The organism is Rhodococcus sp. 15-649-2-2 (assembly GCF_002258645.1).
In the GTDB taxonomy this organism is placed as follows: Bacteria; Actinomycetota; Actinomycetes; order Mycobacteriales; family Mycobacteriaceae; genus Rhodococcoides.
Window position 1 is genome coordinate 113,544 of sequence record NZ_NPFM01000021.1, and the last position, 56,244, is coordinate 169,787.

The 56,244-nt window shown below is 65.7% G+C and carries 57 protein-coding genes (1 of these 57 cut by a window edge); 39 read left to right on the top strand and 18 right to left on the bottom strand.

Features of this window, described 5'->3' with window-relative positions; all coding sequences use genetic code 11:
- Positions 1-61 precede the first annotated feature (61 nt).
- The 19 genes from dacB (at position 62) to CH305_RS12520 (ending at position 20,435) form a co-directional block, all read left to right on the top strand.
- A complete protein-coding gene (dacB, locus tag CH305_RS12430; RefSeq protein WP_032403761.1) occupies positions 62-1,465 on the top strand; it encodes a D-alanyl-D-alanine carboxypeptidase/D-alanyl-D-alanine-endopeptidase in 1,404 nt (467 codons plus the stop codon).
- Positions 1,456-2,547, top strand: a complete 1,092-nt coding sequence (locus CH305_RS12435) for a zinc-dependent metalloprotease (RefSeq protein WP_179278274.1) — start codon at positions 1,456-1,458, stop codon at positions 2,545-2,547. The genes dacB and CH305_RS12435 overlap by 10 nt, the downstream gene beginning before the upstream one ends.
- A 5-nt stretch (positions 2,548-2,552) precedes the next feature.
- Positions 2,553-3,539 (top strand): tRNA lysidine(34) synthetase TilS, encoded by a 987-nt coding sequence (gene tilS, locus CH305_RS12440; protein ID WP_256983714.1) that lies wholly within the window; start codon positions 2,553-2,555, stop codon positions 3,537-3,539.
- An 11-nt stretch (positions 3,540-3,550) separates the two neighbouring features.
- On the top strand, positions 3,551-4,102 hold the full coding sequence (gene hpt, locus CH305_RS12445; RefSeq protein WP_032380712.1) for a hypoxanthine phosphoribosyltransferase: 552 nt from the start codon (positions 3,551-3,553) through the stop codon (positions 4,100-4,102).
- A 303-nt stretch (positions 4,103-4,405) separates the two neighbouring features.
- A complete protein-coding gene (ftsH, locus tag CH305_RS12450) occupies positions 4,406-7,264 on the top strand; it encodes an ATP-dependent zinc metalloprotease FtsH (protein ID WP_094703870.1) in 2,859 nt (952 codons plus the stop codon).
- 149 nt (positions 7,265-7,413) lie between these two features.
- Entirely contained in the window at positions 7,414-8,082 is a 669-nt protein-coding gene (gene folE, locus CH305_RS12455; RefSeq protein ID WP_032403781.1) for a GTP cyclohydrolase I FolE, read from the top strand.
- Positions 8,083-8,101: 19 nt separating this feature from the next.
- A complete protein-coding gene (gene folP / locus CH305_RS12460) occupies positions 8,102-8,950 on the top strand; it encodes a dihydropteroate synthase (protein ID WP_179278275.1) in 849 nt (282 codons plus the stop codon).
- A complete protein-coding gene (gene folB, locus CH305_RS12465) occupies positions 8,947-9,351 on the top strand; it encodes a dihydroneopterin aldolase (RefSeq protein ID WP_052058247.1) in 405 nt (134 codons plus the stop codon). Before folP ends, folB begins: the two co-directional genes overlap by 4 nt.
- On the top strand, positions 9,348-9,857 hold the full coding sequence (folK, locus tag CH305_RS12470) for a 2-amino-4-hydroxy-6-hydroxymethyldihydropteridine diphosphokinase (RefSeq protein ID WP_094703871.1): 510 nt from the start codon (positions 9,348-9,350) through the stop codon (positions 9,855-9,857). The genes folB and folK overlap by 4 nt, the downstream gene beginning before the upstream one ends.
- Positions 9,854-10,324 (top strand): DUF3180 domain-containing protein, encoded by a 471-nt coding sequence (locus tag CH305_RS12475; protein ID WP_032403783.1) that lies wholly within the window; start codon positions 9,854-9,856, stop codon positions 10,322-10,324. The genes folK and CH305_RS12475 overlap by 4 nt, the downstream gene beginning before the upstream one ends.
- Positions 10,325-10,414: 90 nt before the next feature.
- On the top strand, positions 10,415-11,746 hold the full coding sequence (locus CH305_RS12480) for a DUF6779 domain-containing protein (RefSeq protein WP_179278276.1): 1,332 nt from the start codon (positions 10,415-10,417) through the stop codon (positions 11,744-11,746).
- A gap of 114 nt (positions 11,747-11,860) precedes the next feature.
- Complete coding sequence (locus CH305_RS12485; protein WP_032380129.1) at positions 11,861-12,775, top strand: Rossmann-like and DUF2520 domain-containing protein; 915 nt, start codon at positions 11,861-11,863, stop codon at positions 12,773-12,775.
- Entirely contained in the window at positions 12,772-13,680 is a 909-nt protein-coding gene (gene panC / locus CH305_RS12490; protein ID WP_032403766.1) for a pantoate--beta-alanine ligase, read from the top strand. The genes CH305_RS12485 and panC overlap by 4 nt, the downstream gene beginning before the upstream one ends.
- A 4-nt stretch (positions 13,681-13,684) precedes the next feature.
- Complete coding sequence (gene panD / locus CH305_RS12495) at positions 13,685-14,116, top strand: aspartate 1-decarboxylase (RefSeq protein ID WP_032403785.1); 432 nt, start codon at positions 13,685-13,687, stop codon at positions 14,114-14,116.
- Between the two features lie 4 nt (positions 14,117-14,120).
- On the top strand, positions 14,121-14,921 hold the full coding sequence (locus CH305_RS12500) for a type III pantothenate kinase (RefSeq protein ID WP_032403767.1): 801 nt from the start codon (positions 14,121-14,123) through the stop codon (positions 14,919-14,921).
- A gap of 135 nt (positions 14,922-15,056) precedes the next feature.
- Positions 15,057-15,626 (top strand): cysteine dioxygenase family protein, encoded by a 570-nt coding sequence (locus CH305_RS12505; protein ID WP_094703872.1) that lies wholly within the window; start codon positions 15,057-15,059, stop codon positions 15,624-15,626.
- 11 nt (positions 15,627-15,637) lie between these two features.
- Positions 15,638-16,060, top strand: a complete 423-nt coding sequence (locus CH305_RS12510; RefSeq protein ID WP_094703986.1) for a rhodanese-like domain-containing protein — start codon at positions 15,638-15,640, stop codon at positions 16,058-16,060.
- A 36-nt stretch (positions 16,061-16,096) separates the two neighbouring features.
- A complete protein-coding gene (gene lysS, locus CH305_RS12515; RefSeq protein ID WP_032380133.1) occupies positions 16,097-17,620 on the top strand; it encodes a lysine--tRNA ligase in 1,524 nt (507 codons plus the stop codon).
- Between the two features lie 274 nt (positions 17,621-17,894).
- Entirely contained in the window at positions 17,895-20,435 is a 2,541-nt protein-coding gene (locus CH305_RS12520) for an ATP-dependent Clp protease ATP-binding subunit (protein WP_032380134.1), read from the top strand.
- A 168-nt stretch (positions 20,436-20,603) separates the two neighbouring features.
- Here CH305_RS12520 and CH305_RS12525 read toward each other — a convergent pair whose 3' ends face one another.
- Positions 20,604-21,926 (bottom strand): serine hydrolase, encoded by a 1,323-nt coding sequence (locus tag CH305_RS12525; protein WP_094703873.1) that lies wholly within the window; start codon positions 21,924-21,926, stop codon positions 20,604-20,606.
- 65 nt (positions 21,927-21,991) lie between these two features.
- The gene (locus tag CH305_RS12530) at positions 21,992-23,179 is read right to left on the bottom strand and encodes a lipase family protein (protein WP_094703987.1); all 1,188 of its coding nucleotides are present in this window, start codon (positions 23,177-23,179) and stop codon (positions 21,992-21,994) included.
- A 111-nt stretch (positions 23,180-23,290) separates the two neighbouring features.
- Between CH305_RS12530 and CH305_RS12535 the strand changes: the two genes are divergently transcribed.
- Positions 23,291-23,728 carry an OsmC family protein gene (locus CH305_RS12535; protein WP_032401489.1) on the top strand — a complete coding sequence of 146 codons (438 nt, stop codon included), beginning with the start codon at positions 23,291-23,293 and terminating at the stop codon, positions 23,726-23,728.
- A gap of 173 nt (positions 23,729-23,901) precedes the next feature.
- Entirely contained in the window at positions 23,902-26,214 is a 2,313-nt protein-coding gene (locus tag CH305_RS12540) for a bifunctional diguanylate cyclase/phosphodiesterase (protein ID WP_052058239.1), read from the top strand.
- A gap of 10 nt (positions 26,215-26,224) precedes the next feature.
- Here CH305_RS12540 and CH305_RS12545 read toward each other — a convergent pair whose 3' ends face one another.
- On the bottom strand, positions 26,225-26,536 hold the full coding sequence (locus CH305_RS12545) for an antibiotic biosynthesis monooxygenase (RefSeq protein WP_032380136.1): 312 nt from the start codon (positions 26,534-26,536) through the stop codon (positions 26,225-26,227).
- Positions 26,537-26,572: 36 nt separating this feature from the next.
- Here CH305_RS12545 and CH305_RS12550 point away from each other — a divergent pair, with 36 nt between their 5' ends.
- Positions 26,573-27,310, top strand: a complete 738-nt coding sequence (locus tag CH305_RS12550) for an alpha/beta fold hydrolase (RefSeq protein ID WP_094703874.1) — start codon at positions 26,573-26,575, stop codon at positions 27,308-27,310.
- Positions 27,311-27,314: 4 nt separating this feature from the next.
- On the top strand, positions 27,315-28,124 hold the full coding sequence (locus CH305_RS12555; RefSeq protein WP_032401491.1) for an alpha/beta fold hydrolase: 810 nt from the start codon (positions 27,315-27,317) through the stop codon (positions 28,122-28,124).
- A 31-nt stretch (positions 28,125-28,155) separates the two neighbouring features.
- Here the strand turns inward: CH305_RS12555 and CH305_RS12560 are convergent, their stop codons facing one another.
- On the bottom strand, positions 28,156-28,500 hold the full coding sequence (locus CH305_RS12560; RefSeq protein ID WP_037149002.1) for a MerR family transcriptional regulator: 345 nt from the start codon (positions 28,498-28,500) through the stop codon (positions 28,156-28,158).
- A 57-nt stretch (positions 28,501-28,557) separates the two neighbouring features.
- Between CH305_RS12560 and CH305_RS12565 the strand changes: the two genes are divergently transcribed.
- On the top strand, positions 28,558-29,118 hold the full coding sequence (locus CH305_RS12565; protein WP_037148992.1) for an alpha/beta hydrolase: 561 nt from the start codon (positions 28,558-28,560) through the stop codon (positions 29,116-29,118).
- 45 nt (positions 29,119-29,163) lie between these two features.
- Here CH305_RS12565 and CH305_RS12570 read toward each other — a convergent pair whose 3' ends face one another.
- Positions 29,164-30,048, bottom strand: coding sequence for an A/G-specific adenine glycosylase (locus tag CH305_RS12570; protein ID WP_094609379.1), 885 nt, complete (start codon positions 30,046-30,048; stop codon positions 29,164-29,166).
- Positions 30,049-30,138: 90 nt separating this feature from the next.
- Between CH305_RS12570 and CH305_RS12575 the strand changes: the two genes are divergently transcribed.
- The 3 genes from CH305_RS12575 to CH305_RS12585 all read left to right on the top strand — a co-directional run bounded on the left by CH305_RS12575 (position 30,139) and on the right by CH305_RS12585 (position 32,484).
- A complete protein-coding gene (locus CH305_RS12575; protein WP_032401495.1) occupies positions 30,139-30,765 on the top strand; it encodes a carbonic anhydrase in 627 nt (208 codons plus the stop codon).
- Between the two features lie 90 nt (positions 30,766-30,855).
- Positions 30,856-31,593, top strand: a complete 738-nt coding sequence (locus tag CH305_RS12580) for a hypothetical protein (protein ID WP_032401496.1) — start codon at positions 30,856-30,858, stop codon at positions 31,591-31,593.
- A 15-nt stretch (positions 31,594-31,608) separates the two neighbouring features.
- Complete coding sequence (locus CH305_RS12585; RefSeq protein ID WP_032401497.1) at positions 31,609-32,484, top strand: hypothetical protein; 876 nt, start codon at positions 31,609-31,611, stop codon at positions 32,482-32,484.
- Here the strand turns inward: CH305_RS12585 and disA are convergent.
- The 3 genes from disA to CH305_RS12600 all read right to left on the bottom strand — a co-directional run bounded on the left by disA (position 32,481) and on the right by CH305_RS12600 (position 35,725).
- The gene (disA, locus tag CH305_RS12590) at positions 32,481-33,566 is read right to left on the bottom strand and encodes a DNA integrity scanning diadenylate cyclase DisA (protein ID WP_032380142.1); all 1,086 of its coding nucleotides are present in this window, start codon (positions 33,564-33,566) and stop codon (positions 32,481-32,483) included. The two genes, CH305_RS12585 and disA, sit on opposite strands and share 4 nt — an antisense overlap.
- A 109-nt stretch (positions 33,567-33,675) precedes the next feature.
- The gene (gene radA / locus CH305_RS12595; RefSeq protein WP_032401498.1) at positions 33,676-35,073 is read right to left on the bottom strand and encodes a DNA repair protein RadA; all 1,398 of its coding nucleotides are present in this window, start codon (positions 35,071-35,073) and stop codon (positions 33,676-33,678) included.
- A gap of 43 nt (positions 35,074-35,116) precedes the next feature.
- On the bottom strand, positions 35,117-35,725 hold the full coding sequence (locus CH305_RS12600; protein WP_032401499.1) for a hypothetical protein: 609 nt from the start codon (positions 35,723-35,725) through the stop codon (positions 35,117-35,119).
- Positions 35,726-36,013: 288 nt separating this feature from the next.
- Here CH305_RS12600 and CH305_RS12605 point away from each other — a divergent pair, with 288 nt between their 5' ends.
- The 5 genes from CH305_RS12605 to rlmB are packed head-to-tail and all read left to right on the top strand — an operon-like array spanning position 36,014 to position 40,083.
- A complete protein-coding gene (locus CH305_RS12605; protein WP_027494344.1) occupies positions 36,014-36,502 on the top strand; it encodes a CarD family transcriptional regulator in 489 nt (162 codons plus the stop codon).
- 18 nt (positions 36,503-36,520) lie between these two features.
- The gene (ispD, locus tag CH305_RS12610) at positions 36,521-37,186 is read left to right on the top strand and encodes a 2-C-methyl-D-erythritol 4-phosphate cytidylyltransferase (protein ID WP_037148985.1); all 666 of its coding nucleotides are present in this window, start codon (positions 36,521-36,523) and stop codon (positions 37,184-37,186) included.
- 10 nt (positions 37,187-37,196) lie between these two features.
- Entirely contained in the window at positions 37,197-37,661 is a 465-nt protein-coding gene (gene ispF, locus CH305_RS12615; protein WP_032380146.1) for a 2-C-methyl-D-erythritol 2,4-cyclodiphosphate synthase, read from the top strand.
- Positions 37,662-37,684: 23 nt separating this feature from the next.
- Positions 37,685-39,100: a cysteine--tRNA ligase gene (gene cysS / locus CH305_RS12620; protein WP_094703988.1), complete on the top strand. Its 1,416-nt coding sequence runs from the start codon at positions 37,685-37,687 to the stop codon at positions 39,098-39,100.
- Complete coding sequence (gene rlmB / locus CH305_RS12625) at positions 39,100-40,083, top strand: 23S rRNA (guanosine(2251)-2'-O)-methyltransferase RlmB (RefSeq protein WP_032380147.1); 984 nt, start codon at positions 39,100-39,102, stop codon at positions 40,081-40,083. Before cysS ends, rlmB begins: the two co-directional genes overlap by 1 nt.
- A 2-nt stretch (positions 40,084-40,085) precedes the next feature.
- Here rlmB and CH305_RS12630 read toward each other — a convergent pair whose 3' ends face one another.
- Entirely contained in the window at positions 40,086-40,859 is a 774-nt protein-coding gene (locus tag CH305_RS12630) for an IclR family transcriptional regulator C-terminal domain-containing protein (protein WP_094703875.1), read from the bottom strand.
- A 117-nt stretch (positions 40,860-40,976) separates the two neighbouring features.
- On the opposite strand from CH305_RS12630, the gene shiA reads away from it, so the two are divergent.
- On the top strand, positions 40,977-42,371 hold the full coding sequence (gene shiA / locus CH305_RS12635; protein WP_094609381.1) for a shikimate transporter: 1,395 nt from the start codon (positions 40,977-40,979) through the stop codon (positions 42,369-42,371).
- The gene (locus CH305_RS12640) at positions 42,368-43,204 is read left to right on the top strand and encodes a shikimate dehydrogenase (RefSeq protein WP_179278277.1); all 837 of its coding nucleotides are present in this window, start codon (positions 42,368-42,370) and stop codon (positions 43,202-43,204) included. The genes shiA and CH305_RS12640 overlap by 4 nt, the downstream gene beginning before the upstream one ends.
- On the opposite strand, the gene CH305_RS12645 is transcribed toward CH305_RS12640, so the two are convergent.
- From CH305_RS12645 to CH305_RS12670, 6 genes are read right to left on the bottom strand one after another with little or no spacing between them, the layout of a single operon-like run.
- On the bottom strand, positions 43,194-44,048 hold the full coding sequence (locus tag CH305_RS12645) for a biotin-dependent carboxyltransferase family protein (RefSeq protein ID WP_094703876.1): 855 nt from the start codon (positions 44,046-44,048) through the stop codon (positions 43,194-43,196). The genes CH305_RS12640 and CH305_RS12645 overlap by 11 nt on opposite strands.
- Positions 44,045-44,647, bottom strand: coding sequence for a 5-oxoprolinase subunit PxpB (gene pxpB, locus CH305_RS12650; protein WP_037148976.1), 603 nt, complete (start codon positions 44,645-44,647; stop codon positions 44,045-44,047). Before pxpB ends, CH305_RS12645 begins: the two co-directional genes overlap by 4 nt.
- The gene (locus CH305_RS12655; RefSeq protein WP_094703990.1) at positions 44,647-45,405 is read right to left on the bottom strand and encodes a LamB/YcsF family protein; all 759 of its coding nucleotides are present in this window, start codon (positions 45,403-45,405) and stop codon (positions 44,647-44,649) included. Before CH305_RS12655 ends, pxpB begins: the two co-directional genes overlap by 1 nt.
- Before the next feature lie 10 nt (positions 45,406-45,415).
- Positions 45,416-46,294, bottom strand: coding sequence for a metal ABC transporter permease (locus CH305_RS12660; RefSeq protein ID WP_032401506.1), 879 nt, complete (start codon positions 46,292-46,294; stop codon positions 45,416-45,418).
- Positions 46,291-47,124 carry a metal ABC transporter ATP-binding protein gene (locus CH305_RS12665; RefSeq protein ID WP_094703877.1) on the bottom strand — a complete coding sequence of 278 codons (834 nt, stop codon included), beginning with the start codon at positions 47,122-47,124 and terminating at the stop codon, positions 46,291-46,293. Before CH305_RS12665 ends, CH305_RS12660 begins: the two co-directional genes overlap by 4 nt.
- Before the next feature lie 31 nt (positions 47,125-47,155).
- A complete protein-coding gene (locus CH305_RS12670) occupies positions 47,156-48,166 on the bottom strand; it encodes a metal ABC transporter solute-binding protein, Zn/Mn family (RefSeq protein ID WP_052077370.1) in 1,011 nt (336 codons plus the stop codon).
- 142 nt (positions 48,167-48,308) lie between these two features.
- Here CH305_RS12670 and CH305_RS12675 point away from each other — a divergent pair, with 142 nt between their 5' ends.
- Entirely contained in the window at positions 48,309-49,415 is a 1,107-nt protein-coding gene (locus CH305_RS12675; RefSeq protein WP_032380155.1) for a LacI family DNA-binding transcriptional regulator, read from the top strand.
- Between the two features lie 177 nt (positions 49,416-49,592).
- Here the strand turns inward: CH305_RS12675 and otsB are convergent, their stop codons facing one another.
- Entirely contained in the window at positions 49,593-52,145 is a 2,553-nt protein-coding gene (gene otsB, locus CH305_RS12680; RefSeq protein WP_032401509.1) for a trehalose-phosphatase, read from the bottom strand.
- Between the two features lie 59 nt (positions 52,146-52,204).
- Positions 52,205-52,948, bottom strand: a complete 744-nt coding sequence (locus CH305_RS12685; protein ID WP_094609386.1) for a FadR/GntR family transcriptional regulator — start codon at positions 52,946-52,948, stop codon at positions 52,205-52,207.
- A gap of 80 nt (positions 52,949-53,028) precedes the next feature.
- Here CH305_RS12685 and CH305_RS12690 point away from each other — a divergent pair, with 80 nt between their 5' ends.
- The 4 genes from CH305_RS12690 to CH305_RS12705 all read left to right on the top strand — a co-directional run bounded on the left by CH305_RS12690 (position 53,029) and on the right by CH305_RS12705 (position 55,290).
- Positions 53,029-53,589 carry a gluconokinase gene (locus CH305_RS12690; protein WP_032401511.1) on the top strand — a complete coding sequence of 187 codons (561 nt, stop codon included), beginning with the start codon at positions 53,029-53,031 and terminating at the stop codon, positions 53,587-53,589.
- Between the two features lie 119 nt (positions 53,590-53,708).
- On the top strand, positions 53,709-54,011 hold the full coding sequence (locus tag CH305_RS12695) for a WhiB family transcriptional regulator (RefSeq protein ID WP_094703991.1): 303 nt from the start codon (positions 53,709-53,711) through the stop codon (positions 54,009-54,011).
- A gap of 48 nt (positions 54,012-54,059) precedes the next feature.
- Positions 54,060-54,755: a DUF2637 domain-containing protein gene (locus CH305_RS12700; RefSeq protein ID WP_094703878.1), complete on the top strand. Its 696-nt coding sequence runs from the start codon at positions 54,060-54,062 to the stop codon at positions 54,753-54,755.
- A gap of 22 nt (positions 54,756-54,777) precedes the next feature.
- Positions 54,778-55,290 carry a DUF427 domain-containing protein gene (locus CH305_RS12705; RefSeq protein ID WP_094703879.1) on the top strand — a complete coding sequence of 171 codons (513 nt, stop codon included), beginning with the start codon at positions 54,778-54,780 and terminating at the stop codon, positions 55,288-55,290.
- Positions 55,291-55,294: 4 nt separating this feature from the next.
- On the opposite strand, the gene CH305_RS12710 is transcribed toward CH305_RS12705, so the two are convergent.
- Positions 55,295-56,244 carry the 3' portion of a hypothetical protein gene (locus CH305_RS12710; protein ID WP_094703880.1) on the bottom strand. Its footprint extends 94 nt past the window's final position, so 950 of the gene's 1,044 nt are visible here — the last part of the coding sequence; its start codon lies off the right edge, out of view; the stop codon is at positions 55,295-55,297.

Below are 56,244 nucleotides of genomic sequence, written 5' to 3' on the forward strand. Positions count from 1 at the left end.
GACCCGAGGATACTGTTGACTGGACGATCATGGGTACGACCACGGCAATGACGGAGGAACGGTGGCGGGGCTGACACGGCGGTTCCTCGGTCCCACAGCGGGCCGGCGGCGCAGGAAGAAGCGGTTGATCCTGACGCTGTGCGCTGTGTTCGTGGTGATCCTCGCCGTGACCACCGCGGCGCTCGTGCTCCCGTCGGTGTCCGACGGCGCGGAGACCGCGATCGCGCCGCCGCCCGACACCGTGCTGCCGAACCCGAAGATCACTGCGTTTCCCGAGTCCGCCCCGTCGCCCAGCTCGGCGGGACTGGCCGGCGCACTGGCCGGGGTGGTGGACGATTCCGATCTCGGCACCTTCACCGGGACCGTCGCCGACGCACGGACCGGCCAGGTTCTGTGGTCCCGGAACCCCGATGCACCGATGACTCCGGCCTCGACGACCAAGGTGCTCACCGCGGCCGCGGCGATGCTCGCGCTCCCGGCCGACCACCGCGTCACCACTCGCGTCGTCCAGGGCAGCAGCGAAGGAAACATCGTGCTGATCGCGGGCGGAGACCCCACGCTCACCGCACTGCCGGTCGGCACCGTCGGGTTCTATCCAGGTGCGGCCCGCATCGACGATCTCGTGGAGCAGATCCGCCGCAGCGGAACGACGGTACGCAGCATCAGCGTCGACACCTCGATCTACTCCGGCGACACCATGGCGCAGGGCTGGTTTCCAGCCGACATCGCCGCCGGTTCCATCACCCCGATCGAACCGATCATGCTCGACGGCGGAAGGTCCGATCCGCTCGTCGACGAGTCACCCCGCAGCACCACTCCGGCGCTCGACGCGGGCCGCGCACTGGCGGCAGGACTGGGCGTCGATCCGGCGGCGGTGACGACGGGTACGGCCGCCGAGGGCGCCGACCAGCTGGCGTCGGTGCAGTCCGCCCCGTTGCGAAACCGCTTGCAGCAGATGATCTATCGCTCCGACAACGTCCTCGCCGAGGCGGTCGGCCGCGAACTGTCGATCGACATGAACACGGCAGCAAGCTTTTCCGGCGCGGTGGCGGCCATCGGACAGACTCTCTACACGGCAGGTTTCGACATGGCCGGGTTGGCCCTGGAGGATGCCAGTGGGCTGTCGGTGGACGGCAAGATCCCGGCCCGACTGCTCGATCAGGTGCTGACCTCGGCCGCCGGAACCGAACAGCCGACATTGCGTCCGATGCTCGACTACCTGCCCGTCGCCGGAGCCACCGGAACGCTGTCGGATCGGTATGCCTCGGGGGATCGAACCGGAGCGGGTTGGGTGCGGGCCAAAACCGGAACCCTCTCCAATGCAAGCGCTCTCGCGGGATACGTCGTCGATGTCGACGGCCGTGTGCTGACCTTCGCGCTGATGTCGAACGACCGGCCACCCGAGGTCAGTCGCCCCGCCCTCGATGCCGTGGCATCGACCTTGAGATTGTGTGGATGCCAGTGAAGTCAGCATCAGCGGCAAGTGCCGACGAGAACGAGAGCACGTCCGGGTTCGCCGGTGCGGTCGATTGGTCGGTAGCCGCCAAGGCCGGGGCCAAGCTGGCCCGCCCGGGTCCGGCCACCTCGCGCTACACCGCCGATGCGGCCGTGGAAGAGCTTGCCGCCGCGTCGATTCGAGCCGAGGGACCGGTTCGCGAGACCACCGGTCTGGCCGACGGACTCCCGGTGCCCGACGCCCAGGTGGTCGATCGAGCAGGCTGGATCGCCGCGGCCGCGTCGTCGATGAAGCACCTCACCGGGGACGACGACGACACGCCACCGTCGGGGCTCCTCGGCGGAAGACCCGCAGGACTTCAGGCGGGCGCGATGCTGGCGTTTCTCTCCAGTGCCATTCTGGGACAATACGATCCGTTCACCGGGGAGAACGGAACGCTGCTGCTCGTCGCACCGAACGTGATTGCCGTCGAACGCGCACTGCGCGTCTCGCCCAGCGACTTTCGCCTGTGGGTGTGCCTGCACGAAGTGACGCACCGAGTGCAGTTCTCCTCCGCGCCGTGGCTCGGCGGCTACATGCGCGAGAACGTGGGGGTGCTCTCCGACGGCACCGACGAGCCACTGTCGGACGTCGCCAATCGGTTGACCGGTGCGTTGAAGGCCCGCAAGAATCCGAGCGGAACCACAAAATCGGAGGACGCGGGCATCGTCGGCCTGCTGCGCGCCACCCAACCCCAGCCGCAGCGCGACGCCATCGATCGGCTCCTGGTGCTCGGTACTCTGCTCGAAGGCCACGCCGACCACGTGATGGACGCCGTCGGGCCGGCCGTCGTGCCGACCGTGACGCAGATTCGCGGTGCATTCGACCAACGGCGACGACGCAAGGTCAACCCGCTCCAACGCGTCGTCCGGGCATTGCTGGGGATGGACGCTAAGATGGCGCAGTACGTCCGCGGCAAGGCATTCGTCGATCACGTCGTCGCCGCGGTGGGGATGGAGCGCTTCAACACCGTGTGGACGGGCCCCGACACGCTGCCGCTGCTGTCGGAGATCGAGAACCCGGACGCGTGGATCGCGCGAGTTCTGGGATAGTGCTCTTGCCCGAGGGAGTGGAGCCCGCGGAACGACCCAGATTGCCCGAGGGGCCTGCCCTGCTGGAGGTTCGGCATGCGGTGCGGGCGTGGCTCGTTGCGCACCCCGGTCCGGTTGCCGTTGCCTTGTCCGGTGGCGCGGATTCGCTCGCCTTGACGGCCGCGACCGCGGCCGAGGCCCCGAACGTGCGTGCGCTGATCGTCGACCACGGTCTTCAGGAGGGTTCGGCCGAGGTCGCGGCGACGGCGGCGGCGCGGGCGCTGGAGTTGGGTGTGGTCGATGCCCGGGTTCTGCCGGTGCACGTCACCGGTTCCGGAGGGACGGAAGCAGCGGCCCGCAGAGCCAGGTACGACGCGTTGAATCTCGCCCGCGGCGACGCGTCGGTGCTGGTGGCGCACACTCTCGACGATCAGGCCGAGACGGTGCTGCTCGGGTTGGGCCGCGGATCGGGGCCGCGGTCGATTGCTGGCATGACGGCGTTCGCCGCACCGTGGGGCCGTCCGCTGCTCGGAGTCAGGCGGGCGATCACCCGGGCCGCGTGCGTCGAGCTGGGGCTCGAGCCGTTCGAGGATCCGCACAACACCGATACCGATTTCACTCGGGTGCGGCTGCGCCACGAGGTGTTGCCGTTGCTCGAGGACGTGCTGGGCGGCGGCGTCGCCGCTGCGCTCGCGCGGACGGCCGAGCAGTTGCGTGAGGACGGCGACGTGCTCGACGCGCTTGCCGGGTCCGTTGCAGACACCGACGGACCGGACATCGAGGTCTCGGCGATCGAGACGCTCGCCCCCGCAGTACGCCGCCGCGTGCTGCGCCGATGGTTGCTCGGCCGGGGAGTGACGTCGTCGACCGATCGACAGCTCCGAGCCGTCGATGCCCTTGTCGTACGGTGGACTGGCCAGGGCGGGGTTGCCCTGCCAGGCGGAACGCCCGACGCCAGGTTGGTGTGCTCGCGTCGACGTGGCAGGCTGAGCGTCGGCCTGGAGAACGAATGAAGGGAAACCCCGTGTACGAGGGCGACATCGAATCGGTTCTCATTTCCGAGGAACAGATCAAAGCGCGCACTGCGGAACTCGCAGAAGAGATCGCCAAGCGGTATCCCGAAGGCTCCCCGGAAGGCGACCTGCTCCTGGTCGGCGTCCTCAAGGGCGCGATCATGTTCATGACCGACTTCGCCCGGGCGCTGCCCATCCCGGCGCAGCTCGAGTTCATGGCGGTCAGCTCCTACGGCTCGTCGACGTCGTCCTCCGGCGTCGTCCGGATTCTCAAGGACCTCGACCGCGACATCACCGGACGCCACGTGCTGATCGTCGAGGACATCATCGACTCCGGTCTGACTCTGAGCTGGCTCAAGCGCAACCTCGCGACCCGCTCGCCTGCCTCGCTGTCGGTGGTGACGCTGCTGCGCAAGCCCGACGCCATCAAGGTCGACGTCGAAGTCGCGAACGTGGGCTTCGACATCCCCAACGAGTTCGTCGTGGGATACGGCCTCGACTACAACGAGCGCTACCGAGATCTGCCGTACATCGGTCTGCTGGACCCCAAGGTCTACAGCTGAGCCGAGTCGTTCGGTCCACCCGGTTCGCGTGAACCGCCCCGCGTGAATGGACCATTGCCGCGCCGACACGTATGCAATGGTCCATCGATGCGGATAGGGTGCCGAAGAGGTGGGGAACTGCCGGGGGAGTGCGGTCGTTGGAGGGGAAGAAGCGTCGACGCAAACAGGTGCGTGGACGCAGAGCGCCAGGTATGAGCGAGTCAGATGTCCGAGTCTCGCGCTAGCCTGGAGTATCCGGCGGGCAGGGAGCAGCCAGCGCGCGGGAGCGGACTGAAAGGACACGGCCGAGTCGGCTGAAGCTGTATGAATCGGAAGACAGTAATACGAAATCTTGCCATCGTTTTCGGCATTCTGTTGGTGATCTATGCCTTCAGTTACTTCGGTAACGACACGCGGGACTGGAAGACGGTCGACACCTCGGTGGCGATCGCCCAGCTCGATGATCGCAACGTCGAGTCCGCGCAGATCGACGACCGTGAGCAACAAGTTCGGCTGACACTCAAAGAGGCCTCCGACGCCACCGACAACGAGACGAAGATCATCGCGAAGTACCCGGACTCGGCGTCCGAGCAGATCTTCGACAAGGTCGACTCACAGGGCCTCGACAGCTACAACACCACCGTCACCCAGGAGAGCTGGTTCAGCTCCTTCCTGCTGCTGATCCTTCCGATGGTGCTGATCCTCGGCGTGATCATCTTCGTGATGAGCCGCATGCAGGGTGGCGGTCGCGGCGGAGTCATGGGCTTCGGCAAGTCCAAGGCCAAGCAGCTGACGAAAGACATGCCCAAGACCACCTTCGCCGACGTGGCAGGTGCGGACGAGGCTGTCGAAGAGCTGTACGAGATCAAGGATTTCCTGCAGAACCCGGCGCGCTACCAAGCGCTCGGTGCCAAGATTCCGCGCGGCGTGCTGCTCTACGGCCCTCCCGGAACCGGTAAGACGCTGCTCGCACGCGCCGTCGCAGGCGAGGCGGGCGTCCCGTTCTTCACCATCTCGGGCTCGGATTTCGTCGAGATGTTCGTCGGTGTCGGTGCATCCCGCGTACGCGACCTCTTCGAACAGGCCAAGCAGAACAGCCCCTGCATCATCTTCGTCGACGAGATCGACGCCGTCGGTCGCCAGCGCGGTGCAGGTATGGGCGGCGGGCACGACGAGCGCGAGCAGACGCTCAACCAGTTGCTCGTCGAGATGGACGGCTTCGGTGAGCGCACCGGCGTGATCCTCATCGCCGCGACCAACCGCCCCGACATCCTCGACCCCGCGCTGCTGCGTCCGGGCCGCTTCGATCGGCAGATCCCGGTCGGTGCCCCCGACCTGGCCGGCCGTCGAGCAATCCTGAAGGTGCACTCGGCAGGCAAACCCGTTGCTCAGGACGCCGACCTCGAGGGTCTCGCCAAGCGAACCGTCGGAATGTCGGGTGCAGACCTGGCCAACGTCATCAACGAAGCGGCGCTGCTCACCGCGCGTGAGAACGGCACCGTCATCACCGAGGCTTCCCTCGAGGAGTCGGTGGACCGCGTCGTCGGTGGTCCGCGTCGCAAGAGCCGCATCATCAGCGAGCACGAGCGCAAGATCACCGCGTACCACGAGGGTGGACACACACTCGCCGCGTGGGCGATGCCCGATATCGAGCCGGTCTACAAGGTCACCATCCTCGCTCGCGGTCGTACCGGCGGCCATGCGATGACGGTGCCCGAGGACGACAAGGGCCTGATGACGCGGTCGGAAATGATCGCTCGTCTCGTGATGGCCATGGGCGGCCGCGCGGCGGAGGAGCTCGTCTTCCACGAGCCGACCACCGGTGCGTCATCCGATATCGACCAAGCCACCAAGATCGCCCGCGCGATGGTCACCGAGTACGGCATGAGCAGCAAGCTCGGAGCCGTTCGGTACGGGCAGGAACAGGGCGACCCGTTCCTCGGCCGTTCGATGGGCCAGCAGTCCGACTTCTCGCACGAGGTCGCCCGCGAGATCGACGAGGAGGTGCGCAAGCTCATCGAAGCTGCGCACACCGAAGCGTGGGCCATCCTCAACGAGTACCGCGACCTGCTCGACACGCTCGCGTCCGAGCTGCTCGAACGTGAGACGCTCACCCGCAAGGACCTCGAGAAGATCTTCCACAGCGTCACCAAGCGCCCACGGATCACCTTGTTCAACGACTTCGGCGACCGCAAGCCCTCGGACAAGCCGCCGGTGAAGACTCCGCGCGAACTCGCCGCCGAGCGCGGCGAGCCGTGGCCTCCGGTACCGCCGGCTCCGAAACAGCTTCCGCCGCAACAGGTTCCGCAGCCCAGCTACTCCGGTTCGCCGCAGCTGAGCAAGGGCGGCTACCCGAACGGAAGCAACGGATACAACGGCGGCCCGGTCAACGGTGCCCCGACGAACGGCGCTCCCACGAACGGTGCCCCGACGAACGGTGCCCCGACCAACGGTGCCCCGACCAACGGGATTCCGAGCAACGGTGCCCCGAGCAACGGCGGCCCGGTGCATGGTGGCGGCTACAACGGCGGTGGCCCCAACGGCAATTACGGTGGCGCTCCCAACGGTGGTGCTCCCAACGAGGGCGGCTACTCCGAGGGCTATCGCAGACCGGAACCACGGCCGGCCCCCAACTCGGGTTCACGGCCCGATTACGGCGCTCCGGCAGGATGGTCTGCTCCGGGCTGGCCGCCGCGCGATCAGCCGTCGGTCCCGCGCTACCAAGGCCCGACCACTCCACCGGCCCAGAACCAGCCGAGTCGTGAGCAGCCGGAATCGGATCGGCCGGAACAGAATCGGTACGAGCCTCCTCAGGGCCAGCCGACCTACCGACAGCACCCGACGTATCAGCAGCCGCCGTCGTACCAACCGCCGACCGGCCAACAGGCGTACCAACCGACGCAGTATCAGCCGGATCCGTTCCGGCCGGATACGCGGGATCAAGGTCGGACGTCTCGACACGCGCCTCCGTACGGCGAGAACCCGGACGGTTCCGCCCACGAGGAGCCGTCGGCCCCGTCGTGGCAGGTGCCCGGTCCGTCGCAGAACTACCCGCTTCCCGGCGACGACCGTTCCGGCGACACTTCGTCCGAGGATTCGCGGCGCGACGAGCGAGCCGAGGACGACGGCGACGAAGGTCCGCAGACGCACCGCTGGGAAGGGCCGGGGGGTACGTACCGCTAGGCCTGTCATTAGGCTTGCTGGGTCGATCGTGACGGTCGGCCCAGCACGTCGTTCGAACTGTGTTGGGCTCATCCGCAATTGTTCTCTTCGGACCGTTGCAGGTGGGCCCAGCCGTCACATTCGTGAAGCCCAAACGGAGGTACGTTCACGTGTCAGTCAATCGGACCGACGAGTCGACCAGCGACTCGGCAGAAGTCCCGGCAGTCGACCAGCGCGCGGTCGAGCAGACGGTTGCCTACGCCACCGGGGCAGTCTTCGACCAGCCTCGCGCCGAGGCCGCAGTACGTGAGTTGTTGATCGCCGTCGGCGAGGATCCCGATCGCCCCGGCTTGCTCGACACCCCGGCCCGCGTCGCGCGTTCCTACCGCGAAATCTTCGCCGGGCTCTACACCGACCCGGACACGGCGTTGAACACGACGTTCGACGAGGGTCATCAGGAACTGGTACTCGTCCGCGACATCCCGATGTACTCCACGTGCGAGCACCACCTGGTCTCGTTCCATGGCGTCGCACACGTCGGATACATCCCCGGCAAGAGCGGCAAGGTCACCGGCCTGTCGAAACTGGCGCGCGTGGTGGACATGTACGCCAAGCGCCCTCAGGTGCAGGAACGTCTGACCAGTCAGATCGCCGACGCCCTGATGCGCAAGCTCGACCCGCGCGGAGCGATCGTCGTCATCGAGGCCGAACACCTGTGCATGGCGATGCGCGGAATTCGCAAGCCGGGAGCCAGCACCACCACCTCGGCCGTGCGCGGTCTGCTGCAGTCCAGCGCGGCATCGCGTTCGGAAGCACTGGACCTGATTCTGCGGAAATGACGCGACCGGTCGATACCCGATGAGTCTTGCGAGGAGTATCCCCTCGGCCCCCGTCGTCATGGGCGTTCTCAACGTCACTGCCGATTCCTTCTCCGACGGCGGTCGGTACCTCGACGTCGACGCCGCCGTCGAGCACGGGTTGGCGATGCATCGCCGCGGAGTCGACGTCGTGGACATCGGTGGTGAATCGACGCGTCCAGGGGCCGACCGGATCGATCCGATTCTCGAGGCCGAGCGTGTGGTGCCGGTGATCGCTGCGCTGGCCGCAGAAGGCGTGGTGACCAGTGTCGATACGATGCGCGCCTCGGTCGCCGAGGCCGCCATCGAGGCAGGCGTGTCGATAGTGAACGACGTATCGGGCGGACGAGCCGATTCGGCCATGGCCGGGGTGGTCGCGGACGGCGGGTTGCCGTGGATCCTGATGCACTGGCGGGCCGCCGGGTCCGAGTATCGGCACTCCGGTCCGGCCGACCGGTACGACGACGTGGTTGCCGACGTACGCAGCGAACTACTGGAACAGGTCGATCGTGCGATGGCCGCGGGCGTCGACGAATCGGCGCTCGTGCTCGACCCCGGCCTCGGCTTCGCCAAGAACGCCCAGCACAACTGGCAACTGCTTCGCGGCCTACCCGAGCTGGTGGCGGCCGGGTTTCCGGTACTCGTCGGTGCTTCTCGCAAACGCTTCCTCGGGTCGCTTCTGGCCGACGAACACGGTTCGCCTCGACCACCGGACGGACGCGAGATCGCCACGGCTGTCGTATCGGCACTCGCTGTCGCAGGTGGCGCTTGGGGCGTGCGGGTGCACGACGTCCAGGCGTCACTCGACGCGGTCGCCGTCGTCAAGGCATGGCAGGGTGATCGGGCATGAGCGAGAGCAGTGGCCGCGACGGTCTCGGAACGCGTCGCGGCGACCGCATCGAACTACGTGGCCTGACGGTCCGCGGTAATCATGGAGTCTTCGACTTCGAGAAGCGTGACGGTCAGGACTTCGTCGTCGACATCACCGTGTGGATGAGTCTTCGTCCCGCAGCCGAGACCGATGATCTGACCGAGACGCTGCACTACGGCGAACTGGCCGAACGTGCCGCGGCCGTGATCTCGGGACCTTCCAGGGACCTGATCGAGACGGTCTCGGCCGAGATCGCCGAGGTGGTGCTGGCATACGATTCCCGCGTCGACGCGGTGGAAGTAGTGCTGCACAAGCCGTCTGCCCCCATCCCACTGTCGTTCGAGGACGTGGCCGTGGTGGCGTACCGGGAGCGGACGTGACGCGTGCGGTGCTGTCGATCGGCAGTAACATCGGCGACTCGCTCGGTCACTTACGTTCTGTGGCAACAGAATTGGGATCGCGACTGGTGGCCTGTTCGGCCGTGTACCGATCTGCGCCCTGGGGTGGCGTCGAGCAGCAGGATTTTCTCAATGCGGCCCTGGTGGCCGAGGACGACGCGTACGACCCCTGGGACTGGTTGCGCCTGGGGCAGCAACTCGAGGAAGCGGCGGATCGCGTTCGCGTACAGCGATGGGGGCCACGCAGCCTCGACGTCGACGTGATCGTGTGCGACGACGTGATCAGCGAGGACCCTCGACTACTACTGCCGCATCCCCGCGCGCACGAGCGGGCGTTCGTGCTGCTGCCGTGGCTGGATGTCGAACCCGACGCCACCTTGCGCGTCGGTGACGAGGATGTGCCGGTGACCGAGTTGCTGTCGCGATTGAGTGCGGAGGAGCGTGCCGGAGTCGTACGTCTCGACGGCATCGGTGATCGCCTGTGGTGACCAATCCCACCAAGGTCGGGGATGTCTTGGGTATTTTCCTGGTCGCCTCGGTCGGCACCTGGCTGCTGGTCCGGGTTTTCTACGGTTCGTTACCGCCGATTCCGGTGTACGCCGGGGCGTCGTTGTATCTGGTGGCGGTGGTGGAAGTGGTGACCGCGGTGATCGTCCGCAATCGCATCGCGGAGCACCGCGTGGGCACCGGTCTGCACGATCTGAATCCGTTGACGGTGTACAGGGCACTGGTGCTGGCGAAGGCATCGATGCTGGTGGGGACGGCTGTCGTCGGGGTGTGTGTCGGATTTCTGGTGTATGTGATGCCGCGTGCCACGACGGTGCGGGCCGCGTCGTCCGATCGGGTCGGGGCGATGGTGGCGCTGGTTGCGGGAGTGGCCGTCGTCGGTGCAGCGGTGTGGCTCGAGCAGTGTTGCCGAACCCCGAAAGATCGGGACGACGAGCGTTCCCGGTAACGCACGAAACATTTGATTGTTACCTCGGTTGTGTAAGCGATCGGCCGAGGATGACTATTTGCGAACGGGTTGCCAGTTACCCTTGTGAACATGACAGATCAGACTCGCGCAAAGAAGGGGCGCCGAAACAGGCGTAGTGCGAGCCAGCTGTTTCTTGCGGCGCTCGTCGTGTTCGGCATCGTCGCCAGTGTGTTCCTGTTGTTCACCGAGAGTGTTCAGTGGATGAGGGTCGGTGTTCTCTCCGCGCTGTGGGCTGCCGTGATCGGTGCTTTCGCAATGACCAAGTACCGCCGGGAATCGGCTGCGGACCAGACCAAGGCCAAGGATCTGCAGACGGTCTACGAGTTGCAGTTGGCCCGTGAGATTTCGGCGCGACGCGAGTACGAGATGAGCGTCGAGGCCCGGGTTCGTAGCGAATCGCGAATGGAGATCGACGAAGTCGCAGCATTGCGCAACGAACTCGCCGCACTCCGCCAGAACCTGCAGGTGCTGTTCGACGGCAATCTGCCGACCGAACGCGTCGCGTTGCGGGCCGAGGCGATGAGAATGCAGGAACTCGGCGGTCGGCGATACGACAGCTACCAGCCTGCGCCGTCCGGCTTGTACATCCCCGGTGGTGGGAACAGCAACGGTGTCGGAACTCCCTACGACGAGCCGGTCACGGCCGAGACGTCGGTGGTGTACCCCGAAGGACCGGACGAGATGCCGCAGGCCACCGCCGCGCAGGGTTCGTACGCCGAGAACTCGTTCGAGACCGAGGAGCCGAGCTACGACGCGACGGCAACAGCGGTGGACGAGGTCGATGCTTTCGAGCGCCCAGCAGCGCGACCGCGTCCGTACGGCGCGCCGAGGCCGGCCGCGCGAGTCACTCCGCCCAGCTCGCCGTTCACGGCGTACAACTTCGAGCAGACGCGTCCGCCGGCAGCGGAGCCGGACGCGCAGGACTACGAACCTCAGCCCGCCGCGGAAACGTACGAGGCCGAGAACGACGTGGCCGAGGAGTACCAGGCCCCCGAGTTTCAGGCCCCTGAAGTTCAGGCCCCCGAGTTCTCGACCCCCGTCGAGCCTGATCAGCCCGAGTATTCCGAGACCGAGCCTGCAGCGGACTACGTTTCCGGTCCTGCGTACGGATCGGACTCGGCCCAGGACGGCGACGCCTACCCGGCGTCCCGCAGTGCGTTGCGTGAATCGGCGGATGCGTTCTTCTCGGCCGATCGCGACCACGAGACTTCGGCCGTGGATACTTCCAGTTCGCCTCGGCGCGGTCGTAGGCGCGCAGAGTCGACCGACGAGGATGCCACCGGCGCACACTCGAACGGCCGTTCCGTCGCCGAGATCATGGCCGGTCTGGCCGGCGGCGACTCGGCCGACACGACGACCACCGACGCAGGCACGCGGCGTCGTCGCCGTCGCGCAGACTGAGAACCAGATCACACTGGTTTTCCATGGCACCGTCGGTGCCGCTGTCGCTATTGTTCCCTGCAGGACGTCTGGTACCCGCCGAGCGGGACTGGAACGAACGAGAGGAAGTTTTCGGTGACCTCATCAGGGTTCACTGGTGGTCTGTCTCCAGCTCGATTGACGGTGGGTGTCGTCTCGGCCGGGCGGGTAGGTACTGCATTCGGTGAGGCGCTCGAACGCGTCGGACACGTTGTCGTCGGTGCTGCCGCTGTGTCGGACGCGTCGCTCGCTCGGGTGCGCGACCGTTTGCCGGAGTCGCAGGTTCTGCCGGTCGACGACGTCGCTCGCCGCGCAGAACTGCTCATTCTTGCTGTGCCGGACAGTGAACTGGCATCGATCGTTGCCGGACTGGCAGCAACGGGAGCGGTGGCGCCCGGCAAATTGGTGGTGCACACCTCCGGTGCGAACGGCGTCTCGGTCCTCGAACCACTGGCCGCCCTCGGTGCCGTGCCTCTCGCGATCCATCCGGCCATGACGTTCAGCGGCAGAGCCGAGGACACGGACCGGATGACGGCGGCGTGTTTCGGGATCACCGCGAGTGACGAGATCGGATACGCCGTCGCGCAGGCTCTGGTGCTCGAGATCGGCGGCGAGCCGGTGCATGTGGCCGAGAACAATCGGGCGCTCTACCACGCTGCGCTCGCGCACGGTAGCAATCACCTCGTCACCCTTGTGGTCGACGCGGTCGAAGCGCTTCGAGTTGCGTTGGCCGGACCAGGTTTTCCTGGTTCCGACGCCGAACGTGGTGTGCCCGAGCGTGTTCTGGCTCCATTGCTCGAAGCGGCGCTGGACAATGCACTGCGCAACGGGCAATCGGCGCTCACCGGCCCGGTGGCCCGAGGCGATACCGCCGCCGTCGGTAAGCACCTCGACGTGCTGGGGACCGTCGATCCTCGCATCGCTGCCGGGTATCGGGCGCTGTCTCTTCGTTCCGCGCAGCGCATCGGTGCCAGGGCAGACCTGATCGAACTTCTGGAAGGGAAGCAATGACCCTCGCGGGTAGCTACACCAAGGGGCAGTTGACAGTTCACCACGATCCCGCGGTGATCACGTCGGTGTCCAAGGCCCTACGGGGTGTCGGGAAGCAGGTCGCGCTGGTGCCGACCATGGGCGCGCTGCACGCCGGTCACCTGCAATTGGTGCGTCAGGCCAAGCTCACCGGTGCGGTGGTCATCGTGTCGATCTTCGTCAACCCCCTTCAGTTCGGGGTCGGCGAGGATCTCGATGCCTACCCACGAACCCTCGACGCCGATGTCGCGCTGCTCCGCGAGGAGGGCGTCGAGCTGGTCTTCGCGCCGTCGGTATCGGACATGTATCCGGCGGGACCGCGCACCACCGTCAATCCCGGACCGCTCGGCGCAGAACTCGAAGGCGGCAGTAGGCCAACGCATTTCGCGGGCATGCTCACCGTCGTCGCCAAACTGTTGCAGATCGCGGCTCCCCATCGCGCGTACTTCGGGGAAAAGGACTACCAGCAGCTGACTCTGATCCGGCAGATGGTGCGAGATCTGAATTTCGACGTCGCCGTCATCGGGGTACCGACGGTCCGCGAGCAGGACGGTCTTGCACTGTCCTCGCGTAATCGGTATCTCGATACCGAGCAGCGTGATGCGGCGATGGCGCTGTCGGCCGCGCTGGTGGCCGGGGCACACGCTGCGGCAGGCGGCACCGAGGCCATCATCGCCACTGCGCGTGCCGTTCTGGACGAGGCACCGCTGGTTCAGGTCGATTACCTCGAGGTACGAGACCCGCATCTCGGGCCGGCTCCCGAACGTGGAGACGGCAGACTGCTCGTGGCGGCCAAGGTCGGTACCACGAGATTGATCGACAACGTCGGTGTCGCAGTCGGCACCGGGTTTTTGGAGTACCCTGACGATCCGAAAAGTGGAGAGTGACACGATGTTTCGTACCATGATGAAGTCCAAGATCCATCGCGCCACCGTCACGCATGCAGACCTGCACTACGTGGGCTCGGTGACTGTCGATGAGGATCTGATGGAGGCCGCCGATCTGCTCGAAGGCGAGCAGGTCACCATCGTCGATATCGACAACGGGGCTCGGCTGGAAACCTATGTGATCACCGGTGAACGCGGCAGCGGAGTCATCGGAATCAACGGAGCTGCAGCGCATTTGGTGAACCCAGGTGACCTGGTCATTCTGATCGCCTACGGAGTGATGAACGAGCAGGAAGTCGCCGACTACGCGCCTCGGGTCGTGTTCGTCGACGAGAAGAACCGGCCGGTCGAACTCGGCAGCGACCCGGCTCATGCGCCTGCGGGCTCGGGTCTGATCACGCCGCGCGATCTCCGGGCCGATTCCGTGCTGGTCTGATTCGATGCTCCTCGCGATCGATGTGCGCAACACCAGCACCGTGGTCGGGCTGTTCACCGGCACCGGTGATCACTCGAAGCTGCTGCGGGACTGGCGCATTCGAACCGACCCTCATGTGACGGCCGACGAGCTGGCGTTGATGTTGCGTGGGTTGCTCGGAGCCGATTCGGAACAGATCACCGGCATCACCGCGCTGTCGACGGTGCCGTCGGTGCTTCGAGAGATGCGCACCATGCTCACGCGCTACTGGGATCATGTGGTGCACGTGGTCGTCGAACCCGGCGTCCGGACCGGCGTTCCGCTGCTGGTGGACAACCCGAAAGAAGTCGGAGCCGATCGGATCGTCAATACCCTTGCCGCGCATGATCTGTACGACTCGGCGTGCATCGTGGTGGATTTCGGGACCACCACCTGCGTCGACGTAGTATCCGCCAAAGGGGAATTCCTCGGCGGTGCCATTGCGCCCGGACTCGAAATGTCGGCGTGGGCGATGTCGACCCGCACCGCCACGCTGCGCGAGGTGGAGATGATCCGACCGCGGTCGGTGCTGGGCAAGAACACCGTAGAATGCATCCAGTCGGGCACCATCTTCGGGTTCGCGGGCCTGGTGGACGGTCTCGTCGGACGGATCAGGCGCGAGGTGCCGGAGGTTACCGGTACGGACGTCGCGGTCATCGGCACCGGAGACATCGCGGCGCTGATCCTGCCCGAGTCGACCACCATCGAGCACCACGAACCGGACCTGACGCTCGAAGGGCTGCGACTGGTCTACGAACGAAACATGGCAAAACGGCGTCCGCGCTGAATGTTTCGGTGAGTGGGTAGCGCATCGGGCGTTCGTGTGTCAGAATCGTCGGCGTGATGACGTGCATGGCCACCCAGGAGTGTTGTCGAGGCTGACCGCTGCCTCGTTCGTCACACACCCCTGGAGTAGAGCTTCATGCTTTCCACACCTGTATTTTCTGCACCCTCCCGACCCGCATTGTCCTCGCGATCGGTCTCGACGTTGCCGACGCGGCTGCGTCCTCCCGACCTGCTGCGGATCACCGACCAAGGCGCATCGGACGTCCTCGAAGGTCGTTTCGACCACCTGCTGCCCGGCGGTGGGCTGTGGCCTACCGACGAGCGCTGGGCCACTCGACTGCACTCCGACGACGATCTGGACCTCTGGTTGATCAGCTGGGTTCCCGAGCGATCCACCGAACTGCACGATCACGCCGGATCGCTCGGTGCACTGACCGTCCTGAGTGGGTCCCTGCTCGAATATCGTTGGGCAGGAACCGAACTGAAGGAGCGTCATCTCGACGCTGGAGATCAGGCGGCCTTCCCGCTGGGATGGGTGCACGACGTGATGCACGATCCGGCGTCTACCACGACCGGGCCCACTCTCAGCGTGCACGCATACTCACCGCCACTGACGGCGATGTCCTACTACGAAGTGACAGAGCGCGCGACTCTGCGCCGCACCCGCAGCGAGCTCACCGACGAACCCGAGAAGGCCACACGATGACCATCCACACCATGACCATCGTCGACATGCTCGAATCCGCTCGCGAGGCCATCGACCGCATCACCGTCTTCGAGCTGCGCGACGCAGTCGACCGCGGTGCCGTCGTGATCGACATTCGCCCGCAGGCCCAGCGTGCCGTCGAGGGAACGCTGCCCGGCGCGCTGGCCATCGAACGCAACGTTCTCGAATGGCGTCTGGATCCCACCAGCGACGCGCGTCTGGCGATCGCCACCGACCACGACGTCGAGTGGATCGTCATCTGCTCCGAGGGCTACACCTCCTCGCTCGCGGCCGCGTCGCTCAAGTTGCTGGGTCTGCACAAGGCCACCGATCTGGTCGGCGGCTATCAGGCCCTCAAATCGGCCGGGCTGCTCGGAGTGTTGACGCAGGCCAAGCACTGTGTTCGTGAGGCAGAGGCCGTCGCAGCGCACTGACCGTCCTTACACGCTCGGACTGTAAAGTATGTGCGCGTGAGTGATACAGCTTCTACCCAGCCCGCCGACGACACCCCGGAGCAGCTACGGATTCGTCGTGCCAAGCGCGCTGCGCTGCTCGAGCGCGGGGTCGAGGCGTACCCGGTGTCGGTTCCGCGGACCCATTCCCTGCTCGAGATCCGCACCGAGTTTCCCGAGCTCGAGGCCGACACGACCACCGGTCTCATCGTGGGAGTCGTCGGCCGCGTCATCTTCGTCCGCAACACCGGCAAGCTGTGCTTCGCCACGCTGCAGGAGGGCGACGGTACCCAGCTGCAGGCGATGATCAGCCTGGCCGGCGTCGGCGAGGACGCCCTCGCAGCATGGAAGGCCGATGTCGACCTCGGCGACTTCGTGTTCGTGCACGGAGAGGTGATCAGCTCCCGTCGCGGCGAGCTCTCGGTCATGGCAGACGCGTGGCAGATCGCGTCGAAGTCGTTGCGGCCGTTGCCCGTCGCGCACAAGGAACTGAGCGAAGAGACGCGCATCCGGCAGCGTTACCTGGATCTGATCACCAACCCGACCTCGCGTGAAACTGCGCGCAAGCGCATCGCCGTGGTTCGCGAACTACGCAACGCGCTCGAGCGTCGCGGCTTCCTCGAAGTCGAGACACCGATGCTGCAGACGCTGCACGGCGGTGCCGCGGCCCGGCCGTTCGTTACCCATTCCAATGCCATGGACACCGATCTCTACCTGCGGATCGCGCCGGAGCTGTTCCTCAAGCGATGCGTCGTGGGCGGCATCGAGAAGGTATTCGAGATCAACCGCAACTTCCGTAACGAAGGTGCCGACTCCTCGCACTCGCCGGAGTTCGCGATGCTCGAGACGTACGAGGCCTACGGCACGTACGACGATTCGGCGAAGATGACGCGTGAGCTCGTTCAAGAGGTGGCCATGGCCGCGCTCGGATCCACGGTCGTGACGTTGCCCGACGGCACCACCTACGACCTCGGCGGAGAATGGACGACGCTGGAGATGTACCCGTCGTTGTCGGAGTCGCTCGGGTTCGACGTCACCCCCGACACCACCGTCGACGAACTGCTCGCGATCGCGGACAAGGTCGGGCTGGACGTGCCGCGCAAGGACGGCGTCCCGATCTACGGCCACGGCAAGCTGGTCGAGGAGCTGTGGGAACACCAGGTGGGTGACGCGTTGACCGAGCCGACGTTCGTTCGCGATTTCCCCGTCGAGACGTCCCCGCTGACGCGGCAGCACCGGAGCAAGCCCGGCGTCACCGAGAAGTGGGACCTGTACGTTCGCGGATTCGAGCTGGCGACCGGATACTCCGAGTTGATCGACCCGATCATCCAGCGCGAGCGTTTCGAGGACCAGGCTCGTCAGGCTGCGGCGGGCGACGACGAGGCGATGGTTCTGGACGAGGACTTCCTCGCCGCGATGGAGCAGGGCATGCCGCCGACCACCGGAACGGGCATGGGCATCGACCGTCTGTTGATGGCGCTGACCGGCCTCGGCATCCGCGAAACGATCCTGTTTCCGATCGTCAAGCCCTCCCAGGCCTGATCGGTCGGTACAGCGCTGTTCGCCAGCAGCGGACATCGAATGGGAAACGTTTTGCATTGTGCCTGCGTTATGAACAGTAAGCAGGCAAGGCAGTCCGTATTTGCGGGCGGTCGCGCAGCATTTCAGGGGTGGAGGGTCGGCGTTCGTAACGTCGGCCAACTACAGTGAGTACCAGTCTTACCTTCAAATGCACAAGCGACCTCAGCGTATGGACACTGCGGCGCTAGAAGAACTGGTGGGCGAGCTACCACCCACCAAGAAGTGAGGGAGAGCGATGTTCGAGAGGTTCACCGATCGCGCGCGGCGTGTTGTCGTCCTGGCTCAAGAAGAAGCCCGGATGCTCAACCACAACTACATCGGCACGGAGCACATTCTGCTCGGCCTCATCCACGAGGGCGAAGGCGTCGCCGCCAAGTCTCTCGAGTCGCTGGGCATCTCCCTCGAAGGAGTACGCAGCCAGGTCGAGGAGATCATCGGCCAGGGCCAGCAGGCTCCGTCCGGTCACATCCCGTTCACCCCGCGCGCCAAGAAAGTACTCGAGCTCAGTCTGCGTGAAGCACTGCAGCTCGGCCACAATTACATCGGCACCGAGCACATCCTGCTCGGCCTGATCCGCGAAGGCGAAGGCGTCGCAGCTCAGGTTCTGGTCAAGCTCGGAGCCGACCTCAACCGGGTACGCCAGCAGGTCATTCAGCTGCTGTCCGGTTACCAGGGCAAGGAGCCGTCCGAGAGCGGCAGCGGCCGCGGCGAGGCGGGCACCCCGTCCACGTCACTGGTCCTCGATCAGTTCGGTCGCAACCTCACCCAGGCAGCACTCGAAGGCAAGCTCGACCCGGTCATCGGTCGCGCGAAGGAAATCGAGCGCGTCATGCAGGTGCTCTCGCGTCGTACCAAGAACAACCCTGTTCTGATCGGCGAGCCCGGTGTCGGTAAGACGGCCGTCGTCGAGGGACTGGCGCAGGCCATCGTCAACGGCGAAGTTCCCGAGACGCTCAAGGACAAGCAGCTCTACACCCTCGACCTCGGCTCGCTCGTGGCCGGCAGCCGTTACCGCGGTGACTTCGAGGAGCGCCTGAAGAAGGTGCTCAAGGAGATCAACACCCGCGGCGACATCATCCTGTTCATCGACGAGCTGCACACGCTCGTCGGCGCGGGTGCTGCCGAAGGTGCCATCGATGCCGCGTCGATCCTCAAGCCGAAGTTGGCTCGTGGTGAGCTGCAGACGATCGGTGCCACCACCCTCGACGAGTACCGCAAGTACATCGAGAAGGATGCCGCACTCGAGCGTCGTTTCCAGCCCGTCCAGGTCGGCGAGCCGACCGTCGAGCACACCATCGAGATCCTCAAGGGTCTGCGCGATCGCTACGAGGCACACCACCGCGTCTCGATCACCGACGGTGCACTCGTCGCGGCCGCCACGTTGGCCGACCGGTACATCAACGATCGGTTCTTGCCCGACAAAGCAATCGACCTCATCGACGAGGCGGGCGCGCGGATGCGCATCCGCCGGATGACCGCGCCGCCGGACCTGCGCGAGTTCGACGACAAGATCGCCGACGCGCGCCGGGAGAAGGAATCGGCCATCGACGCACAGGACTTCGAGAAGGCTGCGAACCTGCGCGACAAGGAGAAGACCCTCGTCGGTCAGCGTGCCGAGCGTGAGAAGCAGTGGCGCTCCGGCGATCTCGACGTTATCGCCGAGGTGGACGACGAGCAGATCGCCGAGGTTCTGGGCAACTGGACCGGCATCCCCGTCTTCAAGCTCACCGAGGAAGAGACCACTCGTCTGCTCCGCATGGAGGACGAGCTGCACAAGCGGATCATCGGTCAGGTCGAGGCAGTCAAGGCCGTCTCGAAGGCGATCCGTCGTACCCGTGCAGGTCTGAAGGACCCGAAGCGTCCGTCGGGCTCGTTCATCTTCGCCGGCCCGTCCGGTGTCGGTAAGACCGAGCTGTCGAAGGCTCTCGCGAACTTCCTCTTCGGTGAGGATGACGCGCTGATCCAGATCGACATGGGCGAGTTCCACGACCGCTTCACCGCCTCGCGTCTGTTCGGTGCTCCTCCCGGATACGTTGGGTACGAAGAGGGTGGCCAGCTCACCGAGAAGGTTCGCCGCAAGCCGTTCTCCGTCGTGCTGTTCGACGAGATCGAGAAGGCCCACCAGGAGATCTACAACACGCTCCTGCAGGTGCTGGAAGACGGTCGTCTCACCGACGGCCAGGGACGCACGGTCGACTTCAAGAACACCGTGCTGATCTTCACCTCGAACCTCGGTACCTCGGACATCTCGAAGGCAGTGGGCCTCGGCTTCTCCTCGGGCGAAGGCACCGGCTCGAACTACGAGCGGATGAAGCTCAAGGTCAACGACGAGCTGAAGAAGCACTTCCGCCCCGAGTTCCTGAACCGTATCGACGACATCGTCGTGTTCCACCAGCTCACCAAGGACGAGATCATCCAGATGGTCGATCTCATGCTCAACCGAGTCGAAGGTGCGCTCAAGAACAAGGACATGGCGATCGAGGTCACCGAGAAGGCGAAGTCGTTGCTCGCCAAGCGCGGATTCGACCCCGTCCTGGGTGCGCGGCCACTGCGTCGCACCATCCAGCGCGAGATCGAGGACCAGTTGTCGGAGAAGATCCTCTTCGGCGAAATCGAAGCCGGCCAGATCATCCTGGTCGACGTCGAGAACTGGGACGGCGAAGGCGCAGGCGAGGACGCGAAGTTCACGTTCCGCGGTGAGAAGAAGGCCATCATCGTCCCCGACGAGGTCCCGGTCGATCTGGCCAAGGCCACCGGAGACAGCGACAGCGAGTAAGTTCTACCAGCTCCACACAACGGGCGATCCTCTTCGGAGGGTCGCCCGTTGTCGTGTGTCCACCCGGCGTCCGCCCCGTTCGCGTCAATGGACCCTTGCACTCTTCAGACGTCTGCAAGGGTTCATTCACGCAGAAGCTGACTCGGCGTGAATGGACCGTTGCACCGTTCAGACGTGTGCAGTGGTCCATTGACGGAGTGCCCGGGCGGCGAGAGCACCAGCGATGATCGCAAGTTCGGCCAGCACGATCCAGAACAACAGGGTCACATCCGGGGCCCAGCGGGAAAGGGTCGAGATGGGGGTACCGGTGAGCATCGGCATCCCGAAGTACAGCGTTCCGCCGGCAATGACGGCCATCAGGATGTGCGCAGGTGCCCATCGACCCGGGGCAGTCCTGATGCGAAGCAGGATTCGGCCTGCGCACAGTGCCAGCAACACCGCGAGTGTGCTCGACGCGATCAGCGCGATCTCGTACATGCCGAGGCCGGTGCTGCGGGGCTCGTCGATTCCGAGTCGGTTGAGGACGAGTGAGCGGGCCGCCGACGCCAGGTTTTCGGCCTCCAGTTCGCCGTATCTGTTGGCCGCGAACACCACGGCCAGATGGCGTTCGGGAATCAGCGCAACGTGCGTGAAGTAGCCGGGAACCGCTCCGGAATGCCATCGCATTTCGGTACCGTCGGGCAACGTTTCGACGTACCACCCGTCTCCGTATGCCGTGCCCGAGCCGGTCGGCACCGGGTCGAGTCTGTTCGACGCCGGGTCGGCCAGTTGCCGCGCTGCGTAACGCGAGAGTTCGTCGATCGAACCACCGAGGTAGCCGTAGCCGAGTCCGGCGGCATCTATCCCGGTGTCGACACGTCGGGGTAATCCGAAGAACGGAACGTGTCCGGGTGCGACGGCACTCACGGTGTGCACTCCGGTTTCACGAGCCACGACGTTCGCAAACGGTTCGGCAGTGATCTTTTCGACGATGGCCTGCAGCAGTAGGTAATTCAGGCTGGAGTATCGGAAAGTGCCGCGCTCGGCAGCGGTGACGTCGAGGGTGGGCACGACGTCGAGTGCCCGGTCGGTTCGTCCCCACACATCGAGTCGGGCGACGTCGTGGGGGAGTCCGCTGGTGTGGTGGATCAGGTCGGTGATCGTGACGTCGTCGGGAAGGATCGAATCGCTCTCCGGGAGAACCGAATTCACGGTGCCACCTAGATCGAGGCGATGTTGCGAGGCGAGAGAGTGCACCGTCGCCGCCGTCACCGACTTCGACACCGAACCCCAGACGAACGGCGTGCCGTCATCGATCGGCGCACCGTGTCCGTCCACCCCGTATTCGACGTTCTCGATGACCTCACGTTCGGAGACCACTCGAAAAGCCACTCCCGGCAGGCCCAATTCCTGGGCGACGACCTCGACATCCGACGCGGTCTCACCACCGGGCAAGGTAGGCGATGCGGTCAGGACTGCTGCGACGGTCAAGAGGGCGTGCACGATTCGCATGGATGGAGTGAACCAACGTCACCGGGGTCGACGCCTCGGTGAACACCCTGATTTCACACCTGAGATCAGCTCGAGCGCACGAGGTCGGCGATCCAGGGCAGGACGTCGGAGTATGCGGCCAGAGACCCGGGGAGGTGGTTCGCACCCTTGTAAGGGATGGCTGGAAACTCGTACTCGCGGTAGGTGATCCGGGCACCCAGATCCTGCCAGCGCTCGAGCAGAGTTCGACTCTGCTCGACGGGGACGGTGTCGTCCTCGACCGCATGCGACAGGTACACCGGCATGGCGGGGGCGATGCGGCCGACGGTGTTCGCTGCGGTCACCTCGACGAAAGCTGGGTTGCTCAGCTGCTCGATCAGTGGTCGGCCGTCCCGGGTGAGCTCGCTGGTGTGCACGATCTCGGTGGCCGCGGGGTCGGTGGTGCACCAGTTCTGCGCGGCATCGAGCGCGGCGACGCCGTCGGAGTCGAAGAAGCTGCGGATGTTCTCCGCTCGTTCCGGGTAGGAGTTGATCATGCCGTCGACGGCGAAGAGTACGGCGCTGCCGAGAGTCGTGTTGTCCAGGTTGTCGATGTTGAGCGTCGGATCTGCCGGTGGTGCACCGACATACGCCCCGACGATATCGAGGTCCGGGGCGTACGTGGCAGCGAGTTCGGCGGCGGCTCCCGACGCGAATCCGCCTTCGGAGTAGCCGAACAACACGACCGGGGTGGCTGGGTCGGCGTCTGCCGCTCTGGCTGCGTCCAGCAGAGCGCGGCCCGAGGCGAGCCGGTTCAGATACGTGTGTCCGCCGGGAGTGCCCAGCCCCTGGTAGTCGGTTGCGACGACGCGGTATCCGGCCAGGAGCAGCGGCAGGATGGCCGGGGACGACCCGACGGTGCCGAGAACGGCCGATCCAGCGCAGCGGTCGGCCATGCCGGAGGTGCCGGGCGCGTAGGCGATCACCGGCCGCGGGCCGGGGCCAGGCCACGGAGCGGTGGGGGTCATGGAGTACCCGGACACGACCATGGGGTGGTCGTGAGTGTCGTTGGACCGATAGAGAATGCGTTCGATGTCGAAGCCCAATCCGAATCCCTTGGGTGAGGTGACCGGCTTTGTCCGCACCACCTCGCCGGGGGCCGCTGCGGCGATGGTCGGGACGGGCGCGTCGTAGAAGTCTCGTAGTGAATCGGCGCTCGCCACCGGGGTCGACACCACTGCGCTCGCCAGGATCACCGTCGACGCGATCGCGAGTGCGTACACGCACTTCTTCATCTGTTGCATCCTTCGTGTCGAGATTCCCGCACTCGATGGCCCGGCCGTGCCGCCGACGTTAGCCTGAGTATCGGTCCTACACAGGGTCGACAACGAAAGGATTGAAGTCCGATGCCAACTCGTACCTCACGCACAGCTTGGAACGGCACTCTCGAGCAGGGTTCCGGCCAGGTCGAGCTGTCCAGTTCCGGCGCAGCGACTTTCGACGTGTCGTTTCCCAAGCGCGCCGCCGAGAATGCCGACGGCACCACCAGCCCCGAGGAACTGATCGCAGCTGCTCACTCGAGTTGCTACGCGATGCAGCTGTCGGCCCTGATCGCCGAGGCGGGTGGTACCCCGCAGAGCCTCGAGGTCACCGCCGACGTCTCGCTCGGTCCCGACCAGCCCGGGTTCAAGTTGACGGGTATCAAGCTGACCGTTCGAGGCGAGGTCGACGGTCTCGACGCAGACGGGTTTGCGAAGGCTGCTCAGGCCGCAAAAGAAACGTGTCCCGTCAGCAAGGCGCTGACCGGCGTCGACATCACTTTGGATGCGTCTTTGGAGGGCTGAACAGACGCGGGGCCCGATGTGAGACTGGCGAACGATCGTCAGGTTTGAAATAGTTCGTTAATTGACCCATCTACGGATGATTCGGTGACGAATCGAGGTCAAACGTCGGGTTCGATCGGCTGTTGCGTACGTTCGGGGTACGCACCGAGCGGCCTAGGAAGGATCGGCCCACCATGTTGTGGACGCGCTTCCTGGGTCTCGGTGCGATTGCGGTGGTGGCCTACGCGATTGCCCCGCAGGGATTACCCCGGAACGCGATCTACGCAATCGTGGTCTCGGCCACAGTGGCCGCCTTCGTGCATCGCTACGTGGGTGAACCCGGCCCGGACAAGCGGACGTGGAAGTACATGGCCGTCGGCTTCGGCAGCTGGGGCATCGGGGACGCGCTGATAGCTGTGATGAAGATCGACGGTGGTCGGGTGCCGACGTTCTCCGCTGCCGACGTGCCCTACCTTCTGGGCTACGCGATCCTCGCAATCGGGTTCGCCCGGGCCGCCGACGAGAACGGTCTGGTGTTCGGGCTGGAGGAACTGTACGAGTGCCTGATCGTCGCCGTCGGATTCGGTCTCGTCACGTGGGTGTTCGTCATCTCCGACGGCTCGACCCGGTCGTTCTCGGAGGCCATGGCCCTGTGGCCGGCAACCGCATACCTCACCGTCGACGCGTTCTTGCTGACCCTCGTCGGCAGTTTGTACCTCGTCACCCGGTCGGCCACAGTTCCCCTTCTGGCCGCGGCAGCAGGGGTACTGATGCTCGTATCCGCCGACTTCGCGTCCTACGCCGCCGCGAGCAATACCGAGGTCTACCGATCGACGATTCCGAACGTGTTGTGGTTGGCCTCGTACGTCTGCTTCGGAGTGGTCGCCCTGCACGATGTGCAGAAGTCGGCCAGGCGAGCCGCCCGGCCCGGTCCGTTCAAATTCGGTAGGGGACGGTTTTTCGGACTCTCGGTTGCGGTCGCCGTGACACCGACGGTGATGACTGTGCAGCTGGTCCGCGGCGTCCCCGTCGAGCAATGGGGTTGGGTCATCGTGGGATCCTCGGCGCTGGTCATCCTGCTGGTCGGATTCCGAATGGCGCGCTTCGTGCGGACTCTGCGACTGCAGGCCGCCATCCTCGCGGACGTTGCACGTACGGACGCTGTGACCGGACTCGCCAGTCGGCGTCTACTGCGGGAGCGGTTGGACACGATGCTCGCCACTCGAGGTGATTCGGACGTCTTCACGCTGGTGGTCGACATCGACCGCTTCGCGCAGATCAACGAGACGTTCGGTTACAGCGTGGGCGACAGCGTGCTCCGTGAGATCGGCCATCGACTCGTCGCATCGGTTCGATCCGACGATCTGGTCGGACGCCTCGGTGGTGATCAATTCGTCGTGGCGATGCGCAGAAGTCCCGATCGGATCGATGTGTGCGAGACCGCCGCACAGCTGCAGTTCGCCGTCAGTCGCAAGATGTTCGTCCACGACATCAACGTCGCCCTCGACGCGACGGTCGGAATAGCGGCGATCGAAGAGTCGGCGGCACGTGCACACCGGCCGGAGGGCGCGTCGGCGACGCCGATCGACGGTGAGGCGATGATGCAGCAGGCTCATGTGGCGCTGACCGCGGCCAAGGCAGGGCAGACCCGAGTCGGTCGATACGAACCCGACATGGATCGTGACCGCCACGATCAGATGCGGTTGCTGGGCGAGCTCGACACTGCGATTCGGGATCATCAGCTTCGGGTGTTCTTCCAGCCGTGCCTGGATCTGGAATCGGGCAGCGTCGATCGCGTCGAAGCTCTGCTGCGGTGGCAGCATCCACGTGAGGGCTTGATCGGGCCGTCGATCTTTCTGCCCGACGCCGAGCGCACCGGCATGCTGCCCGCCATCACCGCGTTGGTGCTCGACGAGGCGCTGGCGCAGTGCAGCGCGCTACGGCGAGGCGGCATCAATCTGTCTGTCTCGGTTAATCTTTCGGTCCGAAATTTGCTCGACGAGACACTCACCGAACAGGTGTCGGCTGCGCTGGCCAAGTACGCGATGCCCGCGCACACCCTGGAATTCGAGGTCACCGAAACAACCGCGATGACCGACCCGGTGCGTTCGGTGAACGCGCTGGCGTCACTGCGCAGTTTGGGGGTGACCATTGCTATCGACGATTACGGCACCGGGTACAGCTCGTTGGCTTATCTGCAGAGTCTGCCGGTGCAGACGCTCAAGATCGACCGCTCGTTCGTGTCGAAGATGAACACCGACGACACCGATGCGTCGATCGTGCGCTCGACCATCGACCTGGCTCGAAGCCTCGGGGTACGAGTGATGGCAGAGGGGGTCGAGGACGCGGGCACGCTCGATGCGCTCCGACTGCTCGGGTGCGACGGTGCCCAGGGCTACTTCCTGGGTAGACCGATGCCCGCAGAGTTCCTGGCCGACGCCGTGACGAAACTTGATTCGGAGACGCCGACGAAACTCGAGTGGGAACTCGCTCGCGAACGCATCTGAGCGGCGTTGCTCACGATGTGGCAGGCACGTCCAGCACTACCTCGAATTCGAGCAGTGACGCTCCCGACGAAACCGGTTTGCCCTCACCGGAACCGGCGTGTGCCTGGCGAGACGGTCCACCGGACCAGGCCTGGAACGACTCCTCGTCTTCCCATTGGGTGACGACGAAGTAGCGCGATTCACCCTTGACCGGCCGGAGCAACTGGAACCCGAGGAATCCGGGGGAGCCGTCGACGGTTCCGGCACGCGCGGCGAAGCGCTTCTCGAGTTCGGGGCCTGCGCCCTCCGGTACGTCGATCGCGTTGATCTTCACAATGGCCATGCTCGCGAGATTACTCCGCCGTTATGCTCGGCGGTGATGCTCTACGACGAGGGTGGATCCGGCCGTTCGATACTGCTGCTGCACGGGTTGATGGGCAGTGCGGCCACCTGGCGTCGACAGGTTCCGTGGCTTCGAGAATTCGGGCACGTGCACACCTACGACGCACCCGGGCACCGGCGGCCGGCACCGGCCGAGCTCACGACCGAGTCGTTCGTAGCGGACCTTCTGCAGAATCTGGAGTGGCTCGGCCCGAGTGTGTTGATCGGCCATTCGATGGGGGCGCTGCACGCCTGGTGTGCGGCAGCGCGGCGACCCGACCTGGTGACCGCTCTCGTCGTCGAAGACATCGCGCCGGACTTCCGCGGCCGCACCGCCGACGATTGGGCCACCATGATGAGGGCATGGCCGCAACCCTTTCCCGACGCGGATGCGGTGCGTGCGTTTTTCGGAGACGTTGCAGGACAATACTTTCTGGACTCCTTCGAGCGCGATGACGACGGCTGGGGACTGCACGGCGACATCGACACTTTCGAGGCGATCTCGCAGGAATGGGGTACGCGTCATTTCTGGGACGAATGGGATGCCGTCGATGCTCCGGTGTTGCTGATCGAGGGCGAACACACCATCACACCGGCCGGGCAGATGAGACAGATGCACGTACGCAATGCCGAATCGACGTATGTGCGGATCGAGAACGCAGCGCACCTGATTCACGACGAGTGCCCCGAGCGATATCGCACGGCCGTCGAGGGGTTCCTGCGCACACTAAGATGATCCGATGCCGCTCGCGAAGCTCAACGGAATCGACCTCAACTACGACGTGACCGGCGACGGCCCACTGGTGGTGTTGGTGATGGGCACCGGTAGTCCGGGACGAGTGTGGCGAACCCATCAGGTTCCGACCCTGGTGAAGCAGGGATACCGGGTCGTCACATTCGACAATCGCGGCATCGCACCGTCTTCCGAGTGCGCGGGCGGGATGACGCTCGACGACCTGGTGGCCGACACCGCCGCCCTGGTCGAGCACCTCGGTGGTGGCCCCGCGCGCGTCGTGGGCACCTCGATGGGGGCTCGCGTGACCCAGGAATTGGCTTTGGCCCGGCCGGATCTGGTGTCGCATGCAGTGATGATGGCCACCTTCGGCAGGACCACCACCTTTCGTGCGCAGATGTCGAAGGGCGAGAAAGATCTCCACGACGCCGGAATCGAACTTCCCGCGTCGTACCGCGCGGCAATGACTGCGATGCAGAACTTTTCACCGAAGACCCTGGCCGACGACAGTGCGATCGGTGATTGGCTGGCAGTTCTCGAATATTCGGGCGGCAGGAAGACGGCGGGAATGCGGGCGCAGATCGGACTCGAAATGCGTTCCGGAACAGACCGATTGGCGGCGTACCGCGCAATCAGGGCGAAATCTCTGGTGATCGGATTCGCTGATGACCGCATGATTCCGGTACAGCAGTGCCGCGACGTTGCCGCCGCGATACCCGGTGCGCAGTACGTCGAAATCGCCGACACCGGTCACTTCGGCTACCTCGAACGCCCCGATGCGGTCAACGCCGCGCTCGTGGAGTTTCTCTCGCGGTAGCGAACTATCCTGCGTCGGAGGACACCTCGGTCTACGAGGTGAGTGCGCCCAGGCGCTCGCGAGTCTCCTCGAGGGCGGCTTGTTGTCGATCCAATCGGTCCGACAGTGCGTCCACCTCCGCACGAAGTCGGGGACACATGTCCAAGGTGATGCCGTGGTCGCCGTTTTGTGCGCATTCGAGGTACCGAGCGATCGTGGCCGTCGTGAGCCCCGCGGCGATCATCGACTTGATCTGCAGCACGCGCAGCACGTCGGATTCGGCGTACACGCGGTAGCCGTTGGCATCGCGGTGGGGGACGAGCACCTCGCGACTTTCGTAGTGGCGCAGGGCGCGCGCCGACACCCCGGTTCGTGCAGCGAGCTCGCTGATCAACATCTCTGCCCCTCTCGCACTTGACCTTCTCGCCGGTGTCAACCCTTATCGTCCGGCAGTATGGCATTCACAACCAGCAGACGAGCGGTGATCTTCCACGGATACAGGGCAACGCCCGACGATCACTGGTTCGGTTGGCTCGCCGAGCAATTGGACAGCGTTGGAATCTCCGCGCACATCCCTCCGTTGCCGGATCCCGCGTCGCCGAATCGGGATTGCTGGGAGGCAGAGATAGCAGCGACGCTCGGGACGCCGGGGCCCGACACGATCGTGGTGGCGCACAGCCTTGGATGCCTCGCCGTACTGCGGCACCTCGCCACCCTCACGGGGCCATGGCAGTTGGGAACGCTCGTCTTGGTCTCGGGGTTCGTCGACAGGCTACCTGCGCTACCCGTTCTCGACGGCTTCGTTGCCGGCGGTGTGATGCTGTCGACGATGCAGGACCACATCGAGTCGATCTCGATCCTGCGATCGGACGACGACCCGATCGTTCCGCCTGCGCACACCGATCGGCTGGCTCGACTGCTCGACGCGTCGGTGCAGATCGTCCCCGGTGCGGGCCACTTTCTCGCCGGCGACGGAGTCACCTCCCTGCCACCCGTCTTCGATGCGGTGGCCTGATTTCGCTGACGGTCCGGCATCTGGGTAGCGGCTCGGTAGCTGCTCTCAGCCGTCCGAACCCTCGCCCGCGAGGGCGAACAATCCCGATTCGGTTTGTTCGATCAATCCGTCGGTCAGCAGCGAATCGAGAGCTCGGTCGCGCTGGGTCGGGTCGGTGGGCCAGACGATGTCGAGCTGAGCTCGCTCGACGGGGCCGGTGCTCTCGCGCAGCACCGACATGAGTTTGCCGCGAACCTGTCGGTCGGTGCCCGCGAACTTCTGGACCTTCTTCGCGGGCCCGGTGTGTGCCGGTCTGCCCGCCTCGATCCAGGCGCACTCCGGCAGCGGGCACAGCAGGCACGCCGGATTCTTGGCGGTGCAGATCAACGCGCCGAGCTCCATCAATGCCGCCGAGTATCGGGCGGCCCGTGGGACGCTCACCGGAAGCAGCTGTTCCACATCGGCCAGATCCCTCGATGTGGAGGGATTTCCGGGCTCGGCGTTGCCGTGCTGTGCACGTGCGACAACGCGTCGAACATTGGTGTCCACCACCGGAACTCGCTGACCGTAAGCGAAAGTCGCGACCGCTCTTGCTGTGTAGGCACCGATGCCCGGCAGGCTCAGCAGTGTCTCCACGTCGTCCGGCACCTCGTCGCCGTACTCCTCGGCGAGCACTCGCGAGCACTCGTGCAACCGCAGCGCTCGACGCGGGTAGCCCAACTTGCCCCACGCACGCAGTACCTCGGCCTGCGAGGACGCGGCCATCGCCGAGGGCACCGGCCACCGCTGCACCCACTGCTCCCAGATGGGTGCCACCCGCACCACCGGAGTCTGCTGCAGCATGATCTCGCTCATCAGGATCTGCCAGGCGCTGACGCCCGGACGACGCCACGGCAGGTCGCGTCCGTCGGTGTCGAACCACCCGAGCAGAGCCTCGGCATCGATCGGCAACTGTGCGCCCTTCTTCTCGTGTCTGTGATCGAGATCAACAGTAGTGAACCCGACTCGCCCCGCGCCCGCTCCGCGTGCACAATGAAACCCATGCCTGCTTCGAATCCGATCGCTGCCTGGAAGTCACTCAAGGAAGGCAACCAACGGTTCGTCTCCGGAGAGGTCCTGCACCCGTCGCAGGGCATCGAGGACCGTGCTCGTCTCGAGAGCGCTCAGCATCCCGGTGCCATCCTGTTCGGCTGCGCCGACTCGCGCGTTGCGGCCGAGATCATCTTCGATCAGGGCCTCGGTGACATGTTCGTCGTTCGCACCGCCGGTCACGTGGTCGACTCCGCCGTCCTCGGTTCCATCGAGTACGGCGTCGCGGTGCTGAACGCGCCGCTGATCGTGGTGCTCGGTCACGACCACTGCGGTGCAGTGCAGGCGACCGTCGATGCCCTCGAAAGCGGAGACGTCCCCGGTGGCTACATCCGCGACGTCGTCGAACGCGTCACCCCGTCAGTGCTCTCGGCGCGACGTGACGGTCACGAGGCGGTCGACGAGTTCGAGGCACGACACGTCCAGGAGACCGGCAATCTGCTGATGCAGCGCTCGCGCATCGTGGCCGAGAAGGTAGAGGCCGGGGAACTCGCGATCGTCGGCCTCACCTACCAGCTGTCGAAGGGACACGCGCAGCTCCGCGAGGTCATCGGCGAGATCGGCGAACAGCCCGCCTGACTCCTGCCCGAGCACGTGCGAGCGAGTCGTTCGCGCGACACGCCGCGTGGGCTCAGGGAAAGGTTGCCTCCGGCCGCATACGGTTGATTCGTGTTGGAACCGAGCGGGCCTTTGCCTCCCGAAATCTATTGGCGACGCCGCGCGCTCGCCATCGGTGCGGCCGTCGTCGTCCTCGGATTGATCGTGTGGTTCATCGCTTCGCTCAGCGGCGGTTCCGACGACACCGAGGCCGCACCGGCCGGTGTCGTGTCGGCACCGGCATCGACCTCGGCTCTGCCATCACCCAGTTCGTCCGCCACCGAAGGTGATTCCGGCGGCTCGGGTGGCTCCGGCGGCGGTTCCGGTGGATCGGGCGGATCAGGTGGAGGCACCGACTCTGCAGCCGGCGGTGGAGCAGCAGTGACAACCAGCGGTGCACCGGCTCCGGTGATCGCCAATCAGTGCCCGGACCAGTCACTCGCAATCAAGGTGACGCCGGAGAAGGCCACCTACCGTCTGGGTGAAGAGCCCGTGTTCACCGTGGTCATCACCAACATCGGCTCCGCCGAATGTCAGCGTGACGTCGGTGCCGGTCTGCAGCAGGCGCTGGTCTACACCCTCGACAATCAGCGCATCTGGTCCAACGTCGACTGCTTCCCCAACGCCGCGTCCGATCTGCGTACCTTCAAGCCCGGCGAGCAAGCCGGATTCACGGTCAAGTGGTCGGGTACCAACTCCGTCCCCGGTTGCGGTGAAGAGCGCATCCCGGTGGGTGTCGGTGCATACCAGGCGATCGCGCAGCTCGGCGAGCTCAAGAGTGTGCCGGAGCCGTTCAACATCACCGGCTGAGTACGGTCGAATCTCATGACCACTTCGACAGCCCTCGCCCGTGCCGCCTACAAGACTCTCGAACCCTTTCACGTCACCGCCTACTTCAATCCCGAGTTGGGGACGGCCTACGAGGACACCGGACTCGACGGTCATGCCTGGTACGTCGGTGCACGGGCCGCGCCGATGGGTCCGTGCGCGCCGAGTGTCGTTGCGGCTGCGTTCTACAACTTCAACCCGGTGCTGATCGAGCGCGCGTGGCCTGCCGCTGTGGCCGTCGGTCTGGATGCGGTGTCCGACCGTCGGTGGGCACTGCTCGATTCCGTTCTCGGCACCGCTCTCGGCTCCTTGGCCGACGACCCGGCGCTCGCCACGTTGGCGGGCCGTCTGGGCGATATCGGCGACACCGCCTCGTTCGCCGGTCGGCCGCTCTCGGCAGCGTGGCATTCCACCGAACGACCCGACGTGCCGCATCTTGCCCTCTGGCATTCGATCACCGTTCTGCGTGAATGGCGCGGCGACGGCCACCTCGCCGCCTTGATCGACGCAGAACTCGACCCGACGGAAGCGGCCGTGTTCCACGAGGCCGTCCGCCCGACCCCGCAGCCCGGCCGCCGAGCACTCGGCAAGCGCATCACGCAGCTGACGAGGCAGTGGTCCGAGAGCGAATGGGACTCGGCCGCAGAACGACTCGCCACCCGCGGACTGCTCACCACCTCTGCCGACGGCGAGACTTTGACCGACAACGGCACCGCTCTCGATCAGCACATCGAAGACCGCACCGACGCCATGGCGTCGGCGGTGTGGAACAACGTCCCGGACGCGGAGCAGTTGATCACGAGCGCACGGCCGTATGTGAAGGCCGTGATCGACGCCGGTTTCCTGCCGGGGACGAAGAAGAAGGCGTCCTAGTCGTAAGGACCCGAGATCGAGGCCTCCGCCAGCCTGGAGAGGCCTTCCCTGATGTGTCGAGCCCACAGTCCACCGATTCCGTCGACCGATTGCAGATCGGCAGCAGTGGCGGCGAGCAGCCCCTGCAGCGTGCCGAAGGCACCGACCAGTCGATGAATCTGGCTGAACTGCAACCGCGGAACGCGCGTCAGTACCCGATACCCGCGAGGACTCATCGGGGTGTCGAGGGCTTCGATGGTTGCGGGGTAGCCGAAGGCGCGGGCAAGAGTTGTCAGATCCAGCAGATCGACGTCGGTCAGCTTGTCGAGGGCGGCGAGTGCCTTCTCCACCCCGGTGGTGCTCGACGGCTCGTTGCCGGCCAGGTAGTCGCGCACCACCAGTTGGCGATCGACGTCGTTGTCGCCCAACAACTCTTCGAGCTGCAGGGCGAGCTGGCGGCCGTCGGTGCCGAGTTCGAGGACGTTCTGTTCGATCTCCACCGACACTCGCCGCACCATCTCGAGCCGCTGCGCGACGGTCAGGGCGTCGCGCAGGGTCACGAAGTCCTCGATCTCGACGACCGAGAGCTGGCGAGTGTTCTCGTCGAGCCGGGCCTTGTATCGCTCGAGGGTCGCGACGGCCTGATTGGCGCGAGAGAGGATGGTGGCCGAGCCCTCGACGACGTGTCTGATGCCGCCGATGTACACGCTGACGATGCTCATCGACTGGCTCACGGAGACAACGGGATAGCCGGTCTGCATGGCGGTGCGCTCGGCGGCACGGTGTCGAGTACCGGATTCGACCGTGGGAATCTTGTGGTCGGGTACCAGCTGGACATTGGACCGAACGATGCGTTTGCCGTCGGTCGAAAGCACCACTGCGCCATCCATTTTCGACAACTCACGAAGCCTGGTCGGGGCGAACTCGACATCGAGCTCGAAGCCTCCGTCGCAGATCGCTTCGACTTCTTCGTCGTAGCCGAGGACGATCAACCCGCCGGTGCGGCCGCGCAGAATTCGCTCCAGCCCGTCACGCAGGGCGGTCCCCGGTGCGAGCCGAGCAATGGTCTCGCGCAACGCTGGGGACGGCGTGGTGCCCTCCATGGCCAACCCCCTCGTGTTCGTATCGGCGTCGTGCTGCGGATCTACTCGTGCGAACACAGAGTACTGCGCTGCTACATGCGGGCAGCCCGACAAAGAATACTGCCCGGTGTCATACGGGGCGCATACGCGTATAGGTCAACGCCTCGCCGACGTTGGTCACCGTCTTGACCTTGATGCCGTCGGGAATGGGGCCTGCGTCCTCGGGGACGATCGCGTAATTGAAGCCCAGTCGTGCAGCTTCGGCGAGTCGGCGGCCCAACCCGGCCACGCGTCGCACCTCGCCGGCCAGGCCCACTTCGCCCAGAATCACCATTCCCGCAGGGAGAGGTTGATCGCGCACGGCCGAGGCGACGGCCGCCGCGAGAGCGAGGTCAGCGGACGGTTCGCTGGTGCGCATGCCGCCGACGGTGGCCGCGTAGACCTCGGCCTTGGAGACCTTGACCCCGCACCGGCGTTCGAGGACGGCCAGGATCATCGCCACTCGAGCATGATCGAGTCCGCTGACCGCACGCCGGGGCGACGGCATCGCGGTGTCGACTATCAGTGCCTGCAACTCCGCCAGCAGCGGCCGCTTGCCGTCCATGGTGACCGTGACGGCCGTACCGGGGACGGCGTCGCTTCGATGATGCAGAAACAACCCGGACGGATCGCTGATGCCGACGATGCCGGTCTCTCGCAACTCGAAGCACCCCACCTCGTCGGAGGCCCCGAACCGATTCTTGACGCCCCGGATCATCCGCAGCGTTGAGTGCTTGTCACCTTCGAAGTTGAGCACCACGTCGACCAGATGCTCCAGCGACCGCGGACCTGCCACCGCGCCGTCCTTGGTGACATGTCCGACGAGCAGCACCGCCACCCCGGTGGTCTTGGCCAGGGTGGTCAGGGCACTGGTGATGGCGCGAACCTGCGTGACTCCGCCGATGACGCCGTCGACGTCGGCGGCGAGCATCGTCTGTACCGAATCGACGATCAACAGGCTGGGCTTGACCTGTTCCACATGGCCGAACACCGTGGCCAGATCGGATTCCGCGGCGAGGAAGACTCGCTCGTGTACCGCGCCGGTGCGGTCCGCGCGCAACCGAACCTGGCCGGCTGATTCCTCGCCCGTGACGTACAGCGCGCGGCGATCCGGTGCCGAGCGGGCCCACCGATGCACGACCTCGAGCAGCAGGGTCGATTTTCCGACTCCGGGCTCACCCGCGAGCAGAACGACCGAACCGGGCACCAAACCGCCGCCCAGTACGCGGTCGAACTCGTCGATCCCGGTGGTGTTGGCCTGAGACGTGGCACTGCTGATGGTCGTCAGAGCAGCTGCGGGCGTGGTCGGGATCATCGCCCCGCCGCCGGAACGCAGTGCCGATGCGCCTGCGCGGGAGGTCAGGGGAGCGGCGGTGGCCTGGACCTCGTCCATCGATCCCCAGTTGCCGCATTCGGGACAGCGCCCGACCCATTTCGAGACCGAGTGATGGCATGCGGAGCACCTGTAACTCGATTTCAGTTTGACCACGCACGGAGCCTAACGATCGGCACCGACAGGGTCGAGGTGGTGGTTACTCGCCTTCGCTGTGCTCGGACACTGCCTCTTCGGAGCGCTCGAGCTCGTGGCCTGCATCGACCGGAACGTTGACGACGACCTCGCCTGCGTTCGCGAACTCGAACGTGACCGGAAGGGTCAGGCCCGGACGTACGTTCTCGCTGATGTCGGCCATCTCGACCTTGATCAACTGGATCGGCAGAAGGGGATCGTCGAGCTGAACGTCGGCGGGCGAACCTGCACCGAGCGCGGTGAGTGGAGCGATCTCGTTGCTTCCCGATTCCGCCTCGTCGACGATGGTGATCTGCGCCTCGGGGGACGAGATGCCGGTCAGTTCGTCGGCCTCGGCGGGGTTGGAGTTGATGGCAGTGAAGCCGAGCTCGACGGTGCCGCCGGGCTCGATGCTGTACTCCTGCGAATCGGGGTACACCACGTGGACGTTGCGCAGCTGAATTGCCCCGACATCGGCGGAGTTGCCGTTGACAGCGGCGACCTGGGTGGCAGTCTGGGAAATCTGGCCTGCGCCGCACGCCGTGAGGGCGAGTGCGCCACCGGCGAGAAGAGCGAGAGTGGCGGCCACTTTGCGATGGCGGCCAAGCGGTGTCGCAGCGTCGATTGCAGTCACTTCGGTCGTCCTCCATGTGGTGCCGGGCCGGCTCGGTCCATCTCGTCCACTAGGCAGAGTAGTAGTTCTCGTCCACCGACCGCTCGTGGGGTCTGCCAGCGGCCCGATGATGCCAGGTGGGGGTGCCTGTCAGGAGAAGAACATGCAGAACGGCCCGCGTGAAATTGTGGCCCCGGATACACGTCGATCCGTCTGTGTCAACCCCTGATTCGGCATCGCTATGCCCCTGACCTGCACCGTTGATATCGGACGTGGTATTCTGGGTAAATCGAAAGGGGCACTTGTCACATGATTTTCAAGGTCGGAGACACCGTCGTTTACCCCCATCACGGAGCGGCGCTGATCGAAGCGATAGAGACACGCACCATCAAGGGTGAACCGAGAGAGTATCTGGTTCTCAAGGTCGCGCAAGGCGACCTCACCGTTCGAGTCCCCGCGGACAACGCGGAGTACGTGGGCGTTCGCGACGTCGTCGGGCAAGAAGGTCTCGACAAAGTCTTCCAGGTGCTGCGCGCACCGCACACCGAAGAGCCCACCAACTGGTCTCGCCGCTACAAGGCGAACCTGGAGAAGCTGGCCTCCGGTGACGTGAACAAGGTAGCCGAGGTCGTCCGCGATCTCTGGCGACGCGAACAGGATCGTGGACTGTCGGCAGGCGAGAAGCGCATGCTCGCCAAGGCGCGTCAGATTCTGGTCGGCGAGTTGGCACTGGCCGAAGGAACCGACCAGGCCAAGGCCGACACCATGCTCGACGAAGTTCTCGCCACAGCTTCGTAGTGTGAACAGCTTCGTAGAGTGAACGGTGCTGCCGGCGACGTAGTCGCGCTGGTACCCGCTGCAGGCAAAGGCCTTCGGCTCGGACACGACGAGCCGAAGGCATTCGTCTGTCTGGGTACCGACTCTCTTCTGACGCGGTCCGTCGACGGACTTCGGGCTTCGGGTGCCGTCGATCGCATCGTCGTCGTAGTCCCCGCGGATCTTCTCGACGTGGCTCGCAGCCACGTGGGTGCCGATGTCCTCGTCGTAGCGGGTGGCGTCGAGCGCACCGATTCCGTGCGAGCCGGTCTCGCTGCCGTCGGTGACGCGTCCATCGTGTTGGTCCACGACGCCGCGCGTGCCCTCACTCCACCGACGCTGATCGCCCGCGTCGTGGCCGAGGTGCGCGCCGGCCGCCCCGCCGTGATTCCGGTTCTTTCGGTCGTCGACACCATCAAGTCGGTCGACCTCATGGGCGCGGTGGTCGGCACACCCGATCGCGCGAGTCTGCGAGCGGTACAGACACCACAGGGCTTCGACGCCGACGTCCTGCGTCGTGCGTACGACGCGGCCACCGACGTCTCCACCGACGACGCGGGTTTGGTCGAGCGCATCGGCGAAACGGTGCACACCATCGTCGGCGACGCCCTCGCATTCAAGATCACCACACCACACGATCTGTTACTGGCACAGGCCCTGCTGTGAGAGGCGCGCTATGAGAGTCGGCATCGGCACCGACGTGCATCCGATCGCTCCCGGCCGACCCTGCTGGCTGGCCGGGTTGCTGTTCGAGGACGCGGACGGACTCGAGGGACATTCCGATGGTGACGTCGCTTCCCACGCTCTGTGCGACGCGTTGCTGTCCGCAGCAGGTCTCGGCGACCTCGGCTCGGTCTTCGGCACCGGCCGTCCGGAATGGGATGGGGTCAGCGGAGCTGCCATGTTGACCGAGGTCAAGCGGCTGCTCGACGCGGACGGATTCGCGATCGGCAACGCTGCGGTACAGATCATCGGCAACAGGCCCAAGATCGGACCGCGTCGCGTCGAGGCGCAGGAGGTTCTTTCGCGCGTGCTCGGTGCACCGGTATCGGTGTCTGCGACCACCACCGACGGGCTCGGCCTGACCGGTCGCGGTGAAGGAATTGCCGCCATCGCGACCGCACTTGTCATGACGGGGTAAAACCACCGGTAGCATTGCTGGTCGTGACCCTTCACCTACACGACACCGAGACGAGGGCCTTGCGGGAATTCACCCCCTTGGTCCCTGGCCATGCATCGGTGTACCTGTGTGGGGCGACGGTGCAGGGTGAACCCCACATCGGTCATGTGCGCAGTGGCGTCGCATTCGACGTGTTGCGGCGGTGGTTGCTGGCGCACGATTACGACGTCGCCTTCGTCCGCAACGTCACCGATATCGACGACAAGATCCTCAACAAGGCACGCGATGCAGGCCGTCCGTGGTGGGAGTGGGCCGCGACCTACGAGCGGTCCTTCACCTGGGCGTACGACCGACTCGGGGTACTTCCGCCGTCGGCCGAGCCGCGCGCCACCGGGCACATCACCCAGATGGTCCAGATGATCGAGCGCCTGATCGAACGCGGCCACGCTTACGCCGACGAGTGCGGCGACGTCTACTTCGACGTGCAGAGCTTCCCGAGTTACGGCGCGCTGTCCGGCCACAAGCTCGACGACGTGCACCAGGGCGAGAGCGTCGCCGAGGGCAAGCGTGATCCCCGCGATTTCACGCTGTGGAAGGGTGCCAAGCCCGGCGAGCCGTCGTGGCCGACGCCGTGGGGCCCGGGTCGCCCGGGTTGGCACCTCGAATGCTCGGCAATGGCGGAGACATACCTCGGCGCGGATTTCGACATCCACTGCGGCGGGCTCGATCTGGTGTTCCCGCATCACGAGAACGAGCGCGCGCAGTCGATGGCGGCCGGTGACGGCTTCTCGCGGTACTGGCTGCACAACGGGTGGGTGACGATGGGCGGCGAGAAGATGTCGAAGTCTCTCGGTAACGTTCTCTCGGTACCCAATGTGCTCAAAAAGGTTCGGCCGCAAGAGCTTCGGTTCTACCTCGGTGGCGCACACTACCGGTCGATGCTCGAGTACTCCGACACCGCGCTCGAGACCGCGGCCGTGACGTATCGGGGCATCGAGGGGTTCGTCCGGCGAGCCGTCGAACGTGCCGGTGAGGTACCGATGGGCAAGTGGACCACAGGATTTGCCGCGGCACTCGACGACGACCTCGGGGTTCCCAAGGCGTTGGCCGAGATTCACGCCACCGTCACGTTGGGTAACACCGCGCTCGAATCCGGTGACCTACCGGCCGCGGTGGAGCACGCAGGCAGTGTGCGGGCGATGCTGGACATACTCGGTGTCGATCCACTCGATCCACACTGGGCCAGCGACAGTGGTTCCGACGCAGCCGCTCTCGGTGCGCTCGGCGTATTGGTCGAGGCAGAGCTGGAGCGTCGAGCAACGGCGAAGGCGACCAAGGACTGGGCCGCCGCAGACGAGATACGCGATCGATTGGCCGAGGCCGGAGTCGACGTGACAGATACACCCAACGGGCCCGAATGGTCGTTGGGTACGAGCAAGACCGACGAAGCAGGTTTGTGATGGCAGGCAATTCGAGTAGGCGCGGCGCAATCCGCAAGGACGGCACCAAGAAGGGGCAGGTCGCCGGTTCCGGAGGCAAGCGTCGTAAGGGCCTCGAAGGACGAGGTGCGACGCCTCCCGCCTCCGAGCGCACCAAGCATCCCGCGGCGCGCCGGGCGAAGCTCGCCGAGAAGTCCGCGCAGAACCGCGGCGGCACCACCGGTGGCCGCGCAGGCAGCAGGCCGGCCGGACGTAAGGCCGAAGACGGCCCCGAGGTGGTACTCGGTCGCAACCCCGTCGTCGAGTGCCTGCGCGCAGGTGTGCCCGCGACGGCCCTGTGGGTTGCTGTCGGGACCGACAGCGACGACCGGCTCAAGGAAGCCGTCCAGCGAGCGGGCGACGCGCGCATCTCCATCCTCGAGGTGCCTCGCTCCGATCTGGACAAGCTCAGCGCCAACGGACTGCACCAGGGCCTCGCGCTGCAGGTACCGCCGTATCGTTATGCGCATCCCGACGACTTGATCTCGAACGCGCGCACGCACCAGGAACCTGCGCTGCTCGTTGCGCTCGACAACATCACCGATCCACGCAACCTGGGCGCCGTGGTGCGTTCGGTGGCGGCGTTCGGTGGCCACGGCGTCGTGATCCCGCAGCGGCGCAGTGCGAGTGTGTCCGCAGTGGCCTGGCGCACCAGTGCCGGCGCTGCTGCTCGGCTGCCCATCGCGCGAGCAGTGAATCTGACTCGTACGCTGAAGGATTGGCAGTCCAAGGGCGTCACCGTTGTCGGCCTCGATGCCGGCGGCGACACCGAACTCGACACCTTCGACGGCAAGGGTCCGGTCGTCATCGTCGTCGGATCCGAGGGCAAGGGCCTCTCGCGTCTGGTCAGCGAGACCTGCGATCACATCCTGTCGATCCCGATGGCGGGGCCGGTGGAATCGCTCAACGCCTCCGTCGCGGCAGGCGTCGTATTGGCCGACATCGCCCGGCAACGCCGCGGGTAGACCTAGGTTCTGATGCGGGCGGCGGTGTCGTGCATCGCCGGGACGACGGTGTCGATCATGTCCGTCGGGGTGTAGTTCCTCGCGTGCAGTGACGTGTTCAGTGCTGCCACGACGGTGCCGTTGCTGTTGCGCAAAGGTACTGCCGCAGCGCGCATTCCGACGTCCAGTTCGTCGACGACCTCCGACCATCCGGCGCTGCGTACCCGAGTGATCTCGGCGCGCAGTGCGTCTCGATCGACGAGCGTGCGCGGGGTCAGGGCTTCGATGGGGGCGTCGGCGAAGTATCGTTCGAGCTCGCTCTCGGGGAGGGCTGCGAGCAGCACTCGACCCGAAGACGTTGCGTGCGCCGGGAATCGAGTGCCCAACGTGATGACGACCCGCAACATGCGCGACGACGGAACGCGCGCGACGTAGACGATGTCGAATCCGTCGAGGATGGCCACCGAAGTAGTCTCGCCCAATTGTCTTGCGAGCGCTTCGATGTGGGGTTCGGCCAGGCGGGGAAGGTCCATTCCCGACAGGAACGAGAAGCCCAGATTCATCACTCGCGGGGTGAGGGTGAACTGACGGCCGTCCTGGCGGACGAATCCCAATTCCGCGAGCGTCAGTAGCAGTCGGCGAGCCGTTGCTCGGGTGACTCCGACGGCCTCGGCGACCTCGGTGAGCGTGCGGGCCGGATGCGCGTCGTCGAAGCACTGCAGCACGCTCAGGCCGCGTTCGAGTGACTGCACGAACCAGGCGGGGCGTTGGTCGTCGGGGGCGATCTCGGCCGTCATGGTTCGAGTCTGCCTCATCGCCCTGTTCGCGCTGCATCACACCGCTCCGTGCTTGTGGTGTTGACCACAAAGCCTGCCTCTGGTTACAGTTGTGCGAATAACAAACAACTGTGCGCGATGCGCACAAAACCGAAGGGTCGACAAGTGAACGTTGACGTCGCAGTCGCGGACGGATCCAGAGCACGGAAAGCTGCCATCGGCAGCTTCGTCGGTGCCGTGGTCGAGTGGTACGACTTCCTGCTGTACGGCATCATCGCCGCGTTGGTGTTCAACTCCCAGTTCTTCCCGAGCGTCTCGCCCGCGGTCGGCGTGATGGCGGCGTTCGCCACCTTCGGTGTCGGCTTCCTCTTCCGGCCCCTCGGCGGCATCTTTTTCGGCCACTTCGGTGACCGCCTCGGACGCAAGCGCATGCTGATCTGGACGATGCTGCTGATGGGCGTCGCAACCGCGTTGATCGGCCTGGTTCCCAACTTCGAGTCGATCGGTTGGTTCGCACCGCTGCTGCTGGTGCTGTTGCGCGCCATCCAGGGCTTCGCAGTCGGCGGTGAATGGGGTGGTGCATCCCTGATGGCTGTCGAGAGCGCGCCGGCGAAGAAGAAGGCGTTCTACAGCAGTGGCGTTCAGGTCGGCTACTCCGTCGGTCTCATCCTCGCCACCGGCGCGGTCACCATCATGAGCAACCTGCTCAGCGACGACGCATTCACCAGCTGGGGCTGGCGAGTACCGTTCCTGGCCAGCGCCGTCCTCGTACTGTTCGGCCTGTGGATCCGGTCCGGTGTCGAGGAATCGCCCGTGTTCGAGCAGGCGGTCGAGGAGAGCGGCGAGAAGAAGAAGCTGCCGGTCATCCAGGCGATCACCGAGCACCCCGGCTCGTTCCTCAAGATCATCGCGCTGCGTATGGCAGAGCTGTTCACCATGTACATCGTCACCACGTTCGCGCTGAGCTACACCGTCAACGAACTCGGCTACGAGCGTCAGTTCATGCTCAACGTCGCGCTGCTCGTCGGCGGCATCGGCATCCTGAGCATCCCGACCTACGCGGCAATCGCCGACCGCTTCGGCCGCAAGCCGATCTTCGTCACCGGTGCCGTCGTCGGCGCACTGGCAGCCGTCCCCTTCTTCCTGTCCCTGCAGGCCGCCTCGGTGGTCGCCATCGTGATCCTCGCCGTCATCCTGGTCAACGTCTCGCACGACATGGTGGTCTCGGTGCAGCAGCCCCTGTTCACCGAGATGTTCGGCCCCGAACTTCGCTACAGCGGAGCCGGTGTGGGCTATCAGGTCGCCAGCGCGATCGCCGGTGGCTTCACCCCGTTCATCGCAGCGGCGCTGGTCAGCTGGAACGACGGCTCGTGGCACTACGTCGCGGCGTACCTGGCTCTGGGATGCGTCATCTCGGCCGTGGTCGCAGCACTGATGAAGAACATGGGCTCCTCGGATGTCACCTCCATCTCCGATCAGGCCGCCCCTGCAGCAGAAGCCGTTGTTGCAGAGCGTGTCTCGAAGTCGGTATGAGCTCACTGACTCTGGTCGGTTCGCACGCGTCCACCGCGATGTCGCCTGCGCTGTGGACGCGTGCGTTCGAGATCGCCGAGGTGTCGTCCAGCTACGACGCCTGGGAGGTCGCCGATGTTGCCGACCTACCCGACGTCGAGAGTGCCCTCCGCGGCGGGCGTACCGATGCTGCGAATGTGACGATGCCCTGGAAGCATTGGGCTGCAACGGTTGCCGACGAGGCGCATCCGGATGTGACGGTCTCCGGAGTGGCGAATCTGCTGTTCCTGCGTTCGGGTGCGCTGTTCGCCATGAACACCGACATCGCGGCAGTACGAGCGGCAACCTCGGGACGTACCTTCGGCTCCGCGCTGCTGCTCGGAGCCGGTGGCGCCGCGCACGCCGCCGCCTTCGCGCTACAGGGCCGCATCGACAGGCTGGTGATCTCGGACGTCGACCGGAGCTCGGCGGCCGGGCTCGTCGCCGAGCTCGACGGGTACAACGGGTCGGCCTCGGTTGTCGACTGGTCGGATCGGGCAGTGGATCTGGACTCCTACGACCTGGTGATCAACGCGACGCCGATCGGCCGTGACGGCTCCGAGGACCAACTCGCTTGGGGATCAGGTGAACTGGCACCGTCGGCTACGGTGTACGACTTCGTGTACGCCGACACGCGCAATGCCGCCGAGGCCTATACCGCGGACCGCGGAATCGATCTGATCGATGGCTGGACGCACCTGTTCCACCAGGCCGACGCCATGGTTCGCCCGCTCGGACTACCCGAACGCATGTCCGATGCCCTGCGGCGCAGCATTCGGGAGGTCTGCCCAGCTTCGGCCGGAATCAACCGATAGCGCGAAAGTGCACCCGACTGCCGGGGGTCAGCTGCGCGGCGGCGGACACATCGCCCGCGGTGACTACGGCGATCACCGGATAGCCGCCGGTGATCGGATGGTCGGCGAGAAACAGTACCGGCTGACCGGACGGCGGAACCTGTAGCGAACCGAGAACCATTCCTTCGCTGGACAATTCGTCGTCGATCGCGCGGGTCAAGGGTTCGGCACCGTCCAGCCTGATCCCGACGCGATCCGAATCCTGCGTCACGGTCCACGGCTGCTCGAGCAGTAGCGATCGAGCGCGCTCGGTGAACCAGTTCTCGCGCGGCCCGAAGCTGACACCCAGTGCGTCGGGTTGGGCGCGTGCTGGTGCGAAATCTGCAGCGGGCCAGCACGACTTGTCGTTGCCGACAGGCAGGGCGGTGCCGGGGGTCAGGACGGCCGGGCCGATGCCCGACATCGTGTCTGTCGAGCGACTGCCCAGGACAACGGGCACGTCGATCCCGCCCCGTACGGCGAGGTAGCTGCGCAGACCCCAGGTCGGCGCGGACAGTTCCAGTTCCTGCCCCGCTCGTATCACCAGTGTCGAATACAGACCCTGCTCCGTGCCGTCGACGCGGCAGGTCACGTGCGCACCGGTGACGGCGACGAGAGCGTCGAACTCGGCCCGTAGCGTCAGTCCGCCGAAGGTCACTTCCAGTGTTGCGGCATCGGAAGTGTTGCCCACCAGGCGGTTCGCGGCATCGTGCGAGAGCACGTCCGCGGCACCGGAGCGGCCGACGCCGATCGACGCGTGCCCCGGGCGGCCACGATCCTGCACGGTGCACTGCGGCCCCGTCCGCAGCACGGTCAAGGCCCTCATGCTTGCTCGAATCGGGCGGTGATGCCGGGGCGTAGCAGTGCGGGTGGATCGCGGTCGAGGTTCCACAATTGTGCGTCCGTGCGCCCGATGAGCTGCCAGCCGCCGGGGGAGGAGCGTGGGTAGATGCCCGAGAACTCGCCCGCCAGCCCCACCGAACCAACCGGAACGCTGGTACGCGGCGACGTGCGCCGCGGGACGTGCAGTCGGGTGTCGGTGCCGACGAGGTAGCCGAACCCGGGGGCGAAACCGCCGAACGCGACTGTCCATGTCTGATCGAGATGTGCCGCAACGACTTCGGTGGTGGACAAGTCGGTCAGGCGGGCCACCTCGTCGAGATCTTCGCCGTCGTAGACCACCGGGATCGTGACGGTGTCGGATCCTGCTTCCGTCCCCTCGACGGTTGGCTGTACCGACGAGATCCACTGCAGCACGGGCCCCGGCGGTCCGTCGAACGTCACCAACACAGTGCGGGCGGCCGGAACCAGATCCACGACTGGAGGCGGCGGATCGGCCGCCAGCGCCCGGTAGTACGCCATCGTCTCGTCCAGCCCGTCGAATTCGACGAGTGTTGCACTCCTGCCGGCCGAGTGGATACGCATCAGACGAAGGCAGTGATGTCGATGTGATTGGCGCGCAGCAGCTCCGAGACAGCGCCGGCCATTGCGACTGCGCCTGGGGAGTCGCCGTGCAAGCAGATCGAGTCGGCCCGGACGTCGATGCGCGAACTGTCCATCGCTCGGACGGTGCCGTCGGTGACCATGGTCAACACTCGCTGGGCCACGGCGTCGGGGTCCGAGAGCACCGCGCCGGGCTCCGAGCGCGAGACGAGCGTGCCCTGCGGTGTGTAGGCGCGGTCGGCGAAAGCCTCTGCGACAGTGCGCAGTCCAGCTCGTTCCGCCTCCTGGAGGAAGACCGAACCGGGGAGCCCGAGGACCGGCAGGGTCGCGTCGTACGAGGTGACGGCGTCGACCACGGCCCGCGCCTGCTCACGGTGATGCACGATCGCGTTGTACAGCGCCCCATGCGGTTTGACGTAGGCAATGGCAGAGCCGGCAACCTGGGCCAGGGCATCGAGTGCGCCCATCTGGTAGATCACGTCGGCGGTGAGGTCGGCGGGGGAGACGTCGAGAAAGCGTCGGCCGAACCCGGCGAGGTCGTGGTAGCCGACCTGCGCTCCGATCCGCACGGCTGCTCGAGCTGCAGAACGGCACGTCCGCAACAGAGTGGTGGGATCACCGGCGTGAAAGCCGCACGCAACGTTGGCACTCGACACGACGGCGAGCATGGCGTCGTCGTCGCCGAGAGTCCATGCGCCGTAGCTTTCGCCGAGATCGGCGTTGAGATCGATGGCCGTCACGCTGCACATCCTAGGCGGCGACGAGCCGTCCGGAATTGGCCTTGCGCGTCGCACCCACAGCGCGGCAGAGGAGGTAGATGACGAACGAGATGGTCGTGACGAACGTCGAGACGGGAAGTCCGGGAGCGAGGGAGAGCAGGATGCCTCCGACGGCGGCGATCTCGGCGAACAGGATGGACAGCAGCGTCGCCTTGAGCGGACTGGCCGTGACCCGCGCGGCAGCCGCGGCGGGAGTGATGAGAAGCGAGAGCACCAGTAGGGCTCCGACTATCTGGACGCCCAGTGCACACGCCACCCCGACGAGAACGGCGAACACGACCGAGAGCGCGCGGACGGGGACGCCGCGGGCCAGCGCCACCTCGGGATCGGTACTGGCGAACAGCAGCGGCCGGTAGACCACCGCGAGCACGATCAAGACCAACACCGCGCACACCAGCAGCAGCTGGATTCCGCTCTGCCCGACGCCGACGATCTGGCCGATGAGCAGCGAGAAGCTGGTGCCGGTTCGGCCCGGGTAGAGCCAGATGAACAGCACCGACAGGCCGAGCCCGAAGGACATGATGACGCCGATGACCGAGTCGCGGTCGCGGGCTTTGTTGCCGAGCAGTGCGAACATCACCGCCGCGACGACCGAACCGACGATGGCACCGAGACCGACGGTGATGCCGACGAGCAGGGCTGCGGATGCACCGGTGAGCGAGAGTTCGCTGGATCCGTGCACCGCGAAAGCCCACTGGCGGCTGACGATCAACGGCCCGAGTGCGCCTGCGAGCAGCCCGAGAATCGCTGCCGCGATCAGTGCCTGCTGCACGAAGTCGTAGGTCAGCAGGTTGGCGGTGGTGTCGAAGTCGAGCATCTTCGAGAATGCCTCGAGAACCTTCTCGTTCATGCCTTGTCTTCTCTGTCGTGCGGCACGGGTGGATGGTGGGCGCCCGCCGAGCCGAGCGCATCGATCGAGTCGCCTGTCCCGACGACCACGAGTCGGCCGCGGACTTTCAGCACCTCGACCTCGGTGCCGTAGAGCTCGGACAACACCTGGGTGGTCATGACCTCCTCGGGAGTTCCGATGCGGAACCGGCCGTCGACTATGTAGACGATGCGGTCGACGAGCGGGAGGATCGGGTTGATCTCGTGAGTGACGAACAGGACGGCTGTCTCGTGCTCACGCCGTCGACGATCGATGAGGCTCGAGACCAGTGACTGGTTGGCGAGGTCCAGGCTGAGCAGGGGCTCGTCGCACAACAGGACCGAGGGGTCCCCGACGAGTGCCTGGGCAATGCGCAGTCGCTGCTGCTCCCCGCCCGACATCGAGCCGACCGGCGCGCCCGCGAAGGAGTTGGCGTCGACCTGATCGATCGCTCGCTGCACCGTTTCCTTGCGCTGTCGCATGCCGCGCAATCCCATGCCCCATTTGTGGCCGTCCCAACCCAGGCCGACGAGATCGCGTCCGCGCAGCGGCAGATCGTCGTCGATGTTGCGTTGCTGGGGGACGTAGCCGACTCCGGACTGGCCGCGATGGACGGGATTACCGTCGATCGCGGCCGTGCCGGACGTGAGCTGATTCTGGCCGAGCAACACCTTGAGCAGCGACGTCTTACCCGACCCGTTGGGGCCGAGAACGGCAACGAACTCGCCCTTTTCGACCGTCAGGTCCAGGTTCTGCCACAGCGTGCGCTCGCCGAACGCCAGTCCGGCATCGCGCAGTTCTACAGCAGGCATGTACTACAGCTTTCCATCACGCCGGTTCGGGTCAGGAGGCGGTGGTGAGGGCGGCCCGAAGATCCGTCGCAGCCTTGGTCTGCCACTCGATGTACGTCATGCCTGCGGGCAGTGTTTCGGTGACCTCGACGACGGGGATGCCGGCGGCCTCGCTGGTCGAGCGAATGTCCTGGGTGACGGCATCCTCGGTCTGAATGTTGTAGACCAACGCGCGAACGGACTTGGAGGTGAACAGATCTCGCGTCGCGGCAATGGAGGCGGGCGAAGGATCGTTGCCTTCCTCGATGGAGTCCTTGAAGTCCTCGGGGGTGCGATCGTCGAGTCCCGACTCCTCGATGAGGTAGTGCGCGATCGGTTCGGTCTGTGCCACCGGCGCATTCGGGAAATCGGCGGCAATCTGCGCGGTCACGTCGGTGATGGCGTGGACCTGCTCGTGGAACGCCTCGGCGTTGGCGGTGTACTGCGCGGCGTTGTCGGGATCGAGCTGACCGAGCTTGTCGGCGATCTCCTCGGCGGTGTGCGCTGCCACCTCGGCGTTGTACCAAACGTGTTCGTTGACCTCGCTGTGTGAATGACCGTCGTCCGTCGTCGGTTCGGCAGTTGCATCGGAGGTGGGCTCGGAGTCGTGATCGTGGCTGTCGTCGAGCAGGGTGAAAGCGTCGACGGACGGCACATCCTTGCCCTCGGAGCCGAGGATGTCCTCGATGAACTGGTCGTAGCCACCGCCGTTGTAGACCACGAGCGACGACTCGGAGACGGCAGCCGCGTCGGCCGGGCTCGCCTCGTAGGAATGCGGGTCCGCGGAGGGATCGGAGATGATCGACGTCACTGTCGCGAGGTCACCGGCAACCGCCTCGGCGACGCTTCCCCAGACGTTGGTGGACGCGACGATCGTGATCGGCCCGTCGACGGGGGTGGCGGGGGCGGACTCGGTGCTCGCGGGATCGCTGGAGCTGCATGCGCTCAAAGTGAGGGCTGCGGCGCAGCTCAGGCCCAGTGCGGCCATGAGCTTGGTCCTGGACGCGCGATGGATGGACGACATCGATGTACTCCTGATGGGCAATGCTTGACGCTAATGGAAACCGTTACCGTTGTACTCTAGCGCTCGTCGGGGCTCCCGATCGAATCGGACGACGGCGACCTCGAATTTCTCCGGAGTGCGTTGTGGGACTAACGTCCCGGTAATGGTCAGGTCGAGCGAACCGCGACGTCAAGCGACGTTGGCGTCGATTGCTGCCGAGCTGAAGGTATCGCGCACCACCGTCTCGAACGCCTACAACCGACCGGATCAGCTCTCTCCCGAACTGCGCGAACGCGTACTGCAGGCGGCCAAACGCCGCGGCTACGCCGGCCCCGACCCGGTTGCCCGATCGCTGCGCACCCGCAAGGCCGGTGCCATCGGGCTGCTCCTCACCGAGGCCCTGAGCTACTCCTTCCGCGACCCGGCCGCCATGAGCTTCCTCGCAGGCCTCGCCGAATCCTGCGAGGCCGCGGGGCAAGGCCTACTGCTGATTCCCGCCGGTGCCGAACGCGACGACGTCCAGGCCGCTGCCGTGGTGCAGCAGGCGGGAGTCGACGGATTCGTCGTGTACTCCGTCGCCGACGACGACCCCTACCTCGCTGCCGTGCGCGAACGCCACCTGCCGATCGTCGTCTGCGACCAGCCCCGCAACATCCCCGAGGCCGCCCTCGTCGCCATCGACGACCGTGTCGCCATGAAAATGCTTGCCGCACATCTCATCTCGCTCGGGCACGAGCATCTCGCCGTGCTGTGCATGCGGCTCGGACGCGACCGCCGCGATGGCGTCGTACCCCCGGGGCGGCTGGCGGACAGTCATTTCCACGTCCAACGCGAACGCATCGCCGGAGTGCAGGCCGCGATGATCGACGCCGGACTCGATCCCGACACCCTCACCGTCGTAGAGCGCTTCGACCACACCGTTCGCTCCGGCCACTCCGCCGCGGCCCAAGCGCTGCAAGCCAATCGCGAAACCACGGCGTTGCTCTGCACCACCGACGTCATCGCGCTCGGTGCACTCAACTTCGCGAGGGTCTCCGGAATCGATGTGCCGAGCCAACTCTCGGTGACCGGATTCGACGGCATCTCCGACGCCATCCGCGAGAACCTCACCACCGTGCGCCAGGACGCCGAGGAAAAAGGCCGTCGAGCCGGGAAACTGGTGCTCTCGTCCTCGCACTCGGGCATCGTCGCCGCCGAAACACTGCCGACCGAACTCTTCCGCGGACGAACCGCGGGACCTCCGCCGGAGCAACCGCCCGCTATCGCCTGACCTCTGCCCTCGCCCGTTCGCCCGCCCCCACCTACCCTCCCAGTTCGCGTCAATGGACCACTGCACGGCTCAGACGTATGCAATGTGCCATTCACGCAGCAGACCCCAGTGGGTGAATGAACCATTGCACGGTTTAGACGTATGCAGTGGTCCATTGACGCGGAGCGGGGGCGGGGGTCAGGCAGGCTGAGCGCTGAGCAATCGCGCGCAACGCAGCAGACCCAGGTGGCTGTAGGCCTGAGGATGGTTGCCGAGCGATCGTTCGGCGATGGGATCGTATTCCTCACTGAGCAGTCCGGTGGGGCCTGCGGCACTGACCAGTTGGGCGAACAAGGCCTCGGCTTCGGCGCGCTGTCCCACCAACAGGTATGCCTCGACGAGCCAGGCGGCGCAGAGGTGGAATCCGCCTTCGCCGCCGGGGAGTCCGTCGTCGTGGCGGTAGCGGTAGACGGTCGATCCACTTCGCAGTTCGGCCTCGGTGGCGGTGACGGTGGCGGCGAAGCGGGGGTCGGCCGGATCGATCAGCCCGGACAGGCCGATGTACAACGTTGCGGCGTCGAGGTCGGTGCCGTCGTAGGCGGCGGTGAAGGACTGCACCTCGTCGTTCCAGCCATTGGCGAGCACTTCCTCGCGGATGGTCTCGCGCAGTGGTGCCCAGCTCGATTCGGCTGTGCGACCGAAGGTTTCGGCCAGACCGATGGCGCGATCGACGGTGATCCACCCCATCACCTTCGAGTAGACGTGGTGGCGGGGATTGTCGCGGATCTCCCAGATGCCGTGATCGGGCTCGAACCAACGTCGCTCGACGGCTTCGACCATGGCGCAGACGAGTTCCCAGTCGTCGTCGGAGAGGCCGTTCTCCGAACCTGCGGCCTTACGTGCGTGTGCGAGGGCGGACACCAATTCGACGATGGGGCCGAAGACGTCCAGCTGAACCTGTTGGTTGGCAGCATTTCCCACGCGCACCGGACGTGAACCGGCGTAGCCGGGCAGCTCGTCGATGACGGCCTCGGGTGGAAGTCCGAGGCCCCAGATCGTGTACAGCGGGTGTAGACGCTCGGGGCCGGACACCGATTCCAGTACTCCGTGGATCCAGGACAGGTAGTTCTCGGCTTCGGCCACCGATCCCACGTCCACCAGTGCGGTCGCGGTGAGTGCAGCGTCACGCAACCAGCAGTAGCGGTAATCCCAGTTACGCACTCCGCCGATATCTTCGGGCAGTGAAGTGGTGGCGGCCGCCATGATCGAACCGGACTCGGCGTGCACCAGGCCGCGCAGAGTCAGTGCCGATCGCTTCATCAGATCGCGCTTGAGCGGCGGCAGGTCCAGGCCGTCGGCCCAGTCCTTCCAGTAGGCCTCCGATGCGCGACGACGCTCGACCTCGGCCCAGGGGTGCTCGCTCAGATCGTCTGTGCCAAGCCGCAATTCGAGAACGATCGGCCCGTTCGAGGGATCGACCTCTGCATGCGCTGTCTGCTGAGACCCGTCGGAGACGATGTTCCAGGTGACGCCGGGGCTACGCAGCACCATCGGGTCGGCCGTGCCGAGAATGCGCAGGCCGTCGGCGTCGGGTTCCAGTGATGCCCACGCTTTTCCGAATTCCGGACGCGGCGCGAACGTCACCACGGCGGTGGCTTTGCCGGTGATGACGCGGGTCAACGCGGTCTGGCCCTGGCCGATGTCGTGTGGCAGGTAGTCGGTGACCTGCAGGCTGGCCCACTTGGTCTGCACCGTCATGGTGCCGTCCACGTACTGCTGGCTCAGCGGCAACGATGCACGGGTGGGTCCGACACTGAAGTGACCGGCCTGATCGCCGCCGAGCAGATGTGCGAACACCGCTGCCGAATCGGGCTCGGGGTGACACAGCCAGGTGACATCTGCATCGGGGGTCAGCAGCGCAACGGCATTGGGGCTTGCCAGCATCGTCAGGCGCTCGATGCGCGGGGCGTCTGCACCCGAGAGCCACTGCCGACGCTCTTCCAACAGGAACGCCAGGGCGAGCGCGACCTGTTCGGTGCTGTCGATACGGAACTCCGCGAGGCTGTCTCCCGGCCCGATCTTGACCCCGATATCGGGGCCGTGCAGGTGGCTGAAGGCCTTCTCGTCGGTGACGTCGTCGCCGAAAAAGACTGCAGCAGTGGCTGCTTCCTGATGGCGAAGGATGTCGAGCGCGACGCCCTTGTCGGTGACGATGACCGCGAGCTCGATGACGGACTTGCCTTCGGTGACCTGAACGCCGTCCCGTGCTGCCGCGCCGGAACGCACGGCCGCGAGCGCCTCGTCACCGGCGGCGGTCTCTGCGTTGCGCACGTGCAGCGCGACGCTGGCCGGCTTGGTTTCGATACTGACGCCGGGATGGGCGTCGGCGATGGCCTGCAGTTCGCCGGTGATGACGGTGAGGAGCTTCTTGGCGTCGTCGTCGATGGCGTTGACGAACCCGGCGTCGAACTCGCTGCCGTGACTGCCCACCAGCTGCACCTCGGACGGCAGCCGAGAGAGGATCGCGAGATCGCGGAGGGCGCGCCCGGAGATGACGGCGGCATTGGTGCCGGCCAGTGAGGCGAGCCCGCGCATGGCGCTCACCGACTCGGGATGTGGGAACGCCTTCTGGGGGTCGGAGACGATCGGTGCCATGGTGCCGTCGTAATCGGACGCGACGAGCAGACGCGGAGTCCGAGCTACTCCAACGAGTGCGCGGCGTAGTTCGAGCGGCAATTCGAGAGCAGTCACCCGTCGAATCTAGGCGATGAACCCCGCCTCGGCGTACCTGGCTTTGTGCGCTCGGTGTATCACTGCTGGTCGGGCACCAGACCGGGCGACGGCGTCACACCCGAGGCTGCCGACATCGATGCGGCGGACTTGGTGACGATGGCCAACATGGCTCGCTGTGCGGCGTCGGCGTCGCCGGACTGGATCGACGAGGCGACCACCCCGTGCAGACGGATCGCCTCCGGGTCTGCCTGCCTCGACATCAGGGCGTGTCGGGTGCGTCCGGCGAGCACCTCGACCACGATGTCGGACATCGACCGCAACATCGGATTGCCCGACGCGGCGAGCAGCGTCCGATGAAAGTTGCAATCGTGTTCGAGATACGCCTCGGAGTCGGCTGCGCGGGACGTCGACGACATCCCGATGACGGCGGCTGTCAATGCGCCGCACTGCTCGGGCGTCGCTCGGTGAGCTGCCAGTTTGGCTGCCAAAGGCTCTATGCCCGAACGCAATTCGCTGAGCAGTAGTAGTTGTTCGGCGCGAGCGGGCCCGGCCAGCTGCCAGCGGATCACCACCGGATCCAGGGAGTTCCAATTCTCGGAACCCTGCACGGTGATCCCGACGCGCCGCCGCACGGTGAGCAACCCCAGCGACTCGAGAACCCGGACCACTTCCCGTACGACCGTCCGCGAGACGGTGAACCGCACGGCGACGTCGTCGGCCGAGATTCGGGTTCCGCCCGGGATCGCGCCGCTGACGATGTCGCGACCGAGCTCGTCGAGCACCGAATCGTGCAGTTGGCGGAAATCGCTGGTCTCGGTCATGTCCGATCGATCGTCCCACGGGTGGCCCGGTTTCTCGCGTCTGTCCGATCCGAACGAGCTCGATGCAGCAGTATCGAGGGATGGCATCGCAGACGACAGGCAGAGCGCATCATCCGGTTCTCGTGGTGATGGGAGTGTCCGGATCGGGCAAGTCCACGGTGGCGGGCATCCTCGCCGGGGCGTTGAAATGGGACCTACAGGAGGGCGACGACCTGCACCCGGACGCCAACGTGGCGAAGATGGCGTCCGGGCAGCCGTTGACCGACGAGGACAGGTGGCCGTGGCTCGACGTGATCGCGGAGTGGATCACCGACCACACCACGACGGGCCGATCCGGGATCGTGACGTGCTCGGCGCTCAAACGGTCGTATCGGGACGTGCTCAGTGCCGCGTCGAGGGAGGGTGCGGAGGTGATCTTCGTTCATCTGGCCGGAACCAAGGATCGGATCAGCGGACGCCTCAATGCCCGGATGGACCACTTCATGCCCTCCTCGTTGCTCGACACCCAGATCTCGACACTCGAGCCGCTCGGTGAGGACGAGAACGCCATCGTCGTCGACATCGGCCCGCCTCCGACGAAGATCGCCGAACAGGTCCTCGTCGAGCTCGAAAAGCGGGCAGGGATGTCGGAGAGCCATTGACGGTCTGGTTTCAAGCAAGCGCGCTTGCTTTTAAGTACTACGAATGAACGAAGGAGCTTGTAAAAGTACGACGAATGAGGGAAGGTGAGCTTGTTCACTTTTCAGTGAGGAGACAGCTCATGGTGCGAGGCGCACCCGCCAGGCCGGTCCAACTTCCCGTCCCCAACGCAGATGTGTGGGACTGGCAACTCGACGGCCTGTGTCGTGGACTTGACTCGTCCGTGTTCTTCCACCCCGAGGGTGAACGAGGCCGCGCCCGCTCCTCGCGAGAAAAGGCCGCCAAGGAGGTCTGCGGTCGCTGCCCGGTCCTCGACCAATGCCGCAGGCATGCACTCGAAGCGAACGAGCCATATGGAGTGTGGGGCGGAATGTCGGCGCACGACCGCGCCGATGTCTACCGCGGAGCCGTCCGTACCGCTTGATCCTGCTGTACCGAAACTTGTCGGTGGTCTCGTGTTTCATGACGACCCATGAACAAGGTCCTGCGTGCGACGCTCGTCAGTGCGGTCGTCATCACCACCGTCATCGGAATCGCGTCCTTCGTGCTCAGCTTCGCCGCACTGTGGGATCTCGCCACGATGGCAGGCGTCCCGCGCTCGCTGTCATGGCTGTGGCCGGTGATCGTCGACGGCACCATTCTCCAAGCGACCATCTCCGTGATCGCGCTCGCCCAGTTCGAGGATCAACGCAGTGGCCGACGCTTCTTCTGGGGTGTGTTGATCACCGCGGCCCTGGTCAGTATCGGCGCAAATGCCATGCACGCCTTCATATCCGACGCCGGCACACTGCATCCCGCTCTGTCGGCGGCCATCGCGACCGTCGCCCCGGTGAGTCTGTTGGCCGCAACCCACGGACTCGGCATCCTCGTTCGGGTACCGGCGGAACTGCCGAAGACCGTCGACATCGCCGACGACGAAAAACCTGCAACCGACGAGTGGGCTTTCGTCCCGCGAGCCGAACCCGTGACACCTGCGCCCGAACTCCCCACACCCGAGATACCGGCACCCGGGCCGACAGAGCGCGCCGAGAAGCCGGTCCGCATCGAGCAACCCGTGCCTGAACCAGCGGTGGCATCGGTGCGCGTCGTCGAACCTCTCGACGAAGTCGATCGCTGGATTCTCGACGAAGAACGGGTGGACGATCTCTATCCCGTCGACGCCCCGTGACACCCGGTGGCACCATCGAAGGATGAGTCCACAATTGCCGAGATCCGTAGTTCCGGAGAAGCCGAAGCCCGGCCAGGAATCCGTCTGGGATTACCCCCGTCCGCCGAGCCTCGAGTCCTCGAACCGTTCGCTCGTCGTTCGACTCGGAGGAGAGGTGGTCGCCCGCACCACCGCCGCCTACCGCGTACTCGAGACGAGCCATCCGCCCACCTGGTACATCTCGCCGGCTGACGTCGTTCCGGGCGCGTTGACCAAGTCGGCAGCGCGCTCGACGCACTGCGAGTGGAAGGGTGCGGCAACGTACTGGGACGTCCACGGCGGAGATGCCGTCGCAGAGGCAGCCGGATGGAGTTACGAGAACCCCACGCCGCGGTTCGCCGCGATCGCGGGCTACCTGGCGTTCTCGCCGAGCCGTCTCCAGTGCGAAATCGATGGAGAAGCGGTCCGACCCCAGGAAGGCGGTTTCTACGAGGGCTGGATCACCGACGACGTCGTCGGCCCGTTCAAGGGAATTCCGGGCTCCTACGGCTGGTGACGATTCACTCCGCGGGCAATTCGGCGCGGGCGATGATCTGAATCGAACTCGCCGCACCGGGGTCGCTGCCGGTCACCAGCACGTTCCCGGTGCGCGGATCGACCGCGACGGAATTGGCCTGTATCACCGTCGGGACGTCACCCAGAATTCGCGGAGCAGTGGGATCCGACACGTCGACCACCCGCAGGAGGTTCGACGCGGTCAACGTCACGAACAGCAGTTGTCGGTCGGTGTCCACAGCGAGCCCGTACGGGTTGCCGGGTGCGTCTATCGACGCGATCTGGCGAATGCCCCCAGCAGCGTCGACCGATGTGAGCAGGACTGCTCCGCCGTCGGTGTCGGCGAATCCGGCCGTCGTCTCGTTCACCGTCACAGCGTGCGTGAGCTTGACGCCGATCGGGGCCTGCACCACCTCGCGTTGTGTCGCGCCTTCGTAGACCCACACGCCGTTGCCCTGAACGTCCGCTACGGCTGCGTACGGCCCGAGAGCTGCGACTCCACCGGGTTGGACGGGGCCCGGCGGTAGCTCCGACAGCACCGAGCCGTCGCGCAGGAAGATCACTCCGCCACCCATTTCGTTGGTGGCCACGATCGTGCCGTCGGAGGTCGAGACGGCATCGTGCGGCTGACGGCCCACACCGGTGGCGGTCGACAGGATCGCGCCGTCGTCGAGTGAGACCTCGACCAGCTCGTCGCTGCCTTCGAGCGGTGCCAGCACCGGGCCGTCGGGGCCGGCGAGCGAGAGATGCCGTGGTGCTCCGGTCGTCTGGACCATTTGCCGCACGACACCTGTCGCCGCGTCGAACAACACCACACCGTCGGGCTCTCGGACCGCTGCGGCAGCGATCCCGGATGTCCCGACCACAACACCTTCGGGAGCGCCCGGTAGTGCGACGACGGTGCCGATCGGGTCGGCCGAATCCGGAGCCTGTGCGGGCTCGGCCGCCGGAGTCG

Excerpts from the sequence above, each read along its gene's own strand:
- CH305_RS12435 (WP_179278274.1), top strand. The coding sequence starts at position 1,456 with ATGCCAGTGAAGTCAGCATCAGCGGCAAGTGCCGACGAGAACGAGAGC.
- ftsH (WP_094703870.1), top strand. The coding sequence starts at position 4,406 with ATGAATCGGAAGACAGTAATACGAAATCTTGCCATCGTTTTCGGCATT.
- folP (WP_179278275.1), top strand. The coding sequence starts at position 8,102 with ATGAGTCTTGCGAGGAGTATCCCCTCGGCCCCCGTCGTCATGGGCGTT.
- folB (WP_052058247.1), top strand. The coding sequence starts at position 8,947 with ATGAGCGAGAGCAGTGGCCGCGACGGTCTCGGAACGCGTCGCGGCGAC.
- CH305_RS12480 (WP_179278276.1), top strand. The coding sequence starts at position 10,415 with ATGACAGATCAGACTCGCGCAAAGAAGGGGCGCCGAAACAGGCGTAGT.
- panC (WP_032403766.1), top strand. The coding sequence starts at position 12,772 with ATGACCCTCGCGGGTAGCTACACCAAGGGGCAGTTGACAGTTCACCAC.
- panD (WP_032403785.1), top strand. The coding sequence starts at position 13,685 with ATGTTTCGTACCATGATGAAGTCCAAGATCCATCGCGCCACCGTCACG.
- CH305_RS12500 (WP_032403767.1), top strand. The coding sequence starts at position 14,121 with ATGCTCCTCGCGATCGATGTGCGCAACACCAGCACCGTGGTCGGGCTG.
- CH305_RS12505 (WP_094703872.1), top strand. The coding sequence starts at position 15,057 with ATGCTTTCCACACCTGTATTTTCTGCACCCTCCCGACCCGCATTGTCC.
- CH305_RS12510 (WP_094703986.1), top strand. The coding sequence starts at position 15,638 with ATGACCATCGTCGACATGCTCGAATCCGCTCGCGAGGCCATCGACCGC.
- CH305_RS12520 (WP_032380134.1), top strand. The coding sequence starts at position 17,895 with ATGTTCGAGAGGTTCACCGATCGCGCGCGGCGTGTTGTCGTCCTGGCT.
- CH305_RS12525 (WP_094703873.1), bottom strand. The coding sequence starts at position 21,926 with ATGCGAATCGTGCACGCCCTCTTGACCGTCGCAGCAGTCCTGACCGCA.
- CH305_RS12530 (WP_094703987.1), bottom strand. The coding sequence starts at position 23,179 with ATGAAGAAGTGCGTGTACGCACTCGCGATCGCGTCGACGGTGATCCTG.
- CH305_RS12535 (WP_032401489.1), top strand. The coding sequence starts at position 23,291 with ATGCCAACTCGTACCTCACGCACAGCTTGGAACGGCACTCTCGAGCAG.
- CH305_RS12540 (WP_052058239.1), top strand. The coding sequence starts at position 23,902 with ATGTTGTGGACGCGCTTCCTGGGTCTCGGTGCGATTGCGGTGGTGGCC.
- CH305_RS12545 (WP_032380136.1), bottom strand. The coding sequence starts at position 26,536 with ATGGCCATTGTGAAGATCAACGCGATCGACGTACCGGAGGGCGCAGGC.
- CH305_RS12550 (WP_094703874.1), top strand. The coding sequence starts at position 26,573 with ATGCTCTACGACGAGGGTGGATCCGGCCGTTCGATACTGCTGCTGCAC.
- CH305_RS12555 (WP_032401491.1), top strand. The coding sequence starts at position 27,315 with ATGCCGCTCGCGAAGCTCAACGGAATCGACCTCAACTACGACGTGACC.
- CH305_RS12560 (WP_037149002.1), bottom strand. The coding sequence starts at position 28,500 with ATGTTGATCAGCGAGCTCGCTGCACGAACCGGGGTGTCGGCGCGCGCC.
- CH305_RS12565 (WP_037148992.1), top strand. The coding sequence starts at position 28,558 with ATGGCATTCACAACCAGCAGACGAGCGGTGATCTTCCACGGATACAGG.
- CH305_RS12575 (WP_032401495.1), top strand. The coding sequence starts at position 30,139 with ATGCCTGCTTCGAATCCGATCGCTGCCTGGAAGTCACTCAAGGAAGGC.
- CH305_RS12585 (WP_032401497.1), top strand. The coding sequence starts at position 31,609 with ATGACCACTTCGACAGCCCTCGCCCGTGCCGCCTACAAGACTCTCGAA.
- disA (WP_032380142.1), bottom strand. The coding sequence starts at position 33,566 with ATGGAGGGCACCACGCCGTCCCCAGCGTTGCGCGAGACCATTGCTCGG.
- CH305_RS12605 (WP_027494344.1), top strand. The coding sequence starts at position 36,014 with ATGATTTTCAAGGTCGGAGACACCGTCGTTTACCCCCATCACGGAGCG.
- ispF (WP_032380146.1), top strand. The coding sequence starts at position 37,197 with ATGAGAGTCGGCATCGGCACCGACGTGCATCCGATCGCTCCCGGCCGA.
- rlmB (WP_032380147.1), top strand. The coding sequence starts at position 39,100 with ATGGCAGGCAATTCGAGTAGGCGCGGCGCAATCCGCAAGGACGGCACC.
- CH305_RS12630 (WP_094703875.1), bottom strand. The coding sequence starts at position 40,859 with ATGACGGCCGAGATCGCCCCCGACGACCAACGCCCCGCCTGGTTCGTG.
- shiA (WP_094609381.1), top strand. The coding sequence starts at position 40,977 with ATGCGCACAAAACCGAAGGGTCGACAAGTGAACGTTGACGTCGCAGTC.
- CH305_RS12640 (WP_179278277.1), top strand. The coding sequence starts at position 42,368 with ATGAGCTCACTGACTCTGGTCGGTTCGCACGCGTCCACCGCGATGTCG.
- CH305_RS12645 (WP_094703876.1), bottom strand. The coding sequence starts at position 44,048 with ATGAGGGCCTTGACCGTGCTGCGGACGGGGCCGCAGTGCACCGTGCAG.
- pxpB (WP_037148976.1), bottom strand. The coding sequence starts at position 44,647 with ATGCGTATCCACTCGGCCGGCAGGAGTGCAACACTCGTCGAATTCGAC.
- CH305_RS12660 (WP_032401506.1), bottom strand. The coding sequence starts at position 46,294 with ATGAACGAGAAGGTTCTCGAGGCATTCTCGAAGATGCTCGACTTCGAC.
- CH305_RS12665 (WP_094703877.1), bottom strand. The coding sequence starts at position 47,124 with ATGCCTGCTGTAGAACTGCGCGATGCCGGACTGGCGTTCGGCGAGCGC.
- CH305_RS12670 (WP_052077370.1), bottom strand. The coding sequence starts at position 48,166 with ATGTCGTCCATCCATCGCGCGTCCAGGACCAAGCTCATGGCCGCACTG.
- CH305_RS12675 (WP_032380155.1), top strand. The coding sequence starts at position 48,309 with ATGGTCAGGTCGAGCGAACCGCGACGTCAAGCGACGTTGGCGTCGATT.
- CH305_RS12685 (WP_094609386.1), bottom strand. The coding sequence starts at position 52,948 with ATGACCGAGACCAGCGATTTCCGCCAACTGCACGATTCGGTGCTCGAC.
- CH305_RS12690 (WP_032401511.1), top strand. The coding sequence starts at position 53,029 with ATGGCATCGCAGACGACAGGCAGAGCGCATCATCCGGTTCTCGTGGTG.
- CH305_RS12695 (WP_094703991.1), top strand. The coding sequence starts at position 53,709 with ATGGTGCGAGGCGCACCCGCCAGGCCGGTCCAACTTCCCGTCCCCAAC.
- CH305_RS12700 (WP_094703878.1), top strand. The coding sequence starts at position 54,060 with ATGAACAAGGTCCTGCGTGCGACGCTCGTCAGTGCGGTCGTCATCACC.
- CH305_RS12705 (WP_094703879.1), top strand. The coding sequence starts at position 54,778 with ATGAGTCCACAATTGCCGAGATCCGTAGTTCCGGAGAAGCCGAAGCCC.